49 protein-coding genes (1 of these 49 running past the window's edge) are annotated in these 57,671 nt (G+C 55.7%); 19 read left to right on the top strand and 30 right to left on the bottom strand.

The genetic code is table 11. The features are described 5' to 3' along the window. The 3 genes in view from CLV74_RS10445 to CLV74_RS10435 are tightly spaced (at most 60 nt apart) and all read right to left on the bottom strand, a layout consistent with a single transcriptional unit that may run on beyond the window. Positions 1 to 259 carry the beginning of a carbohydrate ABC transporter permease gene (locus tag CLV74_RS10445; RefSeq protein WP_106264362.1) on the bottom strand. It extends 614 nt beyond the left edge of the window, so the window shows 259 of its 873 coding nt (coding positions 1-259); the start codon lies at positions 257 to 259; its stop codon lies off the left edge, out of view. Positions 260 to 319: 60 nt separating this feature from the next. After that, entirely contained in the window at positions 320 to 1,594 is a 1,275-nt protein-coding gene (locus tag CLV74_RS10440; RefSeq protein WP_106264359.1) for an ABC transporter substrate-binding protein, read from the bottom strand. Beyond that, a complete protein-coding gene (locus CLV74_RS10435) occupies positions 1,581 to 2,660 on the bottom strand; it encodes an ABC transporter ATP-binding protein (protein ID WP_106264357.1) in 1,080 nt (359 codons plus the stop codon). Before CLV74_RS10435 ends, CLV74_RS10440 begins: the two co-directional genes overlap by 14 nt. A 190-nt stretch (positions 2,661 to 2,850) precedes the next feature. Between CLV74_RS10435 and CLV74_RS22570 the strand changes: the two genes are divergently transcribed. Genes CLV74_RS22570 through CLV74_RS10420 form a run of 4 tightly spaced genes read left to right on the top strand, consistent with a single transcriptional unit; the run spans position 2,851 to position 5,785 of the window. After that, a complete protein-coding gene (locus CLV74_RS22570; RefSeq protein WP_146134930.1) occupies positions 2,851 to 3,024 on the top strand; it encodes a ribbon-helix-helix protein, CopG family in 174 nt (57 codons plus the stop codon). Positions 3,025 to 3,028: 4 nt separating this feature from the next. Beyond that, entirely contained in the window at positions 3,029 to 4,552 is a 1,524-nt protein-coding gene (locus tag CLV74_RS10430; RefSeq protein WP_106264354.1) for a CHAD domain-containing protein, read from the top strand. A gap of 2 nt (positions 4,553 to 4,554) precedes the next feature. Beyond that, positions 4,555 to 5,298 carry a ParA family protein gene (locus CLV74_RS10425; RefSeq protein ID WP_106264352.1) on the top strand — a complete coding sequence of 248 codons (744 nt, stop codon included), beginning with the start codon at positions 4,555 to 4,557 and terminating at the stop codon, positions 5,296 to 5,298. 4 nt (positions 5,299 to 5,302) lie between these two features. After that, positions 5,303 to 5,785, top strand: a complete 483-nt coding sequence (locus CLV74_RS10420; protein WP_106264350.1) for a CYTH domain-containing protein — start codon at positions 5,303 to 5,305, stop codon at positions 5,783 to 5,785. Positions 5,786 to 5,913: 128 nt separating this feature from the next. Here CLV74_RS10420 and CLV74_RS10415 read toward each other — a convergent pair whose 3' ends face one another. The 6 genes from CLV74_RS10415 to CLV74_RS10390 form a co-directional block, all read right to left on the bottom strand. Further along, positions 5,914 to 8,082, bottom strand: a complete 2,169-nt coding sequence (locus CLV74_RS10415; protein WP_106264347.1) for an esterase-like activity of phytase family protein — start codon at positions 8,080 to 8,082, stop codon at positions 5,914 to 5,916. 352 nt (positions 8,083 to 8,434) lie between these two features. Then, positions 8,435 to 8,860, bottom strand: coding sequence for a hypothetical protein (locus tag CLV74_RS22815; protein WP_170108020.1), 426 nt, complete (start codon positions 8,858 to 8,860; stop codon positions 8,435 to 8,437). A gap of 208 nt (positions 8,861 to 9,068) precedes the next feature. Next, a complete protein-coding gene (locus CLV74_RS10405) occupies positions 9,069 to 11,186 on the bottom strand; it encodes a GumC family protein (protein ID WP_106264344.1) in 2,118 nt (705 codons plus the stop codon). A 271-nt stretch (positions 11,187 to 11,457) separates the two neighbouring features. Further along, positions 11,458 to 12,813 (bottom strand): polysaccharide biosynthesis/export family protein, encoded by a 1,356-nt coding sequence (locus CLV74_RS10400; protein ID WP_106264342.1) that lies wholly within the window; start codon positions 12,811 to 12,813, stop codon positions 11,458 to 11,460. A gap of 71 nt (positions 12,814 to 12,884) precedes the next feature. Then, a complete protein-coding gene (locus CLV74_RS10395; RefSeq protein ID WP_106264340.1) occupies positions 12,885 to 13,523 on the bottom strand; it encodes a YjbF family lipoprotein in 639 nt (212 codons plus the stop codon). Next, the gene (locus CLV74_RS10390; protein ID WP_245888517.1) at positions 13,520 to 15,676 is read right to left on the bottom strand and encodes a YjbH domain-containing protein; all 2,157 of its coding nucleotides are present in this window, start codon (positions 15,674 to 15,676) and stop codon (positions 13,520 to 13,522) included. Before CLV74_RS10390 ends, CLV74_RS10395 begins: the two co-directional genes overlap by 4 nt. 185 nt (positions 15,677 to 15,861) lie before the next feature. Here CLV74_RS10390 and CLV74_RS10385 point away from each other — a divergent pair, with 185 nt between their 5' ends. After that, complete coding sequence (locus tag CLV74_RS10385) at positions 15,862 to 16,632, top strand: metallophosphoesterase family protein (RefSeq protein ID WP_106264336.1); 771 nt, start codon at positions 15,862 to 15,864, stop codon at positions 16,630 to 16,632. Positions 16,633 to 16,677: 45 nt separating this feature from the next. On the opposite strand, the gene CLV74_RS10380 is transcribed toward CLV74_RS10385, so the two are convergent. Both CLV74_RS10380 and CLV74_RS22810 read right to left on the bottom strand, forming a co-directional pair. Beyond that, a complete protein-coding gene (locus CLV74_RS10380) occupies positions 16,678 to 17,829 on the bottom strand; it encodes an MraY family glycosyltransferase (protein WP_106264334.1) in 1,152 nt (383 codons plus the stop codon). 1,022 nt (positions 17,830 to 18,851) lie between these two features. Then, positions 18,852 to 19,178: a 4'-phosphopantetheinyl transferase family protein gene (locus tag CLV74_RS22810; RefSeq protein ID WP_281260659.1), complete on the bottom strand. Its 327-nt coding sequence runs from the start codon at positions 19,176 to 19,178 to the stop codon at positions 18,852 to 18,854. 598 nt (positions 19,179 to 19,776) lie between these two features. Here CLV74_RS22810 and CLV74_RS10370 point away from each other — a divergent pair. The 7 genes from CLV74_RS10370 to CLV74_RS10340 all read left to right on the top strand — a co-directional run bounded on the left by CLV74_RS10370 (position 19,777) and on the right by CLV74_RS10340 (position 29,780). Continuing rightward, the gene (locus tag CLV74_RS10370) at positions 19,777 to 21,396 is read left to right on the top strand and encodes an FMN-binding glutamate synthase family protein (RefSeq protein WP_245888516.1); all 1,620 of its coding nucleotides are present in this window, start codon (positions 19,777 to 19,779) and stop codon (positions 21,394 to 21,396) included. Between the two features lie 161 nt (positions 21,397 to 21,557). Next, positions 21,558 to 23,396, top strand: a complete 1,839-nt coding sequence (gene ilvD, locus CLV74_RS10365; RefSeq protein ID WP_106264326.1) for a dihydroxy-acid dehydratase — start codon at positions 21,558 to 21,560, stop codon at positions 23,394 to 23,396. Positions 23,397 to 23,523: 127 nt separating this feature from the next. After that, on the top strand, positions 23,524 to 23,997 hold the full coding sequence (locus CLV74_RS10360; RefSeq protein ID WP_106264324.1) for a YbaK/EbsC family protein: 474 nt from the start codon (positions 23,524 to 23,526) through the stop codon (positions 23,995 to 23,997). A gap of 551 nt (positions 23,998 to 24,548) precedes the next feature. After that, positions 24,549 to 25,856, top strand: coding sequence for a methyl-accepting chemotaxis protein (locus tag CLV74_RS10355; protein ID WP_170108021.1), 1,308 nt, complete (start codon positions 24,549 to 24,551; stop codon positions 25,854 to 25,856). Positions 25,857 to 26,063: 207 nt separating this feature from the next. Beyond that, complete coding sequence (locus CLV74_RS10350; RefSeq protein WP_106264319.1) at positions 26,064 to 27,056, top strand: endonuclease/exonuclease/phosphatase family protein; 993 nt, start codon at positions 26,064 to 26,066, stop codon at positions 27,054 to 27,056. 943 nt (positions 27,057 to 27,999) lie between these two features. Next, the gene (locus CLV74_RS10345) at positions 28,000 to 28,455 is read left to right on the top strand and encodes a VPLPA-CTERM sorting domain-containing protein (RefSeq protein ID WP_106264316.1); all 456 of its coding nucleotides are present in this window, start codon (positions 28,000 to 28,002) and stop codon (positions 28,453 to 28,455) included. Between the two features lie 158 nt (positions 28,456 to 28,613). Further along, entirely contained in the window at positions 28,614 to 29,780 is a 1,167-nt protein-coding gene (locus CLV74_RS10340; protein ID WP_106264683.1) for a nucleotide sugar dehydrogenase, read from the top strand. On the opposite strand, the gene xrtD is transcribed toward CLV74_RS10340, so the two are convergent. The 5 genes from xrtD to CLV74_RS10315 form a co-directional block, all read right to left on the bottom strand. After that, complete coding sequence (gene xrtD / locus CLV74_RS10335) at positions 29,781 to 31,382, bottom strand: VPLPA-CTERM-specific exosortase XrtD (protein WP_106264314.1); 1,602 nt, start codon at positions 31,380 to 31,382, stop codon at positions 29,781 to 29,783. 159 nt (positions 31,383 to 31,541) lie between these two features. Then, on the bottom strand, positions 31,542 to 32,915 hold the full coding sequence (locus CLV74_RS10330; protein ID WP_106264312.1) for a TonB-dependent receptor: 1,374 nt from the start codon (positions 32,913 to 32,915) through the stop codon (positions 31,542 to 31,544). A gap of 51 nt (positions 32,916 to 32,966) precedes the next feature. Then, positions 32,967 to 33,599: a polysaccharide biosynthesis/export family protein gene (locus CLV74_RS10325; RefSeq protein WP_245888515.1), complete on the bottom strand. Its 633-nt coding sequence runs from the start codon at positions 33,597 to 33,599 to the stop codon at positions 32,967 to 32,969. A 149-nt stretch (positions 33,600 to 33,748) separates the two neighbouring features. Continuing rightward, positions 33,749 to 36,205 carry a tetratricopeptide repeat protein gene (locus CLV74_RS10320; protein WP_106264310.1) on the bottom strand — a complete coding sequence of 819 codons (2,457 nt, stop codon included), beginning with the start codon at positions 36,203 to 36,205 and terminating at the stop codon, positions 33,749 to 33,751. 60 nt (positions 36,206 to 36,265) lie between these two features. After that, complete coding sequence (locus CLV74_RS10315) at positions 36,266 to 37,060, bottom strand: sugar transferase (RefSeq protein WP_245888514.1); 795 nt, start codon at positions 37,058 to 37,060, stop codon at positions 36,266 to 36,268. 318 nt (positions 37,061 to 37,378) lie between these two features. On the opposite strand from CLV74_RS10315, the gene CLV74_RS10310 reads away from it, so the two are divergent. From CLV74_RS10310 to CLV74_RS10295, 4 genes are read left to right on the top strand one after another with little or no spacing between them, the layout of a single operon-like run. Next, entirely contained in the window at positions 37,379 to 38,518 is a 1,140-nt protein-coding gene (locus CLV74_RS10310) for an ExeA family protein (RefSeq protein WP_245888513.1), read from the top strand. Positions 38,519 to 38,567: 49 nt separating this feature from the next. Further along, the gene (locus tag CLV74_RS10305; protein WP_106264303.1) at positions 38,568 to 40,058 is read left to right on the top strand and encodes a GumC family protein; all 1,491 of its coding nucleotides are present in this window, start codon (positions 38,568 to 38,570) and stop codon (positions 40,056 to 40,058) included. A gap of 11 nt (positions 40,059 to 40,069) precedes the next feature. Continuing rightward, positions 40,070 to 40,924: a CpsD/CapB family tyrosine-protein kinase gene (locus tag CLV74_RS10300; RefSeq protein WP_106264301.1), complete on the top strand. Its 855-nt coding sequence runs from the start codon at positions 40,070 to 40,072 to the stop codon at positions 40,922 to 40,924. Continuing rightward, positions 40,890 to 41,780 (top strand): glycosyltransferase family 2 protein, encoded by an 891-nt coding sequence (locus CLV74_RS10295; protein ID WP_106264299.1) that lies wholly within the window; start codon positions 40,890 to 40,892, stop codon positions 41,778 to 41,780. Before CLV74_RS10300 ends, CLV74_RS10295 begins: the two co-directional genes overlap by 35 nt. Positions 41,781 to 41,811: 31 nt before the next feature. Here the strand turns inward: CLV74_RS10295 and CLV74_RS10290 are convergent, their stop codons facing one another. The 7 genes from CLV74_RS10290 to CLV74_RS10260 form a co-directional block, all read right to left on the bottom strand. Beyond that, complete coding sequence (locus tag CLV74_RS10290) at positions 41,812 to 44,100, bottom strand: hypothetical protein (RefSeq protein WP_106264297.1); 2,289 nt, start codon at positions 44,098 to 44,100, stop codon at positions 41,812 to 41,814. Between the two features lie 42 nt (positions 44,101 to 44,142). Further along, a complete protein-coding gene (locus CLV74_RS10285) occupies positions 44,143 to 44,406 on the bottom strand; it encodes a spike base protein, RCAP_Rcc01079 family (protein WP_245888512.1) in 264 nt (87 codons plus the stop codon). A gap of 98 nt (positions 44,407 to 44,504) precedes the next feature. Next, positions 44,505 to 45,215 (bottom strand): SGNH/GDSL hydrolase family protein, encoded by a 711-nt coding sequence (locus CLV74_RS10280; RefSeq protein ID WP_106264295.1) that lies wholly within the window; start codon positions 45,213 to 45,215, stop codon positions 44,505 to 44,507. Further along, positions 45,212 to 45,667 (bottom strand): acyltransferase, encoded by a 456-nt coding sequence (locus CLV74_RS10275; RefSeq protein WP_245888511.1) that lies wholly within the window; start codon positions 45,665 to 45,667, stop codon positions 45,212 to 45,214. Before CLV74_RS10275 ends, CLV74_RS10280 begins: the two co-directional genes overlap by 4 nt. A 17-nt stretch (positions 45,668 to 45,684) precedes the next feature. After that, entirely contained in the window at positions 45,685 to 46,917 is a 1,233-nt protein-coding gene (locus CLV74_RS10270) for a right-handed parallel beta-helix repeat-containing protein (protein WP_106264291.1), read from the bottom strand. Continuing rightward, positions 46,914 to 48,350, bottom strand: a complete 1,437-nt coding sequence (locus tag CLV74_RS10265; protein WP_106264289.1) for an O-antigen ligase family protein — start codon at positions 48,348 to 48,350, stop codon at positions 46,914 to 46,916. The genes CLV74_RS10270 and CLV74_RS10265 overlap by 4 nt, the downstream gene beginning before the upstream one ends. Before the next feature lie 105 nt (positions 48,351 to 48,455). Next, complete coding sequence (locus CLV74_RS10260) at positions 48,456 to 49,400, bottom strand: glycosyltransferase family 2 protein (protein WP_106264287.1); 945 nt, start codon at positions 49,398 to 49,400, stop codon at positions 48,456 to 48,458. 125 nt (positions 49,401 to 49,525) lie between these two features. Here CLV74_RS10260 and CLV74_RS10255 point away from each other — a divergent pair, with 125 nt between their 5' ends. Together CLV74_RS10255 and CLV74_RS10250 are read left to right on the top strand one after the other, a co-directional pair. Beyond that, positions 49,526 to 50,005: a glycosyltransferase family protein gene (locus CLV74_RS10255; RefSeq protein ID WP_245888510.1), complete on the top strand. Its 480-nt coding sequence runs from the start codon at positions 49,526 to 49,528 to the stop codon at positions 50,003 to 50,005. Then, complete coding sequence (locus tag CLV74_RS10250; protein ID WP_106264285.1) at positions 50,002 to 50,466, top strand: glycosyltransferase; 465 nt, start codon at positions 50,002 to 50,004, stop codon at positions 50,464 to 50,466. The genes CLV74_RS10255 and CLV74_RS10250 overlap by 4 nt, the downstream gene beginning before the upstream one ends. 7 nt (positions 50,467 to 50,473) lie before the next feature. Here the strand turns inward: CLV74_RS10250 and CLV74_RS10245 are convergent, their stop codons facing one another. Next, positions 50,474 to 50,944, bottom strand: a complete 471-nt coding sequence (locus tag CLV74_RS10245) for a hypothetical protein (protein ID WP_146134929.1) — start codon at positions 50,942 to 50,944, stop codon at positions 50,474 to 50,476. Positions 50,945 to 51,091: 147 nt separating this feature from the next. Between CLV74_RS10245 and CLV74_RS10240 the strand changes: the two genes are divergently transcribed. Then, on the top strand, positions 51,092 to 52,750 hold the full coding sequence (locus CLV74_RS10240; protein WP_146134928.1) for a lipopolysaccharide biosynthesis protein: 1,659 nt from the start codon (positions 51,092 to 51,094) through the stop codon (positions 52,748 to 52,750). On the opposite strand, the gene CLV74_RS10235 is transcribed toward CLV74_RS10240, so the two are convergent. The 6 genes from CLV74_RS10235 to rfbC form a co-directional block, all read right to left on the bottom strand. Further along, positions 52,747 to 53,001, bottom strand: coding sequence for a hypothetical protein (locus CLV74_RS10235; protein WP_106264278.1), 255 nt, complete (start codon positions 52,999 to 53,001; stop codon positions 52,747 to 52,749). The genes CLV74_RS10240 and CLV74_RS10235 overlap by 4 nt on opposite strands. 107 nt (positions 53,002 to 53,108) lie before the next feature. Next, positions 53,109 to 53,780, bottom strand: a complete 672-nt coding sequence (locus CLV74_RS10230; protein ID WP_106264276.1) for a sugar transferase — start codon at positions 53,778 to 53,780, stop codon at positions 53,109 to 53,111. Positions 53,781 to 53,914: 134 nt separating this feature from the next. Further along, positions 53,915 to 54,790 carry a glucose-1-phosphate thymidylyltransferase RfbA gene (rfbA, locus tag CLV74_RS10225; protein WP_106264274.1) on the bottom strand — a complete coding sequence of 292 codons (876 nt, stop codon included), beginning with the start codon at positions 54,788 to 54,790 and terminating at the stop codon, positions 53,915 to 53,917. Continuing rightward, positions 54,787 to 55,638: a dTDP-4-dehydrorhamnose reductase gene (gene rfbD, locus CLV74_RS10220; protein ID WP_106264272.1), complete on the bottom strand. Its 852-nt coding sequence runs from the start codon at positions 55,636 to 55,638 to the stop codon at positions 54,787 to 54,789. The genes rfbA and rfbD overlap by 4 nt, the downstream gene beginning before the upstream one ends. Further along, positions 55,635 to 56,684, bottom strand: a complete 1,050-nt coding sequence (rfbB, locus tag CLV74_RS10215) for a dTDP-glucose 4,6-dehydratase (protein WP_106264270.1) — start codon at positions 56,682 to 56,684, stop codon at positions 55,635 to 55,637. The genes rfbD and rfbB overlap by 4 nt, the downstream gene beginning before the upstream one ends. Continuing rightward, entirely contained in the window at positions 56,681 to 57,247 is a 567-nt protein-coding gene (gene rfbC / locus CLV74_RS10210) for a dTDP-4-dehydrorhamnose 3,5-epimerase (RefSeq protein ID WP_106264268.1), read from the bottom strand. The genes rfbB and rfbC overlap by 4 nt, the downstream gene beginning before the upstream one ends. Between the last annotated feature and the right edge of the window lie 424 nt (positions 57,248 to 57,671).

Raw genomic sequence — 57,671 nt, 5'->3', positions numbered from 1 at the left:
CCAAGGCCAGCAGGATCGAAGCCAGAATGGTCACCAGCGCATAGATCCCAGAATTCACCATAGCCTTCAGGAAGACCGGATCGCTGAGCATTTGCTGATAATTGCCAAGGCCCGTGAACATCGCCGCGCGTCGGCCCTTGGGCGTGGTATACAGGCTGTTGATCAGCGTTTGGACGGCAGGCAGATGGGTGAACGTGATCAGGAATACAAAAGCAGGCAAGAGCAGCGCCCACGCGTAAATCCATTCCCGTTTCACCATTGTATCGCTCCGCCCGAAAGGGAAACGGGGCACCTGTGACAGGCACCCCGCGTCTTGGGTTTAGAAATAGGGCTTCAGGATTGCTTCAGCGGCAGCCTGAGCGCCGTCCAGCGCATCGCGCGGGCTAGCCTGACCGGTGATCGCCGACTCCAGAGCCGAATTCAGCGTCTGGGTGACTTTAGGCCCTTCGAAGGTCGACAGTTCGGGAACGGCGAACTCCAGCTGGTCACGGGCGACAAGCGCTTGCGGGAAATCAGCGGTGTAGGCCTTCATGGTCTCGGTTTCCCAAACGTCGGGACGGGGTGCCACATAGCCGGTTGCAATGGTCCATTTGGCGGCCTGTTCAGGCGCGGTGACCCATTTCACGAAATCCGCAGCGCCCTGAAGCTCTGCCTGATCCGAGCCTTTGATCAGATAGAAGTTGCCGCCGCCGGTGGGTGCGCCGTTCTGGGTCAGACCAGGCAGGAAGCCAACGCCAAAATCAAAGGGCGCATTGGTGCGCACGTTGGTAAGGTTGCCGGTGGTGGTCCAGATCATCGCGGCCTGACCGTCAAAGAAGGCCTTGGGCGTGCCGCCCCAATCCAGAATGCCGGGAGCCATGACTTCGTCCGTGGTCGAGAGGGCAACCAGTGCCTCAAGAGCGCCAACAGCTTCGTCCGAATTAAAAGACACCTTGGTACCCGACTGGTCCGCCAGCTTGCCGGCGTTACCAGCGACAACACCAGTCCAGAGCCACGAGGGGAAGCCCGACGACGGAATATGCACGCCCCATTGGGTGACGTTACCAGCGTCATCCTTGACGGTCAGGGCCTTGCCCATCTCCACCATCTCGGCCCAGTTGGCGGGGCCTTGATCGGGGTTCAGACCTGCGGCGGCAAAGGCCTCTTTGTTCCAATACAGAACAGGGGTCGAGCGCTGGAAGGGGATACCCCAGGTTTTACCTTCGGTCTGACTGTTCGCCATGAATGCGGAGTAAAAGCCGCCGATCCAGTCTTTCTGCTCGTCTTCGGTGACGAAATCATCCCACGCCACGATCATGTCTTCGTCGATGAAGGTGAACATGTCGGTCGAGAGCGAAATGATCAGCTGGGGTGCATTGCCACCACGCACGGCAGTGATCGCCTTGGTGGTCGTGTCCGCGTAAGAGCCGGTGTAGATCGCCTCGATGTTCACGCCCTCGTTCAAGGACATGTATTCTTCGGTCAGGCTCTGTATGGTGTCCGCTGCCGCGCCACCGACGGCTACGGGAAAGTAGAACTCCAGATCGAGTGCCGAAGCACCGCTTGCCAAAGCGACAAGCGCGCTGCTGGCGAAAAAGACGTTACGCAGTTTCATGGGTCGTGTCCTTTTGAGCTAGGGACGGGGTGGGAAAATCGTACTGGGGCAAACGTTTGCCTGTGGTAGCGTCAAAGACGCTGGCCGATGCGGCAAGCCAACCAAACCGGAATTTTGGCGCCGGCAAAGGGGCGCTGGCGGGGGTGCGCATGATGAACGCTGTCTGCCCCGCTTGGGCCGAAATCAGTCGGTCCGCACCCAGATATTCAACGCCCGTCAACCGCGCAGTCGGCCCCGAATGGCTAAGGTGGATGTCTTCGGGTCGCAGCCCGATCACATGGGGCTGGCGCACCTGCGGCACAGGCCCACCTGCCAAATCAACCGGATCGAACAGGGCCATCGGCGGCGTCCCGATAAAGCCCGCCGTGAAGGTCGATGCGGGACGGGTGTAAATCTGCTCGGGCGTGCCAACCTGATCAACACGGCCCGCGTTCATGACAATGATCTTGTCAGCCATGGTCATGGCCTCGACCTGATCATGGGTCACGTAGATCACTGTCAGCCTCAGCTTTTGCTGCAAAGCCCGCAGCTCGACCCGCATTTCGGCCCGCAGCTTTGCGTCAAGGTTCGAAAGAGGTTCATCCATCAAACAAATCGGCCGTTCGCTGATCACTGCGCGCGCCAAGGCCACTCGCTGCTGTTGGCCGCCCGAAAGCTGCGCAGGCTTGCGATCCAGAAAGGCGGACAACCCCATCATCTGCGCCACAACAGCCAAACGGCGGGACATATCCGCCTTGGCTGTCCGGCGCACCGTCAATCCAAACAGGATGTTCTGCGCGACAGACAGATGCGGGAACAGCGCGTAGGACTGGAAGACCATCGACAGATCCCGTCCGCTTGGTGGCAGGGCGGTGACATCCTTGCCCTCAACCCAGATTACACCGGCGGTCGGCTGGTCCAGACCCGCGATCAGACGCAATAAGGTGGACTTACCGCAGCCCGAGGGTCCCAGCAAAACCGAGAACGCACCCCGCTCGAACGAGACAGACACGCCGTCCAGCGCAATGCTGTTTTCGAAGGCGCGGCGGACGTTGTCGATCTGAATAAAAGGGTCACTCGTTTGCATGAGGTTTCAGAAATCACCGCAATGCAAAGAGACAGTGACAGGTCCACGAAACTTTTATGTCGCCCTTAAAGACAGTCATGGCGCGGCCTTGTCGCCCCGCGGGAGTGCAGTCAAGAAAAACTCGCCCCATGATTGCAATACCCACACCACCGTGAAATGATGACGTCATTACGTCATCAATGGTGCCCCGATGCCGAAACAAAAAGATGCCTCCGACAAAGAGGGCAAGGACAAGAAGAAAAACACCTCACTGCGTCTGGAGGCCAAGACGCTCAAGGCCCTGAAATTGCGGGCCATTGAAGAAGACAGCAGCGTCCAGAAGATCATTGAAACCCTTGTTGAAGACTATTTGAAAAGGTCCTGAGTTTATGTCTCTGACATTTTTGCCGAGCTACCTTGTCAGGTCCGATGCGCTTGATACCTTGTCGGGCAAACCTATCGGAAAGCTGCGGGCGCGCCTGACGCGCGGCGAGAATGATTTTCCCTTCAAAGTGTTGGACACCCACGACGAACATCTGCGCCGTCGTGGGATATGTCTGGTGCGAAGCGGATCCGATCTGTTGCTTTGGCCTGCCGCCCATGGCCCGATCACACAGTACGTTGGGAAGGACCCGGTTGAGTTTGTCACGGATTTGCCTGACGGTCCGGTTAGGCAGGCACTCGGGGCCGTGCCGGAACTGCGCAGTCTATTACCTATGGCGCAGGGGCGGATGCAGCAGGTGCTGCTGGCGTTGGTAGACACGGAAGAAAAGACCCGCGCCCGCGCAGAATTCCACGTACTGACGGCCCAAGACGGCTCTGCCGCCATCGTCCAACCGCAAGCCCTGCGCGGCTACGATGGCGCCTATACACAGCTGATCAAGGCACTGGGTGCATGCGGGGCAAAGACGCTGACCGAAGCCTCGGTTATCGCCGCACTCAACCCCGACCATCGCCCCTATGTGGCAAAACCTGATCTGAAACTAGGCGCCAAAACAACGGCTTATGATGCCGCGACCGGGATCATCAAAGCCTATCTGGCAGTGGCCCGCCGGAATGAGGCCGGCATCATCGCAGATACGGACATCGAATTCCTGCACGATTACCGGATCGCTCTGCGGAAAATCCGATCCGTTCTGAGCCTCTTCAAAGATGTCTACAAAGACAAACAGACACTGGCGCTAAAGCAGCAATTCTCGGACCTGATGGCCCTGACCGGCCGTCTGCGCGATCTGGATGTTTATATGCAAGAACGTCAGTTCTTTTTCGATCTGCTGCCCGAAAGCCTGCACGCCGGTCTGGAGCGAATGTTCCAGATGTTCGCCGAAGAGCGCACAGCCCAATTGGCAACACTGGCCGCGCACCTCCAAAGCCCCGCCTATGAGGCCGAGATCACCGCCCTGATCAACCGCTTCGACACCTGCCACAAGCTGCGTCCGGGGCCCGAGGGCGATCGGAATGCGCAGACCTATGCAGCAAAGCTGATCTGGAAACGCTACCGCAAGATCTGCCAGATCGCTGAGGCGATTGACGATCAAACCGAGGACGAAATGGTCCATGAACTACGCATCCAGTGCAAAAAACTGCGCTACCTGATGGAGTTCTTTGCCCCTGCATTCCCGAAAACCGCTTTCAAGTCACTTCTCAAGCCATTGAAAAAGCTTCAGGATAACCTTGGTCTATTCAACGACTATTCGGTGCAACAAAACAGTCTTACCGCGTTTCTGGATAGCCTCGGCACAAAGGACCATGATCGCAACATGCAGCTTGCCCAAAGCGTCGGTGCTTTGATTGCCGTGCTGCACCAGCGCCAGCGAGAGGAAAGGCTAAAGGTCGTGGACAGTTTTGCAATGTTCAACAGCAAAGAAACACAACAGACTTTCCGCGATCTGTTCCATGGGGGGAAAAGCTGAGAATGAAGATCATTGCCTGCTATTCGAACAAAGGCGGCGTGGGAAAAACCGCGACGGCGGTGAACCTTGCCTACGCTTTGGCGGCAAAGGGCCAGCGTACGCTGCTGTGCGATCTGGACCCGCAGGGGGCCTCGAGCTTTTATTTTCGTGTAAAGCCCTCGAAAAAGCTGACTGAAACCAAGTTTTTCGAGGACGTTGAACGGTTTACCAAAGCGATCCGCGCCAGTGACTTTGACGGTTTGGACATACTGCCCGCCAACATGACCTTCCGCGATTTTGACGTGTTTCTCAGCCGGATGCGGAACAGTCGCTCGCGGTTGAAAAAGGCTCTGAAGGCAGTGAAGGGGGATTACGATGTGATCTTGCTGGACTGCCCGCCCAATATCTCGACCCTCTCCGAGAATGTCTTCAGCGCCGCCGATGGCATCATTGTGCCGGTGATCCCGACGACCTTGTCCCAGCGCACCTATATCCAGTTGGAGCAGTTTTTTCAGGCCAACAAACTGCCCCTGAAAAAGCTGCACGCATTCTTTTCCATGACCCAAGGCGTGAAGTCCCTGCATGGGCAAACGATGGAAGATATGCGCAAACAGCACAAAAAGCGCTTTCTAAAGACCCAGATCGCCTTCACCTCCGATATCGAGAGGATGGGCGTTCAGCGCGCGCCAGTCATGGCAACCGCACCCCGCAGTCAAGCCGCGCAAGCCTATGGAACGCTTCACGATGAACTGATGGAAAGGCTATAATCCCATGAGCGCCGTGCAAGAAATCGAACGCAAGTTCCTTGTGCCGACCGCGCCGGACCTGAGCGGTTATGTCGCCGAAGTGGTCCGCCAAGGCTACATCACGGTCGGCGGCGAAGGGCATGAGGTCCGCGTGCGCCAGAAGGGGCAGGGGTACTTCATCACCGTGAAATCCAAGGGGACTTTGGCGCGGGCAGAATATGAAACCGCGCTGAGCCAGGAACAGTTCGACACCCTCTGGCCCGCCACCGAAGGTCGCCGCCTTGAAAAGACCCGTTATACCGGCACGTTAAGCGATGGTTTCCCTTGCGAAGTCGATATTTTTGAAGGGGCACTAACCGGTTTGGTTATGGTTGAGGTCGAGTTCGCAAAACTAGAGGCTGCCAAAGCCTTCAGCCCGCCCGATTGGTTCGGCACAGATGTCACCGAAGATAAGCGCTACAAGAACAGTGCCCTCGCCAGCGCGGGTACATTGCCGCCGGGCACGTGATCACAGAGTCTACGGGTCAAAAATGGGACGTCCCGTGTTTGCCGGACATGTTTCGGCAAAGGCACAAAAAGCAAAGCGGCGCACAGCTTCCTGTGCGCCGCTTTTCCGTTTAGTAACAGACGTCTAGATCAGTTCATCGCGGTCACGGGGCCAAGGTTCAGGAAGAACGTCTCGCCCGAGCTATCGTCGACACCATCGTTATCGCTGATCACCAGCATGTTGCCTTCGCCGTCGAAGGTCAGACCTTCGACTTTGTCCACGACATAACCGCCGAAGGCTTTGAGGTCAGGGATCAGATCGCGCACGACTTCTTTGGCAACCACCGGCAGTTCACCACCCAGCGGTGCGGGAACCAAATCTGCAGCACGAACGCGTGTGATTTGCTTGATCTTGGCAGCATCACCGATCTGGTTGTCACGTTCGATGAAGTAGACTGCATCCCCGTGCAGAGTGATTTCCGACAGGCCAACCCAGCCTTCCTCGCCCTTGTCCAGCGGGTAGTGCATTGCGCCCCACTCTTCGGTTTCAAGGTTGTAGGCCACCAGTTTGACCATGCCTTTTTCGTCGTCCGCCCATTCACGCTGAACGGCCATCCACAGGGTGTTGCCAATCTTGGTGATGCCTTCGAAGCCATAACGCTTTTCGACGGCCATCAGCTCGGCAGGTAGGCCGATTTCTTCTTTGATCGCGCCTTTGTCGTTCACGTGATACAGCGCATGGGGGACGACACGGTCCGTCCGGCCTTCGCTTGCAATCCAGAAACCGCCTTCGCCGACGGCTGCGATACCTTCCATGTCCAACTTCTGGGCAGGGCGACCAGCGCGGGTCACAGAGATGGCTTTTTCGATCTTGGCAGGTGTCTGCGTGGCATCGATCTGGAAGATGGTGGGCTGGTAGCTGTAGAAGCTGTCGTTCACCGCATAGACCTTGCCATCAGCGTAGGTCATCCCCGACAGAGCACCCCAACCGATCAGATCTTCCGCACCGGCCGACGTGATGGTCGGGTAAGCTGCGGGCGCGTCCTGATATTCGTAGATCATCACATGCGCACGGGCTGCACCGTCTTCACCAAGGTCCGCCTCATTCGCGGTGGCCAGCAGGTTCCGCGCGGGGATCGCAACGGCGCCTTCAGGGCTGATGCCCGACGGTAGGATTTGCTTCAACACCGGGTTGGCAGGGTCGGTCATATCGTAGACACCGGCGACCGACGCGCGCTCTGCCAAAACGAAGGCGTAGGGCGTGCCGCCGAAGGTGGCAACTTCCATCCCCTCAGGTTCAACGCCTTTTGCATCCGAACGTTTGTCGGGGTAATGGCCGGACTGGATGACAGCGTGTTCAAAGCTGTTGCCGCTCTCGTAGATAACGGTGCCGTTCTTATTGAACACGGTGATCCCGCGCGAACCGCCGTCCATGTCGCCTTCGTTCGCAATGACAAAATGATCGTTGTCAATCCAGCCAAGACCGTCGGGCTCGCGCAAGCGGCCCATCTGGCTTTCGGTAAAGACAAGCGCGCCGCGCTCATCTGTGGCGTCAATCTCGGTCAGATCAACGGCACCCGCCGAAAAGCTGTTCATGATTTTACCGTCGGCACCGATGATGACGATGGCGTTGTTTTCCTGCAGCGTCACAGCGATTTCGCCCAGACCATTCACATCCGCGAACTCAGGCTCGGGGTCGTTCGGAGCGATCTCGGTCAGACCGGTCACGTCGATCTTCTGCATCTGGTCACAGACAGGCGCGTTGTTTTGCAACGGCAATTTCACCATGAAACCAGCAGGTTCCTGCCCAACACGGCCATCGCCCAGATCTTCGTCACGCTCGTTCTCAATCGCCAGAGTCACAAACGAATTATCATCCGATTTCGCAATTGAATCCGGCTGACCGCCAAGATCGCATTCCGAAATGATATCACCAGAGGCCACATCCACGGTCACCAGTTTGCCCGACGGCTGCGTATAGCTGTCCGAGGTATTCACACCAACCAGCGCGGAGGCGCCGGCCACGACAACCGAAGTCGGCTCGCCGCCCATGTCCACATTACCCATCGCCTTGGGGGCTTTGGGATCGGTAATGTCGATGCGACCGATCACGCCAAGGGGGCTGTCGGTGTAGACCAGCGTCATGCCATCCTCGGTTACCGAAATGATCTCGGCCGAGGTTTCGCGGTTCATGTCTTCGCCTGCAGCCATGTTGGCGGGGGTGGCAAAGCTTGCGATGCGGTTGAAGTTCATCTCGGCGGCAGCTTCATGCGCGAAAAGCGCAATGGCTGCGGTCAAGCAGACACGCGTGCGGTACATAGGAATATCCCCGTTGGACTTGTAATCGGTAAGTGCATGAACGGGGTAGGTATCGGTTCGTTGACGGTTTGATGAAAGTCAGATGACAATCCCGATTGGACTGTCGACTCTGAGTTGGCAGAGCACCCATCATCGAACAATATCAGTAGGATAGAGCTATCCTGAGCTTTTAACGACGTAAGGAAAGCGCAGTGCGGCGAAACCTCAGCGTGATTTGAAGAGCGGGTTAAAACCTAATGGGAACCATCGATGTAACCCTGACGGTTGGGTGGTTCGGCCAATTTCAGGCTATCCAGAAACAAAAAATGGCGCCGGAGCGCCATTCTTCTTTGTTCGATCAAGCAGACCAACCTTAGTTGGTACCAGTGGTGCTGGTTGTCGCGGTGGTCGCGGTGGTCGCGCGCTTGTTGTTGTCGTCTTTGTTCTGGTTGTTCTTGACGGCTGCGCCGACGGCTGCGATCGCCGCACCCGTACCCAACACAGCAACTGCGCCAAGACCGCCAATGGCAGCAGCAGCAGCACCCGCTGCGGCGGCCGCACCTGCGGCAGCGGCACCTGCAGCAGCACCTGCGCCGGCAGCAGCACCTGCGCCGGCAGCAGCGCCCGCACCGGCAGCGCCCGCACCGGCACCTGCGCCAGCAGCGCCTGCACCAGCACCTGCGCCTGCACCAGCACCTGCGCCACCAGAGCTTACGCTAGCAGCGCCTACGCCGCCCTGTGCCATAACTGCAGCGGGAAGAAACAAAGCAATCGTCGTACCGAGAAGTAGGTTTTTCATGGAAACTCTCCATCTGAAAGGCTTGCCAATCTAATAGCAAACCGTTGAGGCCCATGAAAAGTGCATTTCCGAAATTTACGTTAAAAAGGCTGTCATTATGACCCTTGAGGCAGATTTGGAAACGTCAATTAATCACGCAATATCAAGATATAAACTTTTAGTTGTTTCAGCGGCCCCACTTTCAACTGTAAGTAGGGCCACATGATTCTCAGCTTTCGTAGTAGCTGTGGTAGGCGCCGTAGTAATCACCATAACCGTAACGCTTCATTCCACGCTTATCGATCTGACCCAGGACAAGACCAGACGGACGCAGGTTAACGGTCTCTAAAGTACGCAGACCATCGGTGACTTGACGCTTCATGGTATAGTCCCAACGCACCGTATAGAGGATCGCATCGACCTTTTGCCCGATCACACGCGCATCAGGCACCGCCAATACCGGCGGGGTGTCGATGATAATGCGATCATACTTGCTACGAAGCATTTCGATGAACTCGCCGAACTTGGCAGAAGAGAAGAAGTCGGCAGCGTTGATAGCCGACTTTTCACCGAAAAGAATGTCTGCCTTCAGCGTGTCGTTATAGGCAATCGCATCCTCCAGCGGGATGTCGCCAGAGACCACTGACAGAAGACCATGCTTTTTCTTGATGTCGAAATACTCGCGGAAGACCAGCTTGCGGATGTCGCCTTCGACCAACAGCACCTTTTCACCAAGCCCCGCAAAGTTCTGGGTCAGCGAGATAGACTGTGTTGTCTTACCTTCCCCGGGGATCGAGGATGTGGACATGATCACCTTCGGGTCATGGTCGATATTGGCCAAGCGCAGCGAGGTGCGCAGGTTCCGGATTGCCTCTGCCGCTGCTGAGTTGGGCTTATCCGTCAGGTACTTCAGAACATTCGAGCGGCGACGCGCCGGAATGGTCGGGATCTGACCGATCACCGCATAACCGGTCTTCTGCTCAAGATCTTCAGCCAGACGGTAGGTGTTCTGGGTCATCTCTTTCGCAAGAACACCGCCCGAACCGATCATCAGCCCAAGAATAAGCGACAACGCCAGAACGCGTCCTTTTTTGGGGCTTGAGGGGGCACTCGGGATCACCGCTTCACTCAGGATACGGCTGTCGGCCTGCTGGATGCCTTGCTGAACGCTGGCCTCTTTCAGGCGGCTCAGAAACGCCTCATAGATCAGTCGGCTGGCCTCGGCTTCACGCTCGAACTGCTGCAGCTTGACCAATTCATCGGACTGACGCGCGGCCCGAGCCGAGACTTCCTCAATCGAAATACCCAAAGCTGCAATCTGACCGCTGATCCGCTCCGCTTCCCCTTCGGCCCGAGCGATCAAGGTCTGCGCCCGCGTTTCCAATCGGCTTTTCTGGATGGCTTCGTCATCACCATTCAACAGCAGCCGGTTCAGAATGTCGTCACGGGTTTCAGACGCAAATGCCGCGAAATCACCAGTTGCAAGCCAGTTCTTATAACCCTCAATTTCTTGCTGCTTTGCGACTAGAGAAGTCTCCAGAAGAGCGCGACGCTCGCGCAGTTCTTTGAGCTGGCGGTTAACAGCAATCAGACCTTCAGGGCTGATCAGGTCGGCGTTACTGACGAAGGTTTTCAGACGTTCTTCAGAGTCTTCCAGCGAGATTTGCAGATCCACGACCCGCTCACTCAGCCATTTGGTAACCTGTTCTGTTTTCTCGAATTTTACGCGCACCTGATCGTCAATATAAAGCTGTGCAAGCCGGTTCGCGATAGCGGCGGATTTGCGTGCCTCCTGCGTTTGAACGGTAATGGTGAACACATAGCTCTGACGCAAGTTTGAGATCGAGACTTGGTTCAGCACACGGCTCACCACCCCATCGATCACACGCTGTTCTTCCAAGGGTTCAACAACCTCGGCCTCTCCCAACACCGCTTCTTTGATGAAACCGACCAGTTTTCCAACCGAAAATGCGGGCTCGGGCAGAAGCGACGGATTGAACTCCGGATCGTCCTGTAGCTTGAGGTCCAGCACCAAACGTTCAATCAATTCGCGCGACCGCAGAACTTCGACCTCGGTGTTGATGGTTGACGTATCGCCGCTAAGGCCAGTGACGACACTTTCAATGTCCATCACCTGCTGTTCACGGCTTTCAAGCGCTACCGAGGAACTTGCGGTGTACATCGGGGTCGCTGCGAACAAAACGTACCACGCACCGATGATCAGAGCGGCAAGGCCCGCGGCGAGAATCCAGATTTTCCCGCGCCACAGCGTGCCAAGAAGCGCCAGAAGATCGATTTCGTCATCGGCATCGTTCAGATTTTGGAGCGGTTGATTGGGGCTAAGCATTGATTGATTTCACTTCCGAGCCGGTATTGGGCCCATACACTGATTGGGCAAAACGGGTGGGTAAAAGCTGGTCACAAGGATTAACGAAATATCACTGTGAGATCAGTGGTCACAATTGGCTTCGATATATCCAGATTGGGAGGGAATGCCAAAAGAAACATGCCATTATGGGCTGAAACCGCCGACTTTTTCACAATTTTGCTAAGAAAAATGTGAAAAAAGGCTCGCATTTCTGCGAGCCTTTCCGCGATTGTTTCTTTCATGTCGCCGGTTACTGCGCACTCGCGACACTGATGCCCTGAGACAGCAGCGACGGGACGATCTGTTGGACTGTGCGGTTCCAACGGGTCACCGGCTGTTCGGCGATAAAGACCACGTCATTCGGGCGCAGCTCGAACCGGGTCGCCAGCGTCATGTTCGCAGCATTGCGCGCATTCAGATGCCACGCAGTGACTGCCCCAAAAGCCGCAGGATCATTGGATGCCCGCAGCACGTAGATTTGCGCGGGGTTGCCGGTTTGCGAAGAAAAGCCGCCGTCATTGTAGATCGCGTCAGCCAGCGATGCCGTCCGGCCAAGGGGCAGGGCAAAGCGGTTGGGCTTACTGACTTCGCCGGTCACATAGACGTAGTCACGATCCACCGCGTCAAAATCGGACTGGGCCTGATAGTTCGCGCGGGCTTCCTGCAGGTTCGCGCGCCGCAGATTCACCTCTGCCTGAAGCTCGTTCAGGGCCTGAATCCGAGCCGTCTGATTGTACTGGGCAATCTGGATTTGCTCGTCAAAATAAGCCTGCGCACGGGACAGCTCATACTCGGTATCCACGAAAATGCTGTCACCGGCTGCAAGACGGGTCTTTTGCAGATTTGCCCGTTGCAGGTAATCGGTCAGCGGAATCTGGTAGAGGCTCCCATCGCGGTAGATCCGGATCGAGGCATAGTCCAGATCGGGGGTCTGGATGCCACCGGCAGCCGACAGGGCCTGATCCAGCGTCACTGGCGACAGGCTGAGCGGGATGATTGCAGGTTGCCCCACGGCACCGCCAATCGAGACGCTCTTCGAGTTGAACTCTGCAATCTCAAGGCTGAAGGTCGGATCGATCTGGTTGTCCAACAGGCGCTGGAACAGGCGTGCTTCGGCCTCTTCCAAGGTCAGTCCGGCAACGGGCACGCGGCCCACATCGGGGATCGCAATCGCGCCATCGTCCTGAACAGTGTAGCCTTGACGACGGTTCTGCGCCGCCAGCAGACCGCTAAGTTCTTCGATGGTGTTGCCCACATCGCGCGTCGCGAGTAGCAGAACATCTCCGACACCGATTTCATAAGGGGCCGAAGGCACCACAGGTGGTTCACGCAGTTCAAGCGAAGCAGGACGCGACGGACGGTCCAACGTCGGCGAGGGGGCAGGGCGCGCCGCCTGAGCCAGACCCGCGCTACCGGCAGTCTGGAAAAACACCGCGGGCAGTTGCTTTGGCTGATAGACAGAGGTGTTCGCAGCCAGAACGCTCTCTGCGTTCAGAGCAACGACACGGACTTTTCCGTTCGCGTCGGACACTTTTGACGGCACATAAATCGCGCCGCAGCCGGTCACAAATGAAAGTCCAAGAATAGCGAATGCTCTAGCTAGCATCGGGTCCCCTCAATTCATATCCGGCGCGCAGATACGCCGGATACGGGTTCAATCGGTTTCTATTCAGGCGCTTATCCCAGATCTTCGATCGAGATAAAGCCGCGTTCCGGTCCGAGCCATTGGCGAGAGGCTACGATTGCTCCTGCCTGATTGGTTCGATACATGTTTTCAAATTCTGTGTCATACCCATAACATTTTTCGACTGCCGAAGTCCCTTGGACTTCGATAACGCAATCGAAGGCACGCAATACTGTGTGGTTTTCGCCATCTAGATAGCGATGGACGCGTGATGCTCGCCCACCCCCATTCCGGATGGCCCCATGAATTTGGCGGACATCCGCATCCATAAGGTCAAAACCAAGGCCACGGGTCGCGACGACAATCCCGCCGTCCAAAGTCAGCGCGATATTGTCTACCGTCTGATAAATCTTCTTTCCCTGACGGTCGCTGACCAAAAACAAGCCGGCCGAGACAGGAGGCTCGTCCATTGTGGTCACAATGAAGGGCCGGTTGCCAAATTGTGCTCGCACCTCAGGCGTCAAAGCCGCTTTGATCTGCTCGGCGTTTGGTGATGCCGCCTTGGTCCCGCGCAATTGCTGGATTTGGGTCTTGATTTCACCGAAGGTCTCAGAAGGCGAAGTGTCCGAACCGCAGGCCGAAAACGCAAAGGCCACCGAAACGCACAGAAGCAAGTTACGCAGTAGTTTCATCGCCAGAACCGCCCCCAAGTGTTACGCAGGACAGGATTTTGCGCCTCGCGCACAGTATCGTAGAGACGTCCGGGTACGACGACACGGGCACCACCGTCACGAAGGATCGGCTGGATCGTACCGCCAACACTGCCGCCCACAGGTTTGCCCGTGAAATAATCAAGCGGAACGTTCAGCACGATCCCTTTGTCGAACGAGCCCTCGCCAAAGGTTTCAAACGGCACATCGGTCAGCGTCGCATAGGCGCCGATCAACCAGCCATTATCGAATTCCCGATACAACGAGAAGGTCGCCCCCCAATCCTCGGCAAGATAGCGCCCCGCATCGATCTGGCCCAGATACCCACCATTAAATGCGTAATAGGCGGACACATGGCCAGTCGTGGTCCGGTAATCGCGCAGGCCAAAGCCTTTGTCGAAGTCACGCTGCACGACCTCATTCAATTCAACGCCTAGAGCCAAGCGACTGTCTACCGGCTTCCACAGCAGCTCACCCGAGACGCCCGCGTACATCGTCTCGAAATAGCCAAGGGTAAACCGGCCATAAAGATCGGGGCCCGGACGGAAGTAATGACCAAGAGTAAGGTTATCGATCCCGCCATCGGTCTCATGGTACTTATAGACATCTGTGCGAACACGCGGCAGCTCTGATGGATCGCTGCGCCCGCTTGCGCCCAAGTTGCCAGCAAGACGCTGGTTGTAACGCCCCGTGATAAAAGTGCCGGGACGGATATTAAATATGGCCGTCGCTGCAGCGCCAACGCCGATACGGATCGGATTGTCCGGATCGAAATAGCTGGCCTTGCTATATGGCTGCAGACCCCAAGAGAACCGTGGATAGGCATCGTCAGGATATTCGGCACCCTCGGTTTCGCCATAGGCGTCTTTGATCTGCGCGCGAATATAAGTTTCCCACGCGCCATCGGGCGCACTTTCAAAATCCTCAAGGTCCTGTCGCCTTAGGACAACTTTTGAAAGAGGTTGGCCATTGCCGATAGGCACAACGACGATCGTGTTCACCGACGCCGGCAAGGTACCGGTCGCAATCCGCGCGACACGACCAATGGTTTGCGCATTCGTGTTGTAGCGCGACGTGCGGATAAAGATCGTCGCTGTGTCCCCAGTGATCTTCATGGCCTCAAGGACCATCTTTTCGTTCGCCATCATATCCGAAGTTTGGGTTCTGATATCGCGGCGAATTTCGGGATCTGCTTCCCAGCCAAGGTCCAAAGAAGGGGCTTGATCACGCGCCAACACCGGGACAGGCGCGGTTTCAGTTCCGCCAAATACTTCGGGTTTCCGAGGGTTTAACGCGGAAGAAATCGCAACCCCAATTTCCGAGCCGTACATCGAGTAGGCCTGAAGCGAAATCCCGTCAAAAACCTCATAGCTCACACCCCAGTTGACCGGTGAAACCCGATCAAATAGCGGCGCAGTGCGGTTTCGCTCATATGAGTAATCGTCGGACGAATACTCGACCTTGAAGGACAGCTTGTCCGTCGCCTGATAAGACAGCCCTGCGAAGACCCCCATATCGCCACGGAACCACTGGCTGGACTCTACTTCGCCGCCCTTCCCGTAATCCCTTTGAGGACGTGTCTCGAAGGCACTATTGATTGCGCCCAAGGGATTTGTGACGCCATTCGCACTACCAAAGCGGCCCCAACCCAGACCGACAGTGCCTTTCAGCTTCTCCCCGAAAGACTTGGTTGCGACAACATATTCGCCGGAATAAACGCCTGTACCCACGAAATCCTGCAGCCCGATCGCGACGGCTGGCAATGTGCTTGTCTCGTCCAGCACGCGAAACCGCAGGTCAAAGGATCGGTCGTACAGTGCGTACTCTTCTCCCAAACGGAAGGCGTCAGGTGTACGCGAAATCCTCGAGTATCTAAAACTGCCCGACAAGCGCGGCGTCATTTGGAACGTCAGCGTACCGCGAGAGCTATGGGCAAAGTCTGTAAGCGTCGTCGCAAATTCCGCATCGGGGGCGCTTTCCGCTGTCGGCATATCGATCAAACCGACGGTACCAAACATCGAATAGCTATGACTGCCGTCCTGCGCACGTGCGCCACCACCAAACACGATTGCCGCACCAGCTAAAAGACAGGCAATTCCCCGGGTGGCTTTTGATTGAGCGGAAGCTTTCAACAACGCAGTATCCTGAACAGGAGCGAGTAAATATTTCTGTCTCGTGACGACTTTCATGCGGACACAACTACGTGACTTTGCGCAATACAGCAACGGATTTTGCGTGGTTTTACGGCTTGATCTGTTGATAAAACCCGTTGAGAAGGTTTAAAAATTCGCAGCACTTCTTGGCGATTGGGGATCCCGAAATGTTTGGAAAAATCCGTTCTATTTTTGGCGGCAGCGCCAATGAAAAACGCGTCCAACTCCCCAGACCTACGCGGGAAACGATATTTGCCCCTCAGCAGAATTTCTGGGCAATCGGCGACATTCACGGCTGCAACGACAATTTGGGCCGCGCCCTGGAGCACATCAAGGACCAATTCGTGGTAACACTTGGCGACATGGTCGATCGAGGCCCACATTCGGCAGACGTTTTAACACGTCTTTGGCGACTGCAGACCGAAAACCCATCACAAGTGGTTTGCCTGATGGGCAACCACGAGCAGATGCTGCTTGAATTCATCGATGATCCGGCAGGATTAGGTGCGCGCTGGCTTGGCTTTGGCGGACGCGAAACACTCGAGAGTTTCGGGATTTCAGACGCCTCGAAGCGACCCGATGCCGAAGAGGCTTTAGAGCTTGCCGACCGCTTTGAAGACGCTCTGCCTGACGGTATGCAAAGCTGGCTTCGGAACCTGCCGATCTCTTGGAGCACCGGAAACATCTGGTGCGTTCATGCAGGCATGAACCCCAAGCGCGAACCGGAAAAGCAAAGCGAGCGCACGTTGCTTTGGGGTCATCCAGAATTCTACAGCGCGTCCCGCGACGACGATATTTGCGTCGTCCATGGTCACACAATCATGGAAAAAGCAGGTATCTCCGATGGCCGCATCGCACTTGACACAGGGGCCTACCAAGGACGCGGCCTTACAGCGGGCCACATAACCACTGCGGGCTGCACCCTCAGAACTTTCTGACCTTTCGGAAAAAGAAAAACCGGCCATCAATTGGCCGGTTTGAGCTCACGCAGCGTCTGAAACCAGAACACCACTTTCGTGATCGTCCTGCTCTGCTGGTTTGGCAATCTTCTTGCGAAGCTTCGGGATCACTTTAAGCGCTGCAAAGTAGCTGCCCCAAAAGAGGGTGAAATACCCGAATACAGACAAAGCAGCCGCAAGGTTGTTGTTCCAGAAGTAAGCTCCGGTCATCGCGGGTGCCGCGACGAAAGGTGCCAGGATCAACGTCGTCAGCGGGTTCGAGATGTAGCGGCGCGCGCGGCCCAAGAAAAGCAGTTCAAGCGAGCGCATAACTAGCTGATGTGCATGCAGCCGATCCGGTGCCATAGCGTCTGCCTTACGGCGCGAACGGCGATAGATCGCCAAAAGCATGTCAGAGATCGGCCAGAACATCGACAGGAAGATCGCCCAAGGCGCAACCTCGGCATTGCTTTCGAGGACAAAGATCCCCAGCCAGCTGACCGCGAAGCCCAAGGTGTAAGCGCCAGCGTCCCCAAGGAATATCAATCCACGTGGGAAATTGAAGGCGAGGAATCCGAACACCGCGGCGACCAGGCCAAATCCGAAGAGGATTCCAAACTCATATCCCGCATGCCAACTGATCAGCGACTGCGACATCGCGGCGGCGATCGCAGTCACGCCCGAAAGGCCGTTAACGCCATCAACCATGTTAAAGGCATTTGCCACCCCTGAGGTCAAAATTAGCGCGGCAAGAATGCCGAACAGCGGAAATACGACGAGCGTATCTAGGAAGGGCACACCAAGACGAGTCAACCAGACACCGTCCAGCACCACAACAGCAATCCCCGCAGCAAACACCGCCAACAACCGCCGCTTAGGCGAAACACCGAACCCGAGGTCTTCGGCAAGGCCGACAAAGAAAATAATGCTCCCGCCGAAGATAAATTTAAGCAGAAAACTTTGATCGCTTGGATCAACGATAAAAATCAATCCGAGCAACGCCGCGAAAATTGCGACCCCGCCAATTCGAGGCGTGATTTTTGTGTGCGCAGACTGGACCGCGACGAGGTTCGAGTGACTTCCCGTCAACCTAGGGCTGAGATGTTTGCCACGAATTAATAAATAGCAAACCGCAAGCGACGCTAGAAGAATCGGGATCAGTTCTCGTGCATGAAGGGAAAGAAAATTGTCAATCATTTCTGAGTCATTTTACAAAGGCTAAGGAGAGATAAATAAAAACGCCCCACCTACCACATCATTTTGATTACATGAATAGTTGTAGAATGTGAACCGTCCGTCACATCACAAAGTGAAAAATCTTCGATGCAAAAATGCAAGCATGAGATGAATAGCCCGAATTTCCTAAGGTAAACTGCAAACGCGACAACATCAGACCGACAGAATGTCTTGCCTACCAAAGCCCAAAAGATCCCAAAATGTAATCAGAAGTATCAAATCTCTTCTCTTACTGAAGTGTACGAGACGCTCCTTTCAGGATGACCGAGGCACCATAGCCGCCACAGATGGCTATTTCGTAAATTTGATAAGAGGCAACTCAGGTCCTCGCACGAGTTCTCATTGCCAGAGGCAGAAATCCCTAAAATTGCACTACACAAGAGAATACAATCTATTGTAGAAGATCTGTGTAAAATGAGAGAATAGCGCCCCATGCATTTCCCACAGATATTGGCGAAATACTTCATCAAATGAGATACGGTTCGGCAAAAATCATCCGATTGACTACGTAATCCTCGCGCACTACCGCTCTGGTGCTGGATGGCTGGCAATTTGCCAATGCTTTTAGCGTAGAAAATAAGGTGCAACGCTAAGCAAGGCCATTTTCTGCACGTGCAGCCATTGTTCAGGAAAACAGCACATTAATGCAATACAAGGCGATGAAATTTTGTGCGATCACAGGAAAGATTGCTAAAAATTCACGTTTTGCCACAACAGATTTTGCGCCTAGGGACACCAAAACTGCCGCGTTCTAGGTCTGCGAACTGGGGCCACCATACATCCCTAGTCAACTGAAGCCTTTGCAATCAGCCCCCTGAAATTCCGCGCTTCCGGGCCCACGATTTCCCCAACAGCCGCTGATACTGCGTGAGGGGCTCTAACACCTGTTTTGGCCCCCAACCGCCAAAACACCCGCGCAGGCATCGCGCTGAGAACGGCGACTGTCCGACCAGCACTCTCCATCTGAGCAGAAAACTGAGCTTTCACAATTTTGCGAGGCTGACCACTTCGCCGCCTATTGCGCCCATGAAATAGACAGACCAACGGGTTTTGCAGCCGTCAAAAAAGACGCTTCCCGGTCGCGCGCTCAGGGAGATTCGCTCTGGCGCAATGCTTAGACCCGCGCCCAATCCCTTCGAATATGCTTCTTTACCGGTCCAGAATTCATAGAACTTCCGCAATCGTTCTGTTGGATCAAGGCCACTCAATACGGCTTGCTCTGAACAATGGCAGGTCTCTGCGATCAATGTGTCCAAATCGTCCAAGGGACGTATCGTCTCGGCATCGACGCCGATTGGCCCGTTGGCCATAGCCGCAACAGCACGGGTGCCTGAGTAGCTGAGACTTAGGCAGAAGTTCGATGTTCCCAATATCGCCGGACCCCGACCGCCATGATGAGCAACTGGTGCCGCAGTCAACGCACATCCGAAAGCCTCTGAAACGACTTGTCGGCAGAGAAGTCGACCGCAAAGGTGCTTATGTTGTTCACCGGATGCATAGACAGCGCATTGAGCAACCTCTTTATCGGTAAGTTGGGCCCTGATTGCATCCGTCGGTAGGCTTGCAAAAGGTAGGGCTGCGAGACGCACGGATGAGAAAGACATAGGACGCTTGAAAGAACTGATCTTCGGAAACCAAATAATGGCACAACTTAAGGTTGTTATCCCCCGTCCTGCAAGCGGTGTTAAAGATCTGACAACGTCTGACCGCGACAAAATCTTTCAATGACACCTACAGCGCGACTTTTTCCTGTCGTTCACTCGTTACGCCCCGACGAGATCTCTAGAACACCGCACAACTTTCGCGAAAACCGGAACCTGCGGTGGACCCTCTAGGACGCTTGAGGCACAGTTGGCGCAAATCGCCGTCAGGCCCGACTTCAAGCGGCCATCATATATGAGGTGTCACATGATCTCTGTCGCCCTGCGCTACGTCACGTTTATCGCAATAGGCGTCGCGTTTTTCCTCTTCTTGATCGCAGCCATCGTGTTCGGCAGTTGGAGCCTTGCGGCCCTTGCACTTATATCCGGTGGGCTGTTGGCGCTTGGCATCTATGATGTGATCCAGCCAAGACACGCGGTTTTGCGGAACTACCCGATCCTTGGCCACTTTCGTTACGCGTTCGAGATGATCCGCCCCGAAATCCGCCAATATCTGCTGGAAAGCGACAGCGAAGAGGTTCCATTTTCCCGCGAGGCCCGCGCCATCGTCTACCAGCGCTCCAAGAACGTTGAGGACAAGCGCCCCTTCGGCACCAAGAAGGCGGTTTATGACAGCGGCTACCAGTGGCTGACCCACTCGATCCGCCCCAAGGAGATCAAGGACAAGGATTTTCGGGTCATCATTGGCGGGCCAGATTGCACGCAACCCTACGCGGCCTCGATCTACAATATCTCTGCCATGAGCTTTGGTGCGCTATCGGCGAACGCCATTTTAGCGTTAAACAAAGGCGCGAAGGCTGGCGGCTTTGCCCATGACACCGGCGAAGGCGGCATCAGCCGCTATCATAAAGAAGGCGGCGGAGACCTTATATATGAGATCGGCAGCGGCTACTTCGGGTGCCGCGATGAGCATGGCAATTTTGACCCCGAGAAGTTCGCCCGCATCGCCGCCGAAGATCAGGTCAAGATGGTCGAACTGAAGCTCAGCCAAGGTGCCAAACCGGGGCAGGGGGGTATGCTGCCTGCAGCAAAGATCACCCCTGAAATCGCAGAGGCCCGCGGCGTGCCTATGAATAAGGACTGTATCTCTCCGGCCAGCCATTCGGCCTTTGATACGCCAATCACCATGATGGAGTTTATCGGCAAACTGCGCACCCTGTCGAAGGGCAAGCCGGTTGGGTTCAAGCTGTGCATCGGCCACCGACGCGAATTCATGTGCATTGTGCGCGCCATGCTGGAAACCGGCATCACGCCCGACTTTATTGTCATCGACGGCAAAGAAGGCGGCACCGGTGCCGCACCGATGGAGTTTGCGAACCACATGGGGATGCCGCTGGTCGAAGGTCTGACCTTTGTTCACAACACATTGCGCGGCGTAGGCCTGCGGGATCGCATCCGGCTGGGGGCCAGCGGCAAGCTGATCAGTGCGTTTGATATCGCACGCACCTTGGCGCTTGGTGCGGATTGGGTGAACTCGGCCCGCGGGTTCATGTTCTCGATCGGGTGCATTCAGGCGCAAGCCTGCCACACGAACCACTGCCCCACAGGCGTCGCGACCCAAGACCCCAAGCGGTATCGCGCACTGGTCGTGCCGGATAAGGCTGAACGCGTGGCCAATTTCCATCGCAATACCATGAAGGCGCTGGCGGATATGACCTCGGCGGCGGGGCTGACCCATCCGTCTAACTTTTTGCCACACCATTTGCTGATGCGTGAGAAGGATCGCGACATGGTCACAGGGCAGGAAATTTATCCCTACATGCCCGAAGGCTTCCTGCTGCGCGAAGATGACGACCGTGGCGGATATCTAATGCGCTGGCGCCGGTCGTCCTCGGTCAGTTTCGATCCTTTTGACGGCGGTGTCTGATCCAAAGTGAAAAGCCCAAGGCCCATCACACGCAACAACGGAAAACCCCGCCCTTCGCGGGGTTTCTTATCAATTTTTGTATACCAAAGCGCTGATGCGGTTGATTTTCCTCTTTTTGGGGTGCAGGAAACCGTGCAACCGACAGTTTGAAAGCGAAAGACATGCCCGCATATCGTTCCCGTACGACCACCCATGGACGCAATATGGCAGGGGCCCGTGGCCTCTGGCGTGCGACCGGTGTGAAGAACAGTGACTTTGGCAAGCCGATCATCGCCATTGTGAACAGCTTTACCCAGTTCGTCCCCGGCCACGTTCACCTCAAAGATCTGGGCCAGCTGGTCGCCCGCGAGGTTGAGGCCGCAGGCGGGATCGCCAAAGAATTCAACACCATCGCGGTGGATGACGGCATCGCAATGGGTCACGACGGTATGCTCTATTCGCTGCCTTCGCGTGAGCTGATCGCGGACAGCACCGAATATATGGTCAACGCCCACTGCGCCGACGCGATGGTCTGCATCTCGAACTGTGACAAGATCACCCCAGGCATGCTGATGGCCGCCATGCGCCTGAACATTCCGGCGATCTTCGTTTCGGGCGGCCCGATGGAAGCGGGCAAAGTCACGCTGGACGATGGCCGCACCATCGCGCTGGACCTTGTGGACGCCATGGTTGCTGCGGCGGACGACAAAGTCTCCGACACCGATCTGGCCAAGATCGAAGAGGCGGCTTGCCCCACCTGTGGTTCGTGCTCGGGGATGTTCACCGCAAACTCGATGAACTGTCTGACCGAGGCACTGGGCCTGTCGCTGCCGGGCAACGGCTCGACGCTGGCGACCCACTCGGCCCGTAAGGCACTGTTCCTTGAAGCTGGCCGCCGCATCGTCGAGATCACCAAGCAGTATTATGATGAGGGCAACGAAAACGTACTGCCCCGCAACATCGCGACCAAAGCCGCGTTCGAGAACGCAATGGCGCTGGATATCGCCATGGGTGGCTCGACCAACACGGTTCTGCACATCCTAGCCGCTGCGCAAGAAGGCGGTGTCGACTTTACTATGGACGACATCGACGCCCTGTCGCGCCGCGTGCCCTGCCTGTGCAAAGTCGCGCCGAACAAAGCCGACGTGCATATGGAAGACGTCCACCGCGCTGGCGGCATCATCAGCATTCTGGGCGAACTGGCCCGTGGTGGCCTGTTGGACACCAGCTGTAACACCGTTCATGCGCCGACCCTTGGCGATGCGATCAAGAACTGGGACATCGCGGTCAGCCAGAACAACACCGCGCGCGAACTGTTCCTTGCCGCCCCCGGTGGTGTGCCGACCCAAACCGCGTTCAGCCAGTCCAGCACTTGGCCCGATCTGGATACAGACCGCGAAGGCGGCGTGATCCGCTCGACCGAGCATCCGTTCTCGAAAGACGGCGGTCTGGCCGTTCTGAAGGGCAACATCGCAGTGGATGGATGCATCGTGAAAACCGCCGGTGTGGATGAATCGATCCTGAAATTCAGCGGCCCCGCCCGTGTGTTCGAAAGTCAGGATGCAGCCGTTCTGGGCATCCTGAACAACAAGGTTCTGGCAGGCGAAGTGGTTGTGATCCGCTATGAAGGCCCCAAAGGCGGCCCCGGCATGCAGGAAATGCTGTATCCGACCAGCTACCTGAAGTCGAAAGGTCTGGGCAAAGCTTGTGCGCTGATCACCGATGGCCGCTTCTCGGGCGGCACTTCGGGTCTGTCGATCGGTCACGCCTCGCCCGAGGCGGCTGCCGGTGGCACCATCGGTCTGGTCCGTGATGGCGACATGATCGAGATCGACATCCCCAACCGCACCATCAACCTTGCCGTCGACGACGCCGAGCTGGCCACCCGCCGCACGGCGCAAGACGAAGCAGGCTGGAAGCCGGTTGAGCAGCGCAAGCGCCAGGTTAGCCAAGCACTGAAGGTCTACGCGGCCTTTGCCTCGTCGGCAGACAAAGGCGCTGTTCGGGTTCTACCTGAATAAGCCTTGAGGCATCGTAAGAAACACCGCCCCGCCCGCACCCGCAGGCGGGGCTTTTTCGTCTTGGCCCCTTGCACCCTTTGGCCCGTTGCGGGACACAAGGCGGACCGCAGCAAAGACGAGACATCTGATGAGCACCGCCACACCCGCCACCCGCGCCTTGGACAAAGCCGGTATCGCGTATGAGGTGCTGGAATATGACTACGTAGCCGGTCAGGATAAAATCGGCATCCATGCGGCGGCAGCCATCGGGGCAGACCCCGCTACGGTGCTCAAAACCCTGATGGTCGAGGTCGACAGCAAGCCCATGTGTACAGCCATCCCATCAGACCGCAGCCTGTCGATGAAGAAAGCGGCTCAGGTCTTCAAAGGCAAATCCGCACAAATGATGGACCCAGCCAAGGCCGAGCGCATGACCGGTTTCCGCACAGGCGGCATAAGCCCATTTGGTCAAAAGAGGGCAGTTCCAACCGCCTTCCACGCCCCCGCAATGAATGGCCAGATTGTCTTGAACGGCGGAAAGCGGGGCATGATGGTGCGCCTAACAGCCTCTGATGCGTTAAGTGCCGCCGCAGCCCAAACTGCCGATCTCTGCGCGGACTGAAAACCAGACGCAATGTTTGCGGTACCGGAATCAGGTGAACCAAGCTGAAACCGATACCCAAAGCTTCATCTAAAGCGCGAGCCCTCTTGCCCGGACCTTCCAGACTTTTAGCCTGTATTTGAACTTTTTTGGAATATTTCTGGGGACATAGGGACGCGCGAACTACACCCTGATGGGTCTGCCCCGTGCGCATAAGTAGGGGGGCGATTGATTGTTATACAGTCATATTTACACACATTCAGGATGAGACACATTCACCCCTTGCCTCCTGTCCTTCTCGGACTCGCGGCCTTTGTCATTGCGGAAACGGCCAGCATCCTTGCTGTGCCAGTCCCGGCGGAAAACGCGCCGGTGCTGGTGGTCGCACCCCCATGGCACGGCGGCGCAGAGGCAGTGGTGCTGGCGGCTGGGGGAGAGTTGGTCAGCCCGGTGAATGCTCCGATGTCTGCGGTCGCGGCAGGCGCGTCTCATGCGGCACTAAAACAATCTGGTGCGTGGTTCCTATTAGACCCGAACACCTTCGAATTCCTCTGTGCTTCAGGATATCCATCATGACAGTTGACCCCTCTAAACAATCCAGTGCGCCTGCGGATCAAGCCAAGCCTGGCAGCAGCGAAGATTATTCCAAGCTGGCCCGCATGGTGTGCCTCGGGCTGACGCCAGTGTCACCGCTGGCCGCATTTATGGTCGGCGCGCCTCTGACAGCCGTTGCAGTTTCCTCGGTGATCTTTGGCCTTTTGGGGCTACTCTCGATCCGGATGTCCGAAACCGCGAAGCCAATGGTTCTCAGCTTTGCGTTGGTCGGACATGCGGCTGCCTTTGTTGCTGCATTTGCTGGACATAAATGGCAGATCGACGCGCATATGCTGTTCTTCGCGATCCTCGCGATCATCGCCACCATGAACAGCATCCCCGCCTTGGGGGTCGCCGTGGTCGTCGCCGCTGTTCACCACCTCTCATTCGGCCTACTGCTTCCCAGCGCGGTGTTTCCGTCTGTTGGCATGTTCGAAAACCTACAGCGCGTTATTCTGCACGCAGTCATCGTGATTTTTGAATCCGCCGTTCTGCTGGCGTCGATGCTGCAACGCGCCCGCGCCGCAAAAGAGATCGCCGCCGCCCGTGAAAATCTGGCTCGCACTGCTGCCGACGCAGAAGAAGCGCAGGTCGAGGCAGAAAACTCGCGCGAACAAGCACTTGCTGTTGCCGAACGCACCCGCCGCGAAGGACAAAAAGCCGCTGTGGCCGTCGAGGAAATCTCAGCCGCTGCAAACTCGGCCAAAGACAGCGCCACAAATGCTCAGGCAGTGGTTCGCAAAACCCAAGAATACGCCGAGCAATCGCGCCTTGTCGTCGACCGCGCCAAAGAGGCGATGGGTGCCATCAAAGTCTCGTCGACCGAGATCGACACCATCGTGACCGTGATCGACGAAATCGCCCGCCAAACCGACCTGTTGGCACTGAACGCAGCCGTTGAATCGGCACGAGCAGGCGAAGCTGGTCGCGGCTTTGCGGTGGTCGCGCAGGAAGTCCGCAAACTGGCCCAGCGTTCAGCAGACGCCAGCCAGCAGATCCGGAATCTTGTCAGCACCTCGTCCGAGCAGGTGATGGAAGGGGTCGATCTGGTCGGCGAAACCGGCGATGCCCTGACCCGCATCCTGGATGCGGTGGCGGAACTGAACACCATGATGGCCGATATCTCGCTGGTCACCCAGCATCAGGCCGAAGGGCTGTCGCAGGTCTCGGTCGCGATCTCGCAGATCGACACAATTGCCGAAGATGACGCAGTGCAGCAATTGAATGCGGGCGCAAATGTCAGAGCCGCCTCTGTGAAGAAGGGCGAACTTTCTTTCACTTTCTGACTTACAGCACACGAAAATGGGCGCGGCAAACGTCGCGCCCCTCAATGCTTGGTAGGGAAACCTACCAAGCATTTTTCGTTTCAAAACGGGAACCAGTTCTGCAGAATGTTTCCAAGCCAAGCAGAAATGCCGGACCTGCGGACTGGAAAACAACTTTAAAGTGTGTAGATTGACTTAAGAATCCAGACAACAAACGGGAACATCTAAATGAAACGCATGTATTCGACATCTCTCGCCTACCGCGTTTTCATAGGTGCGCCGTTGCTGCTTTTTGCATGTGCGGCAATGCTTGCGGCGGGGCTGGCGCTTTATGTGCAGGATGAATCCGTCACCGGCACCTTCGCCAGAATGGCTGACAGTCTGGCCCCTCATCTCTACGTCGTTGGCATTCTTTCGTTTCTCCTAAGCTGGGTCTTTTTACGCGGCACCCCGATCAAGATGATCGCACTGGCGCTAGGCGGTCTATCCTTCGTTCTGGCAACGGTAAGCGGCGTCTGGACTGCGCTAGACAATCACAAGATGACAATCGCCGTTGATAGTAGCCTTGCAACCGACATCACAGTCCTTTGGTTCAACGTCTATGAGGGCAATCAGGTCTCGCCGAACCTGTTGGCCTCTGAGGTTAGAGACAGTGGCGCAGACGTGGTTTTCCTTGGGGAGTCCACCCCGATCAAATCTGTCCTCCCCGATTTACAGGCGACCTATCCCCACCAAATGGGCTGCGCCGAATGGAGCTGCCAGATCACGGTTCTTTCCAAACTCCCGTTTGGCGAAGGATCAAAGCTTCGCGCCACAACCCGTCCGGATCGGCTGGCCACACTGGTTCTGGAGACCGGCAGCGGCAAGCCGGTGACCGTCTTTGCCTCACACCTGGCCAAGCCTTGGTTCTATGGCTACGTTAACCATGACATATGGTTCGTGAACAAAGCGTTAAACGCAGCAGTGACGCCCTACATTCTGGTCGGAGACTTCAACTCTGCCCCTTGGTCCAGCGTGATGATGGGCTTGCGGCGTGAACACGGCCTAAGCAATGCCAACAACACCCCCAAAACATGGCCTGTGGGTGCGCCCTCGATCGGAGTTCCAATTGACGGGATGTATGTCTCGGGCGGGGTGGCGATCACGTCGATCACACCATGGGGTGCGCATCTTCAGTCAAACCACCTTGGGTTGCTGGGAACCTTCCACGTGTCGCAATAAGCGGCGCCAAGAAACTAAAGCAACCCTTTAAAAGCATATCCCCGCTCCCATCAAAAATTTATGGGGCGGGGATACAGTTCGACATGCGCTACACAGGGCAGCACTTAGTGAGTGGTGGTCGAATTCGGTGTTCTTTTTCTGCCTTAAGAATATGCAGGCAGCCTACGTCAGGAAACTTCAAATACCGCAAAACGTATTTGCAAAAAATACAGTTAACGAACCTCTATCTGTTTAATCGTACCGAGGGAAATCAATTCCTCATGACCACTTATAGGTCGCACAAGGATACCAAATCAAGCATAAATTGTAATCTGATGTATCATATGTAGTTTACGCGACTTACATCTTGAAATCTGAAGGCATGATTTCTGTTCTACACCGAGGTTTTGACGTAACCACGCGTTTCTACGCCAAAGACTGCGCCGCCAAGGATCGTTCCAACGTCTGCACGGGTTGAGCCCCATGATTGTATGCGCCAGTTAGCCAATGCACTTATGGTAATCTTCTTAAGTTCCGCGCCAAGATCAGGCCTTCGATGCACCCTTAATTCAGCATTATACGTTCGCTAATTTAGTCAAGACGCACGCGCCGCCTCACATGCCCAGTTCGCTGCAAAGCGACTCAACTCAAAGTGTAAGGGGCTTAGTATCAAGAAATAGTAAATCTCCGTGGGTGATTTCGACAACCTCTAGGGAAATCTCTCTCCGATTTTTTACACTTTGGATGCATTTCAGCACATCATTGCAAGATTGTGCATCGGACTTGCATTGGATCGCATATTTTTTTCAATCACTCTCTCTAGGGGTATGTATATTTATAAACACTCTCCCTATAAGGGTATCTGTGCTGATTTGGCACGAACTTACAGTCGCAGCGGGATTCTGGTGGGTAGCTTGTTTTTAAGGGTTACAAACCGCTGCGTTTTCTTGAACGGAGTATAGACATGAAGTCAATTCTTCTGCGCCTTGCGCTTGTGATTGGCAGTTTCTTTGCCATTACCAGTGCGGCTTCGGCTGCTTCGGTAAATTATGAAGGCACCGTGGGTTTTGTTTACACCACCGCCTTTGAAGTAACCGAAGCCGATGCTGGCGCACACCAAGTGACCATCACCGGCCTCAACACCGCCCTCATGCTGCTTGGCTACATCGAGCAAGGCGTCGCATACTTTGAGGGTGCGCTGGTCCTGAACGGTGGCATGATCGACAAAATCGTTGATCTGACCGTTGGCACCTACAACCTGGTCCTGTTCAGCCTGCTTCCTGCAGATGTAAATATCAGCATCTCGCGCGTTGCAGACGTTGCACAGGTTCCCGTTCCCGCCGCTCTGCCTCTGCTGCTTGCAGCTCTTGGTGGTCTCGGGATCGCAGGTCGTCGCCGGAAAGCCGCAACTCCGGCATAATCGGACGTATTGTCCCTTACTGTCGTGATCTTGGCTTGAAATCTTGGAAAAGCTCTGCTGAAAAAGCAGGGCTTTTCTTTTACGGTCAGAGCGTTGGGTGCAAAGCCTCTTCTGACTGCTGGGTTCACGGTTTTGAACAACTGATCGGGTTATACATCATGAAAATTGTTGTCGCAGGCATCGGGTATGTCGGTCTTTCCAATGCTGTCCTTCTGGCACAGCACCACGAAGTGGTCGCGGTCGACATCTCGGAGTCCCGAGTTGCAGCGGTAAACGCACGCAAGTCCCCGATTGTCGATGCCGAGCTGGAAGACTATCTGGCCAGCAAGCAATTGAACCTCAGCGCGACCACCGACATCACCACGGCGGCCCAAGGCGCAGACTATGTGATTGTGGCCACGCCCACCAACTACGATCCGCAAACCAACTACTTTGACTGCTCCAGCGTCGAGACGGTGATCAAAGCCGTCACCGCTGTGAACAAAGATGCTGTGATCGTGATCAAATCCACCATTCCAGTAGGCTTCACCGCGCGCGTCCGGGAAGAGCTGGATACGACCCAAGTCATCTTCAGCCCCGAGTTTCTGCGCGAAGGTAAGGCACTCTACGACAACCTTCACCCCAGCCGCATTGTCGTGGGTGAAGAGAGCGAACGCGCGAAGATCTTCGCAGACGCCCTGATTGGCGGCGCGATCAAGAAAGACGTTCCGGTTCTTTTCACCGGCTCGACCGAAGCCGAGGCCATCAAGCTATTCGCGAACACCTATCTTGCGATGCGCGTGGCCTATTTTAACGAACTGGACAGCTACGCGATGTCCTTGGGTCTGGACAGCCGCCAGATCATCGAAGGGGTCGGCCTTGATCCGCGGATCGGCAGCCACTACAACAACCCCAGCTTCGGCTATGGCGGCTACTGTCTGCCCAAAGATACCAAGCAGTTGCTGGCCAACTACTCTGAAGTTCCCCAAAACATCATTCGTGCCATCGTGGATGCGAACCGCACCCGCAAAGATTTCCTCTCGGATGCGATCGTTGCACGAAAACCCAAAGTGGTCGGCGTTTACCGTCTGGTCATGAAAGCGGGCAGCGACAACTTCCGCCAAAGCTCGATCCAAGGGATCATGAAGCGGGTCAAGGCCAAGGGCATTGAAGTGATCGTATATGAGCCGGTGTTGGAAGAAGACGAGTTCTTCCGTAGCCGTGTCGTGAACGATCTAGAGGCCTTTAAGGCTCAGGCAGACGTCATCGTTGCCAACCGCATCACGGACGATATCCGTGATGTGGCTGAAAAGGTCTTTAGCCGCGACTTGTTCGGCTCGGACTGATTAGAACGGCACGTAGGCGGGCAGACGTTGCAGGTTGGGGGCCATAAAGGCCTGCAACCGCGCGTCAGCCTCAGCCTCGGTCTCACCGTCTTCAATCGGCGTGATGAACCGAACCAAAGCGCCATCGGTACGTCCGATGGTCAAACTATCCTTCAAAACCGTCAGCTTTGCCTGAAAATCGTTGGTCAAACGCTTTCCGCGCTGTTCGAACCAGTAATAGACCAATTGCTGGTCTTGGCCGTTCTGGATCACAGCACGGTTTACCTCGAACGTGCTGTAGGGGCTATCGGGGAAAGAAACTTGATAGGGCTGGATCGAGAAAATCTCCCACCCTGCGGAAGGCAGGCAAACCTCTGGTGAGTGGATCCCCTGACCCTCGGTCTGCCGATTGTAGAAAGCCACGAACAGGTTGGTAACCGCCCGCGTTTCGGTCGAGACGAAGGTCATGTTGATGTAATCGTCGGCGGCAAGCACCTGCTCGATCTCTGGCGTGAGGGTTTGGTTGGACCCGCGCCATTCGCCAATCCGCTGGGGGTAAAAACCAAACGGTTCGCGCTGGATTTCACTCATGCTCTTCTGGTTAAGGCCAACCCAAGCTAGTCCGAAAACAGCCGTTAACACCGTGATTGTCACCAGAGCGCGCGAAACCTGGATCGCAGGGGCCCAAGCCATGATACGGCCAAATCCTGTGGTGTCGATGTCGATGGTCTCGGACAAGGGACGCGGATCACGCGCAAAGCTCTGCATCATCCACGCCAGTCCAAACAGGATGGCAACGCATGCAATGAAGATAACCCAGCCTTCGAAAAAGTGCAGAAAACCCTCTGCCTGCTGCGTCCCGTATGAGTTCACCAGAACACCGATAACCCCGATCCGAAAGCTGTTCATCAGGACCGTGAGCGGGGCTGCTGACAGCAGTAGCACCGCTTTATGCCACATCGGCCCTTGGTAGAGGATCGAAAACAGGTACGAAAAGCTGAGGATCGGGAACAGATATCGCAGCCCCGAACACGCCTCAGCGACCTGAAGTTTATAGACCCCCAGATCAATCACGTTGCCTTCCAAGAACACCGGCACATGCATCAGCTTGATGAACCAGACCCCAAGCTCAGAGCTAATGCCCTGCAAAAACGTGCTCATGTTCCAATACATGAACTGGGGCAGGGGCAGCATGAAAACCAAGTGGAACACTGGCAGCATATGCAGCTTGCCCCGCTGCCATCCGAACAGCACCAGCACCATGCCAGCCACCCAGAGGATATAGGCATAGGTAACTATGTCCGGAATCCGCGACGCATTCCCAAGAGTCGCCAAAACCAGCGCACCAAGGGTCACCAACACGCCAAGCAACCGATCACTGACCTGTGCCTCCGGGCGGGGCCGGTTCCGAAGCTCTCGCAGGAAGAGATACATGGAGATGACTGGAATAAGCGGGCCGTGGCTATATTCCGGCGTCAACCACGCGGCGATCAGCGATTGATATCCGATCAGAAAGACCGGAATCGAAGCAATATTCAGGCCGACAAAGATCCAGAACCCGACCGAGAAACTACGGACATCCAGACTCTTTCCCGCACTCAGGGCATTGCCACTGAAAACCATAAATTTCTCCGGCGAATAACATTAATGAAATACAACTTTAAGTATATCACCGCCAGAAGGGGATCAAAGCCCAATTACGCAATACGCACATCCTTTCTATGCGCGATCCGCGTTATGGATCGCACATGGAAAGGTTAGAGCCCAAGGCTTATCAGAGAGTTAAGGCCGGATCGAAAACTCGCGATTCAGACGCACGAAGACGAAATTAGAGACTGCATCATCCAGACCTGTCTGGATTGCGCGCCGCTGACCAACCCCTGCTGTCACGTTCCAATCACGGTTGATCTGCTGCGAATAGCTAGCCGAAATCTGGCCGCGCCCTGTGGTCGCAATATCCGCGGTCAGATATTCAACTTCGGCATAAACGACCCGCACCGCAACGCTAGAGGTCTCATTCAGCGTATGACGCCAATCGGCGCTGACCTGAGTGGTGAACCGGTCCTGATTGTTGTCCGAGGTGGTGATATCGCGCGACAGCGACAGCTTGATATCGCCGGTTTGCAGTTCGTGGAAATAATCTACGCTGCCGATCCAACCGCCATCACCGTTGTCATCCATCGCATAGCCAAGCTCGGCGGAGATGCGCGACAGGGTATACGACTGCTCGTACGCGGCCGTCAGGCTATCGCGCGCACCAGTTGCCGCGATGCTATGATCATAGTTCAGGCCAATTTTACGCGTCTCGGTCGAGCGCGTGACGCCTGCCGAGAATGTGCCGCCTTCCTGAAGATCGCTTTGACCGGAATTCCAAGTCTCGACCTCAGTATACCCCACACCAAAGGAGGCTTCGGTTTGGCTATCCAGACGCATATCCAGCCCGACGGTGGCACTGCGATTCTCACGGATGGTGCTGTCCGCGTTGTCGGCCTCATAACCCGAAAAAGCGACGCCGGTGCTCAGTGTCGCATTGGGCGACAGCTTGAAACGGGCGTCAATCTTGCCGGACGCACGATCACTATCGTAATAGCTGGAGGACAGCGTGTCCTCATAGCGCACAGCGCCGCTGCTTGCGCCGAAGTCCAGCTCAAGCGGGCCGCCTTCCATCAGCGACAGCGAAACGGTCTGGTTCACAGTGGTACGGCGACCGGGATCGGCGGTCAGCGACAGCTCGCCGGTATCGGGGTCAACTACCGTAACAAGGCTGTCGATCTCGGACGTGTCCGCACGGGTAGTTGCGCGGAACCGGCTATCTTTCCCCTGCTTTTCATAGGTCAAATAAGCGTTTGGCGACCGGAATTCCGTGAAATCGCCCGAAGGGTCATGACCGACGAAACCGCTGATCCCGCCGCCAATATCGAAGGTGCTGGTTGCGGTGCGGCGGCTGTACCCGACGGTCACGCGGTTCTCAATCGAGTGTGTCGCGCTTTCTGCCGGACGGGACAGCGACGCATTCTCTTCGGCACGGGTTTCGATCGACAAACCAAAACGCAGCTCAGAGCCGCGTTCCTGTGTTTCTTGGGCATAACCCGCCTGAGCGCCGAGCACTGCAACGGTAGCGGACAGAACAAAACCGCGCGACAAATCCTTGACCATATTAGCAAACCTTAAATTAGCCGGCACTTGCAGGTGCGCCGCTATCGTTACTTACTCGAACAGCTTGCGTTCTGGAACAACAAGTACGTCCCCTTGGATCAATTTGGTCGCGCCCGAGATCCCGCCGCCGGTCTCGAAGTTGAAAGTATAGACTTTTTCCTGACCGGTCTTGGGGTCGGGACGGCGCAGCTGGATACGCTTGGTGGCTGCATAGGGGGTGAAACCGCCCGCCTGCGCCAGCGCCTGCAACAGGGTGATGCTTTCGCGGGGGCTAACATCCAGACGACCGGGATTGTTAATCTCACCCATGGCGAAGATGCCGTAGGGAATTTCGACCGCCGGTGTCAGCGGAGCAACCTCTGCAAGCTCGCCAACACTGACATGCACAGTAGGAGCTACTGCAAAATTAGGTGCCAAACCGTTGGCCAGTTCGGACTTGATCGCACCGACCGAGCGACCGGCTGCGCGAACCTCACCAACATAGGGAAAGCTGAATTGCCCATCGGGCAGAACCAGAACACTGCGGCTGAGGCTGGGGTCTTCCAGCACTTCGATCTGTAGCGAGTCACCCGCCTTGATTTTATAGGACTGGGCTTGGGCTGTGTTGCTGACACCGGCGCCGATCAAAAAAACGAGGGCCAAACCGACTTTGGTCATGGCCAGCAACTGGGAAAGGCGTTTCATTCTAAATCCTCATTACTCAACAATTCGCGGGACGGCCCACAAAGACACACACGGTCGAAATACCGCGCAACGCGTTTTAAATACTTAGGCACAACTTACGCTATAAAATCGTACCTGAAAACCCGTTATGCGCCCCGCCGCCAAAAGAACTACTGGGTTTTGGCTTCGGCCAGTTCCGCTTGGGCTTTGACCAAGGCAGCACGGGCAGTAACCACCTGTTCTGACAATATTTTATCGTCGGTTTCTTGTTGCAGTGCCTCGATGTGTTGCAGCACTTCTTCGGCCTCATCAAGGCTGAGTTGCGCGATAAGCGCCATGGCCAGATGGTAGTGAACAGTGGGGTCATTTTCCATCGCCGCAGCGGCCTGACGCAGGTGGGCTACAGCGTCATCAATGTCGTTTCGCTGATAGGCGATCCAGCCATAGGTATCCTGGAAAGCAGGCACTTTCAGATCACGCAGACGACGCGCCAGACGATAGGCCTCTTTCAGGCTTTCGGGGTCTTGGCGGTAGGACGACAGCAGGTGCGCCAGATTGTTGGCGATGTAGATTTTACTACTGTCTTGCTCATAAAGCGCACGGTAGGCATCGATCGCGGCCTCATACTGGCCGGTGTTTTCCAAGTGCGCCGCGCTCATCCAGCCGATGATATCGTTGCCCGGCAGAGCCGCATTGGCCGCGGCCAAAGCCTCTTCGGCGGCTGCCACATCCTGCGCGGCCATGTGGCTGTTATAAAGACCACTCCAGCCATCAACATTTTCGGGCGCAATTTCGGTCAGCGACTTAAAGGTCCCTTTGGCGTCAGCAATCTGGCCTGCATCCGCAAGCAGCTTGCCATAGAGGAATAAAGTAGTGGGATTGTCAGGATGCTCTTCCACCAAGGTTCTGGCACGATCCAGCGCCTCACTGGCTTTGCCGGTCAGAGCCATCGCACGAACCGAGTCAATCTGAGAGTCCAGATCATCCGCTGCGCGGTTCTGCACAAAATCCAGCAATTCGTCAGACGCTCCGGTCTGGATCAGACGCGCTGTTTCCAACCGGTCCGCCTGTGTGGTGGCAGTTTCTGTTGCGAATTCCCGTAGACTGCCAATGTCCTGTTTCAGACGGGGCCAATCCTCAAGTGCCAAGTGAACATCGCCCAACGCCGCCACCATCGCGACCGAGCGGTTATTGACGTTCAGACCTTCGATCAGCACGTTCTCCGCGCTCATCAACTGGCCGTCCTCCATCATAAACTGCACGGCCCGCAAGGTCTCTGCCTCGGCGCGGCCCGATGCCTCAATCGCGCGGTTTAGCATATCCAGCGCCAACTCACGGCTGCCTTCACGCTCATACGCGCGAGCCAGCAACGTCAATGAGCCGCTGTTCTCAGGCTCAAGGTCCAGCGCACGGCGCAAGGTCAAGATCGCATCGCCCGTTTGATCCAAATCGATCAAGCGCAGCGCATCCATCTGCAGTGCATCGATCTGCGACGGATCGCTTTCAAGCACCTCATGGACAAGTTCGTAGGTCTCGTCTTCTTGCCCGCGGTCCAAAAGCATCTTGGCCAGAGCCACCTTGAGACGGTTCGTTGCTTCTTCATCCTCGGATGCGGCGATCAAGGCGCGCATGGATGTGATGGCGTCTTCCTGTTCGTTCAACTCGAACATCAGCCCCGCCCGCAAAGCCACAAAGCGACCCGGATCTGCAAGCACATCGGCGGGGCGCGGCTCAGCGCCCAACGCTTGATCCAAGGCATCCATCGCCGCCTGATTATCCCGATACTGGATCAGAAAATCGAGGTATCGCATACGGTTCGTCGCATCAGGATTATCCGCCGTGACCTGCGCAGCAAGCCATGCTTCGGCCTTATCCAACGCACCTTCGCGGATGTACCATTGGGTCAGCATCATCGAGGCGCTTTGATCCTCGGGTGCGTTCGTGGCAATCGTACGCAGGGTCGCCTCGATGCCAGCCTTATCGCCCAGTTGCTCAAGCGCGATCAGACGCAGGCGGAACAGCTGCACCATTTCGGGCGCGTTTTCCAACGCCGCGTCGGTCTCATCCAGAAGGGCATTCCAATCACGCTGCTTCAGGTGATGGGCTAGCATCACCTGACGGGCATAAAGCAGCGAAGGGTCCTGCGCCAAAAGCCCGCGCGCCATTTCCAGTGCAGAGGCCCGTGCCGCTTCTTCCGGCAAGGTGTCTGACAGCAGATAGGTGCTGAGTGCGTCCATTGACTGAACAAAGGGGTCCTGCGGGTCGGCCGCGACAAGCGGATCGATAAAAGGGCGGGACTCTTCAAAGTTGCCGTTGTCCAGCGACATCCGCGCAAGGACCAGATTGGCCTCAAGATCGTCAGGGTACTGTTCTACCAGACGCCGGTATTGCCCATAGGCCTCGGCCCAGTTGCCCTGCGCCAAAACGGTGGACGCATAAAGACGACGGGCCTCTCTATGAAACCCGTTCAGTTCAAAGACATTGCGCAGTTCAATTAGGGCGCGGTCTTCGTCACCCTCCGCCAGAAGGGTGATCGCAGTCTGATAGTGACGTTCGGCACGTTCCTCAGACGAATCGCATGCAGCGAGTGTGGCCGCAAGAATTACGCCAATGAGTAGTTTTTTCACAGTTCAAAGCCTAAAGAAATTGTAATCATTTCTTTCACATTGCCGATGTTGAAAAAAATTTCAACATCCGTTTCCACGTAGAACCACACCAACCGTGCGCAGCAGGATGACAAAGTCCATACCGAATGAAATATGGGTCAAATAGGCATCATCGTAAATTGCGCGATCGGAAAAACAGGTGTTGTGACGGCCCGAGACCTGCCAAAGACCTGTAATTCCAGGTCGCAATGCGTAATACGACAAACCGGGATATAGGCGGGCCTGCGACACCATCATAGGACGCGGTCCGATCAAGCTCATCTCGCCCCGGAGGACATTCCAGATTTGGGGCAACTCATCCAGAGAGGTGCGCCGCAAAAGCTGACCGATCCGTGTGACCCGTGGGTCATGGCGCAGTTTCTGGTGATGCTCCCACTCGGTCCGAGCGGCAGGATTGCTGTTAAGATAGGCCTCAAAGACCTCATCCGCATTTGGCACCATAGAACGGATCTTAATCAATTGATAAGGTTTACCATTCCGGCCAATGCGGGTCTGCTTATAAAACGGTGAGTGCCCATCAAGCGAAACGAGCAGCAGCGCGCCGCCAATCAGAGGCACCAGAACCGGCGCGGACACCAGCAGCAACAGCAACGTCACGGTGACATCGAACGCCCGCTTGAAACGACGTGCGTAGGTTTGGTCGCGACGGCATGCGGCCACACGTGGCGCAGTGGATGATTGCCGGTACCCGGAAGAGGCAGCTTTCGGGGTGGCATAGCTGACCGAGTCAGCTGTGAATGAGACATCAGACAGGGTCATAGCATGTAGAACTTGCAAATCTATTAATAAACGACACGATTTTGCCTTCTCGTTCATCCGGCTATCGAAAACACGCCGAGTGTAAGGTGGGCATCCTGCAATAGGCTAAAAAGATACTGAGAAATGCGGTCTGAAATGACCGTAAACTTGATAGGAACATCTTATCAAAACATTCGCTCAGGTTGTAAAGGCTAGAGTTGCACAAAATCACCGCTTGCGTCGATTTTCTCGCTTTTTGCGAGAGCGCCTTGGCCGAAGGAAAGCCCTCTCAAGTTAGGACAATATTAACACTTTCACTGTCAAATCTGGTTAAGCCCTTGTTTTAGCGAACTTTCAGCCACTCAAGGCGACATGACCTGAGATGTGGAGGCCGCCTTGCCCAGTTCCGATGCCACCCAGACCCTGATTGATCACGATTTGAGCACAATCGCGCCGATGGGTCCGCGTCGTCTCGCGGCGCAAAGCGGCAATGTGCCCGAAAGCGACGTGAAATTTACGCAAAATCGATCAAGAGGCTTTCCCCTAGAGGACGGCATTACTATACCTTGGGTAGAGTCTCCGTTAGTTCGTTTGGCTTCAAGTTTATTTCAAAGCGCCCCCTCCAAAGGTCGCACCCAGGATTTTGAAAGTATGAGTAAAGACCATAGCCATCATCCGGTTTCTGCCGGCGCGATGTACGCTGGCCACTTCGGGCTGAAAGAGCGTCCGTTTACGCTGCTCCCCGATCCAGACTTCATTTATTGGTCGCCGCAACACAAACGCGCCTACTCTGTATTAGAGATCGGCTTGCTCTCGCGGGCACCAATCACATTAATTACCGGCGCTGTCGGGTCGGGTAAGACGACCCTGCTGCGCCGCCTGCTGGAACATGTAGACGACGAATTGACCGTTGGCCTGATCTCCAACGCACAAGGGGGCAGAGGCGAGTTGATGCGCTGGACCCTGAACGCGTTTGGCGTCCCGATCCCCGATCAGAATGCCGATTATGTCCAGCTGTTTCAGACCTTTGTTGATTTCCTCCTAGATGAGTATTCCCAAGGCCGTCGCGTCGTTCTGATCATTGACGAAGCACAGAACCTGTCCGCAGAAGGGCTGGAAGAACTGCGGATGCTGACCAACGTGAACTCGAACAAGGACGAGTTGGTTCAGTTGGTGCTCGTCGGCCAGCCCGAACTGCGGGCGATGGTTCTGGAGCACGGCTTGCGTCAGTTGGCGCAACGTGTGGCCGCCAGTTTCCACCTTGAGCGCATGAGCGCAAAGGCCGTTCAGGATTACATCCAACACCGTTTGCGCCGCGCCGGAGGGACCGGATCCGAAATTACTCCCGACGCGGTAGAACGTATTTATTTGCATACAAGCGGGACGCCCCGACTGATCAACCAGCTTGCCGACCTGTCGATGATGTACGCGTGGACGGATGACGCCACTGTTGTGACTTCGGAAACAGTCGAGTCCGTGATCAAGGACGGCGTTTTCTTCGGCGCCCAGCTGGCGAAGACAAGCGAACAGGACTGATTTTATGTCTATGAGTTTTAAGTATTACTTTTCAATTTTCCTTCAAAGAATGACCTGGTTCCTGGTCGTCTTTGTCGCGATCTCGGGGTTGGCAATTACTGTCGCCATGACCCTGCCGCCATCTTACGTCAGTCAGGTACGCTTAATTGTCGAAAGCGCACAAATTCCCGGTGATCTGGCTGAATCTACAGTTCAAATTTCCGCCGAAGAGCAACTTCAGATTTTCGAAACGCGCCTTCTGACGCGGGCGAATATGCTGGATATCTCGCGTCGGCTTCAGGTGCTGGAAGACTCCGGCTCTATGTCCCCGGACGAGATTGTTGACGCGATGCGGGCACGTACCGACATCTCGACGTCGGCAGGGCGGAACCAGGCGACCCTGATGACCATGAGCTTTGAGGCCTCGGAAGCGGTGACGGCAGCGGCGGTTCTGAACGAATACCTGTCGTTGATTCTGCGCGAGGATGCAGAATACCGGTCCAACCGCGCGGGTCAGACGCAGGAATTCTTCGCGCAGGAAGTTGCCCGCCTGGGGGACGAGCTGTCATCCCAGTCCGCTGCCATCCTGTCGTTCAAGAACAAAAACGCCGAAGCCCTGCCTGAAAGCCTTGAGTATCGCCGCGAACAGCAGCTGTCATTGCAAGAGCGCATCGCACAACTTCAACGCGATCGTGAGGCGCTGGAGGACCAACGCGAACGCCTGACCCAGATTTATGAGACAACCGGACGCGTCGATACTGCGACCACGCTGTCTCCCGATGCACAGCGCCTGCGCAATCTTGAGAATGAGCTGTCCGAAGCGCGCGCGATCTATTCAGAGAACCACCCAAAGCTGAAATCTCTGCTCAGCCGTGTCGCCCAAGCACGGGCAAGTCTGGATACTTCGGGTGTTGGCGCGTCTCCGACGGATGCCGATCCGGCGAAGGTCATGTTTGATCTGCAAATGGGCGAGATCGCAGCGCGACTTGAAGATCTGGAGGTCCAACGCAGCCAAACCGAACAGCGTCTGACAGAGGTGAATGCCACGATTGAGGCGACGCCCGCGAACTCGATCGCGCTGCAAGCGCTGGAGCGGGACTACGACAACGCGCAAGCCCAATATAACCTGGCAGTAGAGCGATTGGCCAAAGCATCGACCGGTGAACGGATCGAAACGCTGGCCCGTGGTCAGCGGATTACGGTTGTGGAACAGCCAACCGCGCCGACCGAGCCGAGCAAACCGAACCGTCCCATGATCGCAGGCGGGGGCCTGTTCGTGGGACTGATACTCGGTATTGCGCTGATTGTGGTGTTGGAAATGCTGGATGGCACCGCACGTCGTCCCGCTGATCTTGTGGACCGACTGGGGATAACCCCCATCGGCACCATCCCCTATCTGCAAACACAACGCCAGAAAATGGTGCGCCGATCCTCTTATGCGCTGATCGGCATCCTGATCATCACCATGATCCCGACGGCCATTTACCTCCTGCACACATATTATCTGCCGCTCGATCTGATCGCCGAGCGGGTCATGAACAAATTCGATCTTCGGGGCTAAGGGGAACCGCAATGGAACGTCTTCAAGCAGCAATGGAAAAAGCACGGGTGCAGCGCCAGAAAAGACTGGCCAGCAATCCGGCGTCAGAAGCCTTCAAGATTGAATCCGCCATGACAGGATGGGCCGCGAACCAGCGCCATCAAAGCGGGATTGATCTGGCATGGAAAAACCTGCCGGAATTGCGCCTTCTGGCTGATATCCTTCAGTACAATCGTCTGGTCGCACTGGAACCTGGCCCCGAGTCCGCACCCTACGACATGCTGCGCACCAAACTGATGCGGCTGGTGCGTAAGAACGGCTGGAAACGGATCGCCATCCTCTCGGCCGCCGCGTCTGCGGGGAAATCGACCACCGTCGTGAACCTTGCATTTTCCTTTGCGCGCCAGAGGGATACGCGAGTTATGGCGTTCGATTTCGATATGCGCCGCCCCACCTTGTCTAAATATCTGGGTCAAAGCCTTTTCGGCAACATGGCGCAAGTCATCAACGGCGAGATCCCGTTCGATGAGCACGTGCGTCGTTACGGCTCCAACCTTGCGTTCGGCATGAATGACGGCCCTGCGCCCAACTCGGCCGAACTTTTACAGAGCGAAGCCACCGAAGACATGCTGGCTCAGATGGAGGCGACCTACGCCCCAGATGTGACCCTCTTCGACATGCCGCCAATGATGGTTGCTGACGATGCCCACGGCTTTTTGCGGATGGTCGATGCGGCGCTGATCGTCATGGAAGCGGAAAAGACGCCCGTCAAACAGATCGACGTTCTAGAACGGCAAGTGGCCGAGCTGACCAACGTCGCCGGAATTGTTCTTAACAAGTGCAGATACTCAGATGAATATTACGGCTCCTACAGCGACTACAGCTGATCCGGATTACCAAGCCGCGATCATCATTCCCCACTATAACGACCACGTCAGATTGGTCCGATGTCTGGACGCGCTTTGTACGCAGGACTTGGACGGGATCGAAGTGGTGGTGGTCGATAACGGCTCGACCCCGGGCATTCTAGGATGGTCCAATTTTTACCCCGCAGTGCGCTTTATTGAAGAAAGCGCCAAAGGGGCAGCCCATGCCCGCAACGCTGGCGTCGCCGCCACAACCGCCGAACAGATCTGGTTTCTGGATGCAGACTGTGTTCCTGCTGAAAATTGGGTCGCGACAGCACGACAGGTCGCGGGTCAAGCAGACATTGTCGGCGGTGCGGTTGGCGTCTTTTGCGAAACGGATGGCACAAAATCCGGTTCGGCGGCGTTTGAGACCGTGTTTGCCTTTGACACCAAGAGCTACATTGAAAAGCAGAACTTCACCGTCACTGCGAACCTGCTGACCTTCCGTCGCCTGTTCGCTCGGATCGGAGGATTTCGAGATGGCGTGCCAGAGGACAAAGACTGGTGTTTGCGGGCCGTTGGGGTAGGGGCCGATATCAAATATATTGAGGCCCTGAGCGTTGATCATCCAGTTCGTCCCGATTGGCCTGCCCTGAAAAAGAAATGGCATCGCCTGATGGATGAAGCCTGGGGAACTTGGCCCAAAGGCTTTGCTGGTCGTTTGAAATGGATCGCCCGCGCAGTCGCGGTCGTTTTGTCGTCCTTTGCCCATGCCCCGAAGGTCATGTTCGCGAAAAGTTTACGTTTTCCCGAGCGGTTCAAAGCGCTGGTGACCCTGTTCCGACTGCGCAGCTTGCGGGCAATGTGGATGCTTCAACAAGCGGTCGCACAATAAAAAAGGCCGGGCAAACGCCCGGCCTTTTGGTTCAATCCAGTGTCACGGTCCAGTCAGGCTCCCATTGGCCCGAAACAGTACTCCCGCCAATTGGCAAACCACGCCCCAGAACGTCATCTACCCATGTCTCATAGAGCATGCTATCAATGATCGCGCTTTCCGCTGCCGCGTCCCCATCACTGCGTTTCGGACCATTCCCCAAGGCTCGAACCATTGTTCCGGCAGTCCAATCGCCGTTGGTTGAGGTCAGAACAACAGTCTCGCCTTCTAGCGCAGCCGTGAAACCATCCTGATGGAAGGCAAGATCACCTTCCTGATAGACCTCAAACCCTTCAAGGGCTGCAGGCGTCGCGCAGTAGACTGTTCCGCCATTCGGCAAAGACAGGTCAATCTCGATCCGATCACCGTTCCGGCGAGCGGCGGCAAACCCGGGGTTCTGAAGATGCAACAAATCCAATGCCTCAGCGGCCAACAAAGCCTGCCGAACCCCAAAGACCAGATTCCCATCGCCCAGATTATCAGGATGAGGTCCACCAGCCGAGGTGATGGCATAGTCGGAAACCGGTAAACCAACGGCCAAGTACCGCATATGCGCCTGCGCAACCTGCTCTTGACGCAGCCCCTCATGCGCGCCGCGCGAATGACGGGTTGCAGGGGAAACACCGACCTTGAACCCATCTTTCAATGCATCAGTCAGCATGTGATCGATCACGCCACTATAGCCGCCTGACCCATCCAAAAGCGCATCAAGCGTTTCGGCGACAGATCCTTCAGCGTTCCAGCCCTGCGTCGCCCAGTTCATCAGAACTACCGAAACATCATTGCCCGCATAGTCCAGCTTCTGCTGCAACATGAGCCAATCTCGCCCCGCATTCGCATCCGAAATCAATTGGTTCGGGCCTGTCCCACTTACTGCTGCATCAACAATCTGCACGGGAACATTCGGGCAGATCGTCCGGAACTGATCCAGAAACGCCGAGACCCCATCACTTGCCAAATCCCCCAGCAAATAGTGCTGAATTGCGTCGATGTCCTTACCGCCATTCGCCACCGAGTCATTGGTGACATAAGACGCCGTCCAAGGATGTTCAGTCTTCCGTCCGCGATCACGGGCCGTCAGATAGATGTCGGTCTGCGACTGACCAAGCTGCAAAAACTTGTAACCGGCGGCGATCCGGCGGCGGCCTTCGAAAAGGATTTGCTCGGTGCCTTTCATACGAAATTGCGCCACACACCATCCGCGCGAGCTTATGGGCAATGATACCTCGCCAGACCATTCAGGGGCAGCTTCGGCGACAACGGTCCAGTCTCTCAAAACGGCCCCGTCACTCTCATAGCTGACGCGCACCTCAATCGCGCCCGAAAGCCCAGCCGAGGTACCCGAGAACCGGCACGCCGCCTGTGTCGCGCCGGACATAACGCCTAAGACCGTTCCCTCGGGCCACTCATCCACGTGAAGAAACGTCGTCTGTCCCGTCCGCCGCAAGGATGATCCCGCACGCATTACACCATTGGCTTCGGTCGCAAACGTACTGTCCGTCGCAAGCCAGTCGGGAGCAACCAGCCCCCCGTCATCGCCAGTCAGGCATCGCAACCATCTGATCATATGACCATTTTCGATCAGCGCCGAGAACTCGCCGCCTAGCGCAATAGCCTGCCATTCGGCAACGCTCACAGCGCCTTCCACATAGCCGATACACCCTATTTCACCGGGCCAACCCGCCAACGTCCCCGAAGCGCCGCCAATATTGAAGCCATATTCGCTTTGATCCGCAGGCAAGGCTTGCGGCACATAAACCTGCTGCGTCGCGTCCCCCGCGTAACGCGTCCCATCCGCCAGCGAATACCAATCGACCGAACAGCGTGCGACACCACTTTCATCCGAGCGCCGCACAACCAACAGGAAGGCATCTTCGGTAATCACCTGACTGACAGGCCGATAGCCTGAGGTGGCAATCCGCGCCTCCACCCGTTGCTGCCAATCAACTGTCCCGTAACGCCCGCCATGCAGAACCACGTAGCTGTCACGCCCGTTGTCGTTGCTAAGTCCATTGACCAGCGCATAAGTCTCGTTGAAATGGGTCGCCGCCCGCGACCGGCGCACGATGGCGAACAGCGCACTGTTGGTGCCCCACATCTCAAACCAGTTTTGCGCCGGTTGGCGAAGAGACAGCTGGTGGCTGGGATCACTGTCGCGCCCATTGAATTGCGGAAAAGACAGCGAGCCGCCTTTCGCCAAATTCGCGAACTTCAGCTTGGGGCGAAGCACGCCGCCAAAGCTGGCTGCAGACGTCAGCGCCGTGGTATACGAGATGTTCATGGTCGCGTCCCCTCCATCGTCAAAACAAGCGTCGCCGGAACTTCAGCACAGGCCGCGAATGTCGGTCGCCGTCGTGCCGGTTGCCATGACGCGTGTGACGCGAATGGGGAAAGCTACGCCCGCCGCAACATAAAAATCCGCCTCATCGCCGCCCAAAGTTTGAACACGCACCAGACCACTTTCTGCAACACAAATCGCACGCGTAACGTGGGTTAGGTCCTCGGTATCAGATGGCGTGATCGCGATAAGCCGCGTCGCAGGTGCCGAAAGGGACGTACTGAAACTTTTGAAAAGATCGATGGCCATGTGAATCCTCTGCCTTACGAAGAACATTTGAGCGGCAAAGGATGTTCACGCTTTCTTAATCACCGATTAACCCAGCGCACTGTTGTCTGCATTACGAGTTAACGTTCACATCTAAGGGATTGAGAAAGCGCAAAGTAATTCAAGATTGAATCAGCATTCACTTGGCTAGCGATCTCTGAGGTCGGGTGCAAACCGTCGGGCATCTTCGTCCGAGGTGCCTCGTGTAGCGTAATCTGCCATTCTTTGGCCATGTCAAGGTAGCCAATCCGCTCGTCTTTGGCAGCAATCCTCTCAAGCTCTGTCAGATATGCGCCATACCGCAATCTCAACGCGCCACGTATCCCAAAGCCGGGGTACATTCCCAACAGAACAATCTGCACCTCGGGATTCATTTTCCGCAACATTGAGATCAGCAGCTTCGTATTTGCCGCACTCTGTGCAGGCGAAAGGAAACGTCTGAAATCTGCGTCATTCACGGAAAACTCAATCACAGCCAAATCTGGCGCACGCAGATCTGAATTTTGTGCAGCCCGCAAGGTTTTCACACCCCAACTGGAGGTCTTCCCATTTCCAGAAAGCCTCTGACTAGCAGCGATTACGCCGCAACTTTCAAGTTTTTGGATCAACACATCAGGCCAAGCCTGACCCTCGGTCAGACTTGTTCCCAAAAACAGGAAATGTGGCGTTCCACTCTCAAAAATCTCGTTCCCCAACGGGATCGAAGCCGGCCGACGTCGATCCCACAAAAGGATCAAAACCAGACAGATCGACAGCGCTGCCAAGAGCACTGTCATCCAGCTCCACTTCACGCAGCCGTTTCCTCGACCCGCACCGCACTGGTCCACTCTGGATCGATGCGACCGTAGGTCAGCAATCTGACGTTTCGATACAAGATCTTCGCCGGATTTCCAGCGACTATGCAATTATCCGGCACCGACTTTGTAACGACGGAGCCCGCACCAACGATGCATTGATTGCCGATCGTCACACCCGGCAAAATCGTCGAGCGACCGCCGATGAAGCAGTTCTCGCCAATTCTGGTGTCGACCTTGATGTTTCGCGTCATGTCGTGCGTCAAAATTTTCGCTTCAAACGCAACATAGGTGTGAGCGCCGACATGAACTCCGGCCGGATATGTCACGTCGAATTTGGCCGACAACGACATCTCTGTGGTCGGATGGATATCCATATTCCAGACCTTGCGCAGATAGCTACGTTTCAGTCCGACGATTTTCACGCGCAACCAGCGCAACTTGTTCAAGCTTTTAATCATACTTTTTACTGGTTTGAGTTGACCCACGCATTCGGGCGGTAGTTTTTCATCTGATACAAGCGGCTGTCCGCCCGCACCCTGAAATCTTGCAACAAAGGTGCGACGAACTCTCGGCCCGGCTGTTGCAACAAAAGGTTAAGACGGCTTGCAGCGGGAATGCCTTCGTACTTCGGCGCGACATTCCCGATGACCAGATTGTTCCGGTTTCCAGGCCCGGTTTTCTTGCTGTCGATCTTGATCCAAGGGCGATCCGCCTGCTCACCGCGAAGATTAACTACGGTATTCCCGACAATCTGGGAACTGTCCCCACCATAGAGCGAAATGCCATGGTAATGGGTGACCGCAACAAGGTTATCTTTGATCAAGAAATTTTTGAAAATTCCGTCAAAAAGCCCGATGCCCTGTAGAGAACACCGCAGCGGATGCGGCTCTGGCCCGCGCCATTCATAGATGCGATTGCGAACAATTTTAACGCCACGAACAATTTTTCGTCCGTCTGCCCCTTCGTGCCGCGCCCACGACTGAATTCCATCGTCATGGTTGCCATCTACTTTAAAACAGTTCTCTATCTGATTGTTTTCAAACAACCCGTTATCGCCAAGGGTACGCATCCCGTCGCCACTGAAACCGCTGATGGTGTTCCCTGTGACCAGACCATCTGGGCCCTCAATGGTAATCCCGAATGCAACCCCTGTGAAACGGCTGTTCACGACCGAATTTTTTGCCCCTCGCAACAGCGCGCCGTTGTGACGCCAGCGGGTGACCCAATCTTCGGCACTCCACGAAAAATAGCTCTCGTTCGCGTTAGGCTTTCCGCGTACCTCTAGGTTTTCAAACCGAATATTTGTCGCGCCAGAAAATGTTTCCAGCAAGTTATCCGGCGCAAGGTTTGCTTTCTCGGGCCATACGTTAATCCCGTAGAAAGTAAGCCCGTCACCCTGTCGAACGAAAATCTGCGGCGTGTGTGCCGTGTGCGCGCGGGCAGGCCCGATCACAAGTGGCGGAGAAAAGTTGAAGTCTGACAGCACGGTGATCGCGTCATAGCTACCGGGGGCTAAGATCAGCCGATCGCCGCCGGCAAGAATGCCAGACTGGATCGCCGATTTCACCGAGTCAAAAGGCCGCGCAGATGACCCAACCCCGTCAGCTGGCGCTTGAGGTGCCACGTAATACTGCGCCGCAAAGGCAGGCAGGGCGCAATAGAAAAACACCAAGGCCAAGAATGCACGAATGATCATGGTCGACGCCTTTCATCTTCTACTCTTGGTCGGCTGTAGATTGGTCCGTCACGCTCGGGCGGGGTTTCAGTACGTCCCGCAGGGGCGATTTCATCAGATTGAAAGCGCGAATACTGAATGTTGTAGCGCCCTTTGTGTGCGGGATCGGCCGAAGCCGGGTCCTGATCCGCAAGGTCCGCCTCCAGATCAGAGGTATAAATCCAAGCGCCCGCGCCCACATAAAACATGACAAAGACCGACACCGAGCCCCAGATATGCACGGTCCAAATCGCGAAGCTTAGCGCAACAAGGCAAATGATATGGCCAACCCGAATGTCATTTAGCCAGTCTTGCGAAATCTTCACCCGCGCCGCCATCCATGCATGAAGGACGAAGCCACCGACGATCGAAAGGACACAGGGCATCCCGTATTTGATTGCAATCAACAGCCAGAAATTATCGATCGACGCGCTCATCCAATGAGGACGGGGCAGGGGATTAAACCCGATCCCGATGATCGGGTGGTTCCCGATAGAGGCAAGACCAGCATCCAACTGCGCAAGACGGGTCCACGCGCTGATTGGGTTGAACGATACAATACCGATAAAAATCCGGATCGGTGTCCGGTCGGAAAGAAGATCGACGGTCACATAGGCAGCCGCCGCCAATGCGATCAACAGGAACCAGCGCCCCTTGGTCACCCAGCGCCAGAACAACAGGCAGAATTGCAATAGCACCGCCAGCATCGGCCCCGAGGAAAGGGACATGAACGTCAGCCACATGACCAGAACCACACCTAGAATGCGCGTGAAGCCGCGATCTCGGGTGCAGGTGTATAGGTTCACAAAGATCATCGAGCAGAACAGGCCCCAAAGGATGGGGTGGTCAAAAACGCCCTGCACACGCTCAAGTCCGATACGGCCACGCGCACTGGGATCGCGGGTCGGGACCTCAAAGAAGCGATCGAAAACTTCGACGATCAACATCCGGGTCGTGAGGTGCTCATACAGCGCGAAGGGCGCGAGGATCAGAAGCATAATAAAGAGCTTACGGAACAGCCACTGATAGGCTTCGGCGTTCCGGATCAGTGTACGACCGACGAAATAACCGCCCACAAGCTCTACCGCAGTGATCCCTGCAAAGGGAATCCGCGACACCCCATGGACCACCACAAGCGAGACGAAAATCAGCAGACCGAAAGCGATGAAAAGCAGGTCAACCGGCGTCACACCCCCTAGTTTTTGACGTAAACACAGAACAATGGTCGGAATAATAGCGACCATCAGGTACATCCGCAGCGGCGTCAGTCGCTGGCCGCCAACCTCAAACGCAATGGGCAGTGCAAGACACAGTAGAAACAGGACAAGCAAGCTGCGCTTGTGCCAAGTCTCAAAGGCCTCAGCCCCAAAAAACGGGGCCGAAGCAGAAGAAGGGGTCGCCGTTAAATCTGCCACGCTGGCGTCTGCCTTTCGGATTTTGGTCCTGTTGCCCTGACCAAAACTGCTTAAAGTTGTTTTTTCAAGTTTGCATTTTCGGCAAACATGAGCTTTCTAACCGGCTTAATACCCAGACAGCCATTCGCGCCGGGCTTGCCAGATGCTTTCCCATTTTTCGCGGGTGGCACGGCCCTTGTCGCCGCCGCGAAGGGACAGCACGCGCGCACCGGTGATGCGAAGCGCACCCCATAGCCACATCAAAGCGACCCCTGCGGGCACCTGCCATTTCGGCCAGTGGTCACGGATCAAAGTTGTCCGCCCCTTGGCAACCATCGCGATCTTGCGGGCCGCCTTGTTGGATGAGGCTCCGACCAAATGCATGATCTGTGCATCCGGCGTGACCATGGGCTGATACCCCAGCTTGGCGGCGCGCAGACACAAATCCGCCTCTTCGCCGTACATAAAGAACTTCAGATCAAAACCGCCCAATTCCTGCCAAAGCTCACGCCGGATCATCAAAAAGCATCCAACCACGATATCGACCTGCCGCACGCTGTCCCGCTTCCAACTTCCCATATTTTCCGGGTTAAAAAACGAGCTGTTCCGGAAGATGGTCGTCATCCCCGTCGCCATACAAAATGCCGACCACGGGGTGATCCGGTTCAGACAGGAAAGAGCATTCAACGAGCCATCCGGAAACACAGTGCGCCCGCCGGTAATGCCGGCCTCTGGATGGGCTTTGGCAAACGCAAGCAGGTTATCGACAGCATTTTCGTGAACCTCCGTGTCGGGGTTCAACAACAGCAACCACTCTGACGCCGCCTGTTGCGCGATCAGATTATTCGCGGCAGCAAAGCCCAAATTTTCATCAGAGGCGATCAGAGTCACCTGCGGAAATGCTTGTGCAATCGCTTCGGCAGACCCATCGGGCGATGCATTATCAATCACCACAACGTCAAAATCCGTGCGGTGGGTGTTGCGGTACAGCGTTTCAAGACAAGCCAAGGTCAGCTGTTTGGTATTATAGCTCACAATAATGACGGTGAGTTCGGGTTGGGCGCGCGTCATAAAAACCAACTTGCAATAACTAACACAATCATAGGTAGTTTATCTTGTCTTCCCCAGCATAGTCGATAGGAATTAAGCAAAAATTAATTTGAATGCAGTCTGGTGCCTGCGTGAGGCGCCAGACTATGCTGCTGTTGCAAAGTGAAGGGTTTGTTATGGGTAAACGAGTTCTGGCAGTCGCCTCGGCCGGGGGACATTGGCAGCAGATGATGCTGCTCAGGGACAGCTTTTCAGGACATCAGACACTGTTTCTGACCACACTCGACGGGTTACCGGAACAGTTCGATGCGCATCCAGCGCGAATCTTGCGTGACTGCAACCGCAATGACCTGATCGGGATCGTGATCTGCACTCTGCAACTTAGTTGGCAATTGCTGCGCTTTCGCCCTGATGCCGTGATCAGTACAGGCGCGCTGCCAGGCGTGATCGCGTTGGCACTGGGACGCATGCTAGGTGCCAAGACGATCTGGATCGACAGCGTTGCCAATGCTGAAGAAATGTCCATGTCCGGCAAACTTGCCAAACGCTTTGCCCACCATTGGTTATCCCAATGGCAACATGTGGCACAGGCAGAAGGTGCTGAATATGCGGGGGCGGTGCTATGATCTTCGCAACCGTGGGCACACAGTTACCATTTCCCCGCCTCATGGACGCACTGAACGCCTTAGCGGCCAGCACCTCGGAGGACGTGATCGCCCAAACTGGCGAAGCCACGGCAAACCGCTCGGCTATGCAAGAGATGAGATCACTGCAACCGGCGGAATTCTCTGATCTTTTCAATCGAGCAAGGGTGGTGGTGTCCCACGCGGGGATCGGCTCGATCCTGTCCGCTCGGAAATTTGGCAAGCCCTTGATCATCGTGCCGCGACGCCATGCGCTGGACGAGCATCGTAACGACCATCAGATGGCCACCGCCCGTCAGGTAGAGGGAAGCCAGGGAATCTATGTGGCTTGGGAAACTGACGCGCTTGCGGATCTGTTGGCGTCTGATCTTTCACCAGCTACAGAGGCGATGAGCCCCGCGCGTGAACATCTGATCGCTCACATCGCGAAGCTACTGTCTTGATCCGTTCTTAGTGAAGCGCTTTGCGCAAACCTAGCCCCGACGCCCCGTGGGCTTGGCTCTTTTGTCCTGTCAGCAGCTCATCCATGAAACGATGGGCTGCTTTAAGATCGCGCTGATACTGCTCCAAAGCACTCTGAATCTTCGTAACCGAAGTATTCTTTGCGTCAGACGCCGTATCCGAACAGGTCTTTTGCTGCGCACCAAGCCGATACACGCCAGTCCGTGTGAAGGCGCAGTTCTGGTTCAGATCAATGTGCAGGACCCGCCCTGTCAAACCAAGTTCGGGCGGATAGCCGGGTCCTTTCCGCAGAACGCCATATAGACGCACATCCGACCCGTCGCCTTGTGCGATGGACCAAGCATCCAGCACGGGCGCTTTTGCAATCTCTTCCGCAGACATCATTTCTGTCGCGGATAGAATTTCCAGTTCTTGCTCGAGGCGATGTGCGAGCGCGAGGGTATTGCGGTTCTGGCTCATGTCTCACCTAAGGGTCACGTTTCAGGGCGATGACTTAGATATATAGCGCACTGACTAACAATTCACTTACGCAAACGGTTAAGAACGGAGACCGTGCTGAGGGTTTTGGTATGTATGGGGTAAGAGCATGGTTCTCTAAGGTGTGTATTGCTTACGGACGCGTCATTTTGGGGTAAACTTTTTCAACCTTTAGGGGAAAATTCTATTCCTTTCCCCACCAGCCCTTTGTACGGTGTTCACGAAAGATGCCCGTTTTTACTGACTGATTTTGATGTTTTTTCCCCGTACGCGTTTTTCTTACGCCCCGATTTTTCCAAGGTATTCAGTGCATTTCCTTCCGAGATGGCTCTCATGAGCCAGCCACAAGCCCTCAAGTCCACCGCCATCCGCGGTGTCGGCTGGCTGACCGGCGCAAAAATCCTGCGCAGCGTGTCGGCACTTGTAACCCTATCTATCATGTCGCGCTTTTTGCCGCCCGAGGCCTTCGGCTTGGCAGGCCTGATCATTTTCATGACCGGTCTTGCGCAAACATTCGGTGACTTCGGAACACGATTGGCGATTATACGCAAAGACACAGTTAACGAATTCGAAAGTTCGAGCGCCTTCTGGTTCAACCTTGGTCTGGGAATCGCGCTGACATCGCTTTGCTATGTGTTCGCACCGCAGATCAGCATTGCGTTCGGCGCCCCCGGCCTGACCGAGCCGCTTCGATGGGCGACCCCGATTTTTGCGTTGGTGGGTTTGCAAAGCACCTCTGCCTGCCTGCTGGAGCGGGCGCTGAAATTCCGTGCACTCGCAATGTCGGAGATTCTCGGCACAGTGGCTGGCGCGGTCGTCGCGGTGGGACTGGTGTTATTGGGCTATGGCGTGGGTGCGCTTGTCGCACAGATGGCGGCAATTTCCGCGGTCAGCACGGGCGTTCTGATCCTTGAGGCGCGCTGGCGGCCCAAGTTTTACTTCAGTCTCGATGCGCTTGCGCCCCTGTTGCACATCGGGGTTTGGGCCTCCCTCGGAGCTATGGTCACCTATCTTGGTGCCAATCTGGAACGCCCCATCCTTGCAGGCCTCTTGTCTGTGACGGCGCTCGGGTATTTTACCATGGGCCAGCAAATTGTCGGTACGCCCGTCCGGACCATCGTTCAGGTCGTCCAAAAGATGATGATGCCGGTGTTTTCGAAAATGAAAGACGACAACGATCGCGCCTCCCGCGCCTATGTTGATACCGCGCACGCCTTGTTTTTCGTCATGTCCCCGATTTGTTTCGGCCTGCTTGCGATTGCCGAGCCGATGGTGCGCGTGGTCCTTGGTCCGAACTGGGACCCGATCGTTCCGGTCATCGGCGGCCTGTCCCTGTGGGCCTTGGTTTCAGTGCTAAGTGACCTGAACGTCAGCGTTATCGTGGCAAAAGGTCATGTGCGTTTCCAGTTCTGGTGGAGCATCTTTTCTATGGCTCTGACGACATTGGCCATCATCTTTGCTGCCCGTTTCGGGCTGGTGGCTGTCGTCCTGACCCGTTTGGGTATGTCAATGATCTTAGTGCCGATTTTCACGATCTATACCGGCCGCACCATTGACTTGAACTTGTGGAAAGTCATTTCCGCCGTCTGCCGACCTGCACTTTGCGGCGCCGTGATGGCAGCCGGAGTAATAGGCGTGCTACAAATTCCAGACTCGTCAGAAGTGCTACGTTTGATCCTCGGAATCGGAAGCGGCTTGATCATCTATCCCTTGGCAGCCCTGATCATTGACCGGCGCCGTAGCATGTCGTTGCTGAGTGCCTTGAAGAACGCGCGCCGCCGGAGTTAGTCCTCGATCCGGGCGCGCACCAACTTTCCCCGTCGGAAAAGGACCATATCTATAATGCGCCTGTAGCAGTCCTCGCACATCAAAATCGGCAATGCCACGGTCGCGATGTTTGCAGTCGCAATATAGACGACAACCCCGACCCAAAAGCCATCCTGCGTCAACGCATAGAAAAGCGTAACAAACGCGGCAAGGATGTTGGCTGCGATGAGATAGGCAATAAACATTTCGGTCCAGAGGCTAGGAAAATGCAAACATCGTGCCCTCCCTATGAATACCGAATAAGAGATCTATGCAATGGCGCAATCGTGAGTATTTAAGCCGATTGGTATTAGATTGCCGACGTTCGGGGGTAGATCGGTCAACATCCGCCTGCTTGTAAAACCACCCGAATTGTTTTCACCAGGATGCGAAAATCTGTGCGAAAGCCGATTTCATTGAAATATTTGTCGTCGAAGCGCGCCCGTTCACCAAATTCGCTGTGATGTCTGTCAGAAATTTGCCAGTATCCCGTCAACCCGGGCCGAAGCTTGTAATACGCCTGACCCAAATAGATTTCAGCTTGTTCCGGCATGAAGGGCCGCGGTCCAACAAGACTCATATCGCCCCGCAAAACGTTAAAAAGCTGCGGCAACTCATCCAATGAGCTTTTTCTGAGAAAACGCCCGACCACAGTGATCCGCGGGTCACTTTTCAATTTCTGGTGACGCGCCCATTCCTCCGCTATTTGCGGGTGCTTTGCCAGATAGGTGGCAAGCCTGTCTTCGGCATCAACGACCATCGTGCGGAATTTTAAACACCGGAATATCTTTCCGCTTCGGCCCACACGCTGCTGACAGAAAAGGCTTGGGCCGCCATCCAGTCGTGTCACAAGCCACAGGATCACAAAGAGCGGTGACAGAATGACAACGGCAGCCCCTGCCAGTACCACATCAAGCAGTCGCTTCAAATTCTGCGCGTAAAAACACCTTCGATTTCGAGAGGTCTTGAATTCTGCGCATGCATGGTTCTCATGCCAAGTTTGTTCACTCATAAATTACCCGGAGGTTAACAAGAACGTTAATCGATCCGGGTAATAATTTCGCCTGCCTTACTTAACAAATCCTTACAAATTTCTGAAATTTACACCCAGGGGTGAATTAAATTCTCAGAACACCTCTAAGGTATTTACTTTTTCATAAGGCTCTTCAGGTACTTACCGTATTCGGTTTTACCGAAGGTTTTCGCATGCTCCGTCATCAGATCATCACCGATCCAGCCCTTGGAATAGCTGATCTCTTCGGGGCAGCCGGACTGCATGCCCTGACGGACCGACAGGGTCCGGACAAAATTGCCAGCGTCCAGCAGGCTGCCGTGGGTGCCGGTGTCCAGCCATGCGTAGCCGCGGCCCATCCGCTCGACCGAGAGGGTGCCGTCATGCAGATAGCTTTCCAGCAGGGTCACAATCTCCAACTCGCCACGGGGCGAGGGTTTGACTTCGCGGGCGCGGGCAGGCGCCTCGCCATCAAGGAAGTAAAGACCGGTGACCGCATAGTTCGACGGAGGCACTTCAGGCTTTTCGATGATCTCCAGCACCTGACCGTCCTCGTCGAATTTGACCACGCCGTAGCGCTCGGGGTCAGAGACGTGATAGCCAAAGACCGTGCCGCCCACCTCTTTCGCATCCGCCGACGCCAGCATTTCCGGCAGGCCGTGACCGAAGAAGATATTGTCACCCAGAACCATCGCCGAAGGCGCCCCGGCCAGAAAATCCTCGGCCAGCAGGTAGGCTTGTGCCAGACCATCGGGCGAGGGTTGGGTGATGTATTCCAGACTGATACCCCACTGGCTGCCATCGCCCAGAAGGCGTTTGAACTGGGACTGGTCCGCAGGGGTGGTAATGATGCAGATCTCTCGGATTCCGGCCAGCATCAGAACGGACAGCGGATAGTAAATCATCGGTTTATCATAAACCGGCATCAGCTGTTTCGAGACCGCAAGGGTCAGGGGATAAAGGCGGGTACCAGAGCCGCCCGCAAGGATAATGCCTTTGCGCTGGGTCATTCGATGACCTCCAATTCTTTCAAAACGTTAGTAAGGGCCGCCTTCCAATCGGGACGGACCAGTGTAAAATTCTTAAGACTTTCGCAGTTCATGCGCGAGTTCAGCGGCCGTTTCGCTGGTGTCGGGAAATCGGTCGTGGGGATGTCATTCACTGTGACACTGCGACCGGCCTGACGGAAAATCTCGCGGGCAAAGTCAGCCCAAGAGGCATCAGGCTGTCCGGCAAAATGATAAGTTCCGGTGCGGGTCGGGTCAGCAATCAGTGCTTCGGCCATGGCGTTCGCCGCATAAGCAATCGCACGGGCAGGGGTGGGGCCACCGATCTGATCACCGACCACATTCAGGCTGTCACGGGTTTCGGACAGGCGCAGCATGGTTTTGACGAAGTTGTTACCATGAGAGGAAAAGACCCAAGAGGTCCGCATGATCGCATGGACACAACCGCTGTCGCGGATGCCGTCTTCGCCCACAAGTTTGCTGCGGCCATAGGCGTTCACGGGGGCCGTCGCCTCGTTCGGCAGACGGGCTGCATCGCCCGTGCCATCAAAGACATAATCGGTCGAGATATGGACGAGCGGGATCTTCAGCCCTTCGCAGGTGCGCGCCATCTGTGTGGGCGCTGCGCCATTGATCAGGGTCGCAAGTTCCTCTTCGCTTTCCGCTTTGTCGACGGCCGTATAGGCCGCCGCATTTATCACCGCGCGGGGCTTGTGATAGAGGATCGCATCAACACAATTGCCCGGATCGCTCAGATCACAGGCTGCGCGATCCAGAAAAGTGGCATCCGGAGCATATCGCCCCAATTCTGTCGCCACCTGACCGGAAGAGCCAAAGATCAGAACGCTCATGCCTTGGTCCCCAGACGTTCGCCCACGCCTTTACGGTCCAGCAACGCCTGCCACCAAGGCTGATTGTCCAAATACCAATCTACCGTCCGTTCCAGACCTTCCTCGACCGTTACGCTGGGGCGCCAGCCAAGTTCGGTGCGAATACGTGTAGGATCAATGGCATAGCGGGCATCATGGCCCGGGCGGTCCGCCACAAAGGTGATCTGATCCGCGTAAGAGCCACTTTCCTTGGGCCGCTTCTCATCCAGAATGGCACAAAGGGTTTTGACCAGTTCAAGGTTAGTCCGCTCATTCTCGCCGCCGATGTTATAGCTGCGACCAAATTCGCCCTTTTCCAGCACCAAGAGCAGCGCATCTGCGTGATCTTCAACGAACAACCAGTCGCGGATGTTTGCGCCATTGCCGTAGATCGGCAGAGGCTTGCCCGCCAGCGCGTTCAGAATGATGACCGGAACCAGCTTTTCAGGGAAGTGGAAGGGACCATAATTATTCGAACAATTGGTCAGCACCACCGGCAGTCCGTAGGTCTCGTGCCAGGCGCGAACCAGGTGATCACTGCTGGCCTTCGACGACGAATAAGGGCTGCGCGGATCGTAAGGCGTGTCCTCGGTGAACTTGACCTCGGGATCATTGGGCAACGAGCCAAAGACCTCATCGGTCGAGATATGGTGGAACCGGAACCCCTCGGGCTTGCCCGCCTGCACCCAATAACTGCGCGCAGCCTCCAGCATGTTAAAGGTGCCAGTGACGTTGGTTTCGATAAAATCCGCAGGACCGTCGATGGACCGGTCCACGTGGCTTTCCGCAGCCAAATGCATCACCGCGTCAGGCTTATGCTTGGTAAAAACCGCGTCCAATGCGGCGCGATCGCGAATATCTACATGCTCGAAGGCGTATTTGTCACTGCCAGAGACCGAAGCCACATTCTCAAGGCACGCTGCATAGGTCAGGGCATCAAGGTTAACGACCTCATGACCACGGGCAATCGCAAGACGCACAACAGCCGAGCCGATAAAGCCCGCGCCACCAGTAATAAGCAGTTTCATTTCAAATCCGTGTAGTCAAAGGGGCTATCAAAATCGGCAAGGGCAGGGGCCGCCGCATCTTTTTCCGAAAGGACCGGCGTGATCCCTTCCAGCGGCCACTCGATCCCGCAGCTATCCCAACGCACAGCGCCATCCGATTGCGGCGCATAATAGTCGGAACATTTGTAGATGATCTCGCTATCAGGCTCGAGAGTCATGAACCCGTGCAGGAAACCTTCAGGGATCAACAGCTGTGTGCCATTCTCAAAGCTCAGCTCGACGCCGTACCACTGGCCATAGGTCGGGCTGCCTTTGCGAATATCCACCGCCACATCATAAATCCGGCCGCGACCGCAGCGCACCAGCTTAGCCTGCGCATCGGGCGGCGCCTGAAAATGCAGACCACGCACCGTGCCAACGGTTGCAGAAAGCGAATGATTGTCCTGCACGAAATCAATATCGATTCCGGCATCAAGCAAGGCTTTACGGTTCCAGGTCTCAGAGAAGAAACCACGGTGATCACCAAACCGACGCGGCTGTATCAGCGTCAGGCCCGGCATGGAAAGAGGGGTTATTTCAGGCATAGGGTCTTTCGAGGGGTAACAGTCCAAAGCAATTTACAAGAGCTTTGCGGAAAAGAACATACGAAGCGAACGCTTAGAAGAACACGGATCTTTGTGGTGCATCCGTTCGATTTAAAAAATACGACAAATTCTGCTTAGTGACATCATTGTATCCGGAAAAGTGATAATTCGCACGAACTTTTCACGCTATACGAGCAATGCAACAAGGCATGAAAACCGGAAGAGCCGCGTAGACCACCTGACACTTCCATGTCATCAGAAAAATATCCTCATACAGAGCAGTTCTTGTTTAACATAACCTGCATTATAAGTATTGCCCGTGTAGCGCCGGCACATTCTAATCTGCGTTGCGACACACTCTCTATCTTGCTGAAAAGCAAGGAGACCGGACATGGCCCACACAGAACTGGATTTACATGAAAGA

The sequence above is a fragment of the Donghicola tyrosinivorans genome (assembly GCF_003003355.1).
GTDB classification, from domain to species: Bacteria; Pseudomonadota; Alphaproteobacteria; order Rhodobacterales; family Rhodobacteraceae; genus Donghicola; species Donghicola tyrosinivorans.
The sequence above is the reverse complement of the archived record's forward strand: the minus strand, read 5'-3'. Positions and strand labels throughout refer to the sequence as shown.

What these genes read in the sequence shown, in the direction of transcription:
- CLV74_RS10440 (WP_106264359.1), bottom strand. Translation starts at nt 1,594, where the DNA reads ATGAAACTGCGTAACGTCTTTTTCGCCAGCAGCGCGCTTGTCGCTTTG.
- CLV74_RS10250 (WP_106264285.1), top strand. Translation starts at nt 50,002, where the DNA reads ATGATCTTCGCAACCGTGGGCACACAGTTACCATTTCCCCGCCTCATG.
- CLV74_RS10345 (WP_106264316.1), top strand. Translation starts at nt 28,000, where the DNA reads ATGAAGTCAATTCTTCTGCGCCTTGCGCTTGTGATTGGCAGTTTCTTT.
- CLV74_RS22815 (WP_170108020.1), bottom strand. Translation starts at nt 8,860, where the DNA reads ATGAAAAACCTACTTCTCGGTACGACGATTGCTTTGTTTCTTCCCGCT.
- ilvD (WP_106264326.1), top strand. Translation starts at nt 21,558, where the DNA reads ATGCCCGCATATCGTTCCCGTACGACCACCCATGGACGCAATATGGCA.
- rfbB (WP_106264270.1), bottom strand. Translation starts at nt 56,684, where the DNA reads ATGAAACTGCTTATTACTGGTGGCGCGGGCTTTATCGGCTCGGCTGTT.
- CLV74_RS10360 (WP_106264324.1), top strand. Translation starts at nt 23,524, where the DNA reads ATGAGCACCGCCACACCCGCCACCCGCGCCTTGGACAAAGCCGGTATC.
- CLV74_RS22570 (WP_146134930.1), top strand. Translation starts at nt 2,851, where the DNA reads ATGCCGAAACAAAAAGATGCCTCCGACAAAGAGGGCAAGGACAAGAAG.
- xrtD (WP_106264314.1), bottom strand. Translation starts at nt 31,382, where the DNA reads ATGGTTTTCAGTGGCAATGCCCTGAGTGCGGGAAAGAGTCTGGATGTC.
- CLV74_RS10305 (WP_106264303.1), top strand. Translation starts at nt 38,568, where the DNA reads ATGACCTGGTTCCTGGTCGTCTTTGTCGCGATCTCGGGGTTGGCAATT.
- CLV74_RS10290 (WP_106264297.1), bottom strand. Translation starts at nt 44,100, where the DNA reads ATGAACATCTCGTATACCACGGCGCTGACGTCTGCAGCCAGCTTTGGC.
- CLV74_RS10425 (WP_106264352.1), top strand. Translation starts at nt 4,555, where the DNA reads ATGAAGATCATTGCCTGCTATTCGAACAAAGGCGGCGTGGGAAAAACC.
- CLV74_RS10380 (WP_106264334.1), bottom strand. Translation starts at nt 17,829, where the DNA reads ATGATTGACAATTTTCTTTCCCTTCATGCACGAGAACTGATCCCGATT.
- CLV74_RS10285 (WP_245888512.1), bottom strand. Translation starts at nt 44,406, where the DNA reads ATGGCCATCGATCTTTTCAAAAGTTTCAGTACGTCCCTTTCGGCACCT.
- CLV74_RS10330 (WP_106264312.1), bottom strand. Translation starts at nt 32,915, where the DNA reads ATGGTCAAGGATTTGTCGCGCGGTTTTGTTCTGTCCGCTACCGTTGCA.
- CLV74_RS10395 (WP_106264340.1), bottom strand. Translation starts at nt 13,523, where the DNA reads ATGAAACTACTGCGTAACTTGCTTCTGTGCGTTTCGGTGGCCTTTGCG.
- CLV74_RS10385 (WP_106264336.1), top strand. Translation starts at nt 15,862, where the DNA reads ATGTTTGGAAAAATCCGTTCTATTTTTGGCGGCAGCGCCAATGAAAAA.
- CLV74_RS10315 (WP_245888514.1), bottom strand. Translation starts at nt 37,060, where the DNA reads ATGAACGAGAAGGCAAAATCGTGTCGTTTATTAATAGATTTGCAAGTT.
- CLV74_RS10295 (WP_106264299.1), top strand. Translation starts at nt 40,890, where the DNA reads ATGAATATTACGGCTCCTACAGCGACTACAGCTGATCCGGATTACCAA.
- CLV74_RS10260 (WP_106264287.1), bottom strand. Translation starts at nt 49,400, where the DNA reads ATGACGCGCGCCCAACCCGAACTCACCGTCATTATTGTGAGCTATAAT.
- CLV74_RS22810 (WP_281260659.1), bottom strand. Translation starts at nt 19,178, where the DNA reads ATGGCCAACGGGCCAATCGGCGTCGATGCCGAGACGATACGTCCCTTG.
- CLV74_RS10420 (WP_106264350.1), top strand. Translation starts at nt 5,303, where the DNA reads ATGAGCGCCGTGCAAGAAATCGAACGCAAGTTCCTTGTGCCGACCGCG.
- rfbC (WP_106264268.1), bottom strand. Translation starts at nt 57,247, where the DNA reads ATGCCTGAAATAACCCCTCTTTCCATGCCGGGCCTGACGCTGATACAG.
- CLV74_RS10245 (WP_146134929.1), bottom strand. Translation starts at nt 50,944, where the DNA reads ATGAGCCAGAACCGCAATACCCTCGCGCTCGCACATCGCCTCGAGCAA.
- CLV74_RS10255 (WP_245888510.1), top strand. Translation starts at nt 49,526, where the DNA reads ATGCTGCTGTTGCAAAGTGAAGGGTTTGTTATGGGTAAACGAGTTCTG.
- CLV74_RS10325 (WP_245888515.1), bottom strand. Translation starts at nt 33,599, where the DNA reads ATGAAACGCCTTTCCCAGTTGCTGGCCATGACCAAAGTCGGTTTGGCC.
- CLV74_RS10340 (WP_106264683.1), top strand. Translation starts at nt 28,614, where the DNA reads ATGAAAATTGTTGTCGCAGGCATCGGGTATGTCGGTCTTTCCAATGCT.
- CLV74_RS10435 (WP_106264357.1), bottom strand. Translation starts at nt 2,660, where the DNA reads ATGCAAACGAGTGACCCTTTTATTCAGATCGACAACGTCCGCCGCGCC.
- CLV74_RS10350 (WP_106264319.1), top strand. Translation starts at nt 26,064, where the DNA reads ATGAAACGCATGTATTCGACATCTCTCGCCTACCGCGTTTTCATAGGT.
- CLV74_RS10355 (WP_170108021.1), top strand. Translation starts at nt 24,549, where the DNA reads ATGACAGTTGACCCCTCTAAACAATCCAGTGCGCCTGCGGATCAAGCC.
- CLV74_RS10270 (WP_106264291.1), bottom strand. Translation starts at nt 46,917, where the DNA reads ATGATCATTCGTGCATTCTTGGCCTTGGTGTTTTTCTATTGCGCCCTG.
- rfbA (WP_106264274.1), bottom strand. Translation starts at nt 54,790, where the DNA reads ATGACCCAGCGCAAAGGCATTATCCTTGCGGGCGGCTCTGGTACCCGC.
- CLV74_RS10430 (WP_106264354.1), top strand. Translation starts at nt 3,029, where the DNA reads ATGTCTCTGACATTTTTGCCGAGCTACCTTGTCAGGTCCGATGCGCTT.
- CLV74_RS10415 (WP_106264347.1), bottom strand. Translation starts at nt 8,082, where the DNA reads ATGTACCGCACGCGTGTCTGCTTGACCGCAGCCATTGCGCTTTTCGCG.
- CLV74_RS10400 (WP_106264342.1), bottom strand. Translation starts at nt 12,813, where the DNA reads ATGCTAGCTAGAGCATTCGCTATTCTTGGACTTTCATTTGTGACCGGC.
- CLV74_RS10300 (WP_106264301.1), top strand. Translation starts at nt 40,070, where the DNA reads ATGGAACGTCTTCAAGCAGCAATGGAAAAAGCACGGGTGCAGCGCCAG.
- CLV74_RS10405 (WP_106264344.1), bottom strand. Translation starts at nt 11,186, where the DNA reads ATGCTTAGCCCCAATCAACCGCTCCAAAATCTGAACGATGCCGATGAC.
- CLV74_RS10230 (WP_106264276.1), bottom strand. Translation starts at nt 53,780, where the DNA reads ATGAGTGAACAAACTTGGCATGAGAACCATGCATGCGCAGAATTCAAG.
- rfbD (WP_106264272.1), bottom strand. Translation starts at nt 55,638, where the DNA reads ATGAGCGTTCTGATCTTTGGCTCTTCCGGTCAGGTGGCGACAGAATTG.
- CLV74_RS10370 (WP_245888516.1), top strand. Translation starts at nt 19,777, where the DNA reads ATGATCTCTGTCGCCCTGCGCTACGTCACGTTTATCGCAATAGGCGTC.